We start from the raw sequence: 57,671 nt of genomic DNA, 5'->3' as shown, positions 1-57,671 counted from the left end.
GCGGATCGATCTTCTTGAGTATATGGAGCTAATGCAGAAGGGCGATATTGAGTCCTTGCTGCCGATGATCGAGCTTTATGCCGGCGATCTTCTGGCGCAGAACGAGCCGCAAGCTTCTGATTTTGATGAATGGCTGGACGTCAAGCGCGTAAAGATTCGCGATGATCTGACCGCGATGCTGCTTTTGATGATTGATCAGCCCATAGGCGTAAGTATCGATGAAAAGCGGCAATGCGCCCGTAAGCTGATCGAAATTGACCCCTATCAGGAGGTTGGTTATCGCGCATTGATGCAAACGGCGTCGCAGCTTGGGCTGATTGCCAAGGTGGAGCGGACATTCCGGGAATGCACGAAAAAGCTCCGCGATGATCTTGATGTCGAGCCGGAAGAGCAAACGATTGAGCTCTATCAGCAATTGCTGCCGAAACTTTCCCCGGCAACGACAAGAGGGCTCATTATCACGCAGCCAGCACAACCTGTTGCAATCCGGACCGAAATACAGACACCGACCGCGATCCGCGCCGTATCCCAGCTGCAACAGGCCAAACAAGCGGGCCTGCCGCGGGTTATGGTTCTCTATTTGCCGCATAATGCATCCGACCCAATGGAGCAACTTGCCGCGTCGCTGGTAGATGATATCACGATCGGCCTATGCCGTTTGCGCACGCTTTCAGTTGTGGCGCCCTATACGTCCAAGCGCGTGGTAACAGAATCCCCGATTGACAGTTTTGACGGTCTCAAAGCGCAATTCGGAGTCAGTTACGCGGTTGACAGCAAGATTGTGCGCCGCGACGGGTTTTGCTTCCTTTCAGTGAAACTCATTGACACCGAAACGCAGGAGATCGTCTGGGCAGAGAAAACAAAGTTTGATTATGTCCTGCCCGAACAGCAATACCGGCAGCTTTCCATCCGCATCATTCTTTCTGTTGTATCGACAATCGAGAAGTCGGAACTTGACCGCTACAACAAGCTCTACCAAGACCCCAATGCCTATTATTGGTACCTCATGGGCAAGCGCGATATCGACAAGTTCGATTTGTCGAAATTGCGTCAGGCTCGCCAATCCTTCAAGAATGCCCTGACAGCGTCGCCTGACTTTGTTCCTGCGCTTAGTGGTATCGCGCGCACAATGCAAAAGGAATGGCTGATGCTGGCGCGCAGTGAAAAAGATATTTTGCTTGAAGGGGAAAAAATCGCCAAGCGCGCTACCCCCAATGACCCAGACGATGAGCGGCCTCTGCGGGAACTTGGCACAATCAGTATGTATCTGGGCAAATTCGACGACAGTCTCGAATATTTCGACCAAGGCGAGGCGATCAACCCGCAGCATGCGGATTTGCTGGCCGATTATGCGGATGCTTTAACGCATTATGGTTGGCTCGATCAGGCTGTGGAAAAGATACAGCAAGCCATAGAACATAACCCGCTGGCCCCGGATTATTATTATTGGGTAGGAGCCGGTGCTTTGCATGCATTGGACAGACATAAGGAGGCGGTCGCCTACACAGATCAGATGCAAAATCCACGCGTAGCGTCAAGATTGATCTCAGCATGTTGGGCGATGCTCGGTGAAAAGGAAAAAGCCGCAGAATTTCGAACGCAGGCGCTGGCGGATAATCCTAATTTCCGTATCGATGAATGGACAAAGAGCATGGCGCTAAGGTTGCCGGAACAGCGCCAGAAATATGTGACGTCTCTCAAGGAAGCTGGCTTCCAATAGTTGAAAACAAGGGGTTCAGGAATGGCGAAGTACTTTATTATTGGCGAGGCTGGGGAAACTGAATTATGGCTTGTAGATATTGATAATCGCACAGTGACGCCAGTCGCTGAGACAGATTTGGAAAATGCTACCACCGCAGACATTTTACAGCTTATCGGCACTGCGCGTAAGTCCGGGATTATTGCAACCAAAGGAATTAGCATAGCCATCGCATCAGACACTCGCGCGGGAATGAAATCTCAGTCGTATAGCGAGAGTAAAGAGAAATGATCGAGGCTGGCTATAAAATCAATGTATTAAGTATTGATAGGACTTTCGGATCGATTGACGTATGAAAGAATCAGCATAACCTCTCCCAGGTGAGCTCTCTACTTGGAAAGGTTATTGTCATGTCGAAATATTACATCGTTAATGAGGAAGACAAGCTTTGGCTCGTCAATTCAGATACGAACACTGCCGAATGTTTGGACAAGGATGTCATTGGCTCAATAAGCGCTGCTGGTTTGGAATTTCTGGCTAAGGTGAATATGAGCGAGACTGGAATCGATATGGAAGCGCGGACTGATCCATCAGATCGCGCTTATTCATTCGATGGCAGAAGTGATGCGTCAGATCGCGCCTACTCGTTTGATGGCAGAAGTGATGCGTCAGATCGCGCCTATTCATTCGACGTACGGAATGGCCCCTCAGACCGTTCGTTGTCAGCCAACGCGGCGGTTTCGTAAACTGAGCGAATGTTGCCAAACGGTCTGCTGGAGTACTTATGAAGTCACGGGCCGGGATTTCGGTTTATGAAAGGCTTGCGGCGGATGAAGCCAAGCTTCGCTCCGCCGCAAGCAATAATGATCCGTCTTCCACCAGATTGCATGATGCGGATGTGACCGTGAGCCGGCTGCGTCCACATTTCTCGCAGCTGGGCATTGTTCGAATGGCGGAAGTGACCGGCCTCGACCGCATCGGTATTCCGGTGTGGATGGCGGTACGCCCAAATAGCCGTACATTGGCGGTCAGCCAAGGCAAAGGTATCACGGCACCACATGCGCGTGCTTCCGCTGTTATGGAAGCCGCAGAAATCGCTATTGCCGAAGACATTCCCGCCACGTCAATCACAGCAACGAAAGCTGCCCTGCAAGACAGCGGACACATTGTTTTTGACGGGCGCATGCTTCTCATGCGCGGTGCTGATGAGCCCGGAAATGACGAGCCGATCGAATGGTTGGAAGGCTTTGATCTCCTCAAGCAACTCCCGGTCTACGTGCCGCGCGAGGTCGTCTCGCTTGACTTCACGTCGCAGCGGCAGAACTGGCACTATAGCCAATCCACCGATGGGCTGGCGTCCGGAAACTGCCTGCTGGAAGCGGTTATCCATGGACTTTGCGAACGGGTGGAGCGTGATGCAACGGAGCTATGGCGGTTTCAGCGTGACGCTGGTGTCCAGGCGCGATGCGTCGATCCGCGCGTGTTCTCCGACAGCAATATTGATTGGCTAGCCGAACGCATTGCCAGTGCAGGTTTTGTGCTGAGGCTCTTCGATACGAGCTCGGATATTGCGCTGCCGGTTTTCATGGCGACCATCAGTCCGGCAACACAGCACGGCAGCTATCTGCATTTCGATCTCGCAGCGGGATATGGCTGCCATCTTTCTCCGCGCGTAGCCGCCATGCGCGCGATCACCGAGGCGGCGCAGACCCGTATCACCAATATTTCGGGTGCCCGGGACGATTTCGATCCATCGGAATATGCGCAGCGGCTTGCGCCGGACCTTGCCGTCTATATCCACGCACAACCTGGAAGTGATTTCCATTTCGAAGACCCATCGCCGGTCGCGCGGGCAAGTCTGGAAACCTATCTCAACCCACTTCGCCAGCGCGGCATTAGAAGCGTGGTTGCTGTTCCGCTTGGCGGAGAAGAATATGGATTTTCCGTCTGCCGGGTGCTGGTCAATGAGTTGGAAAGCCCCGCAGGTATTCGCAAACATCGCTTCGGCGGGAGGGCTCTCAATGCAATGCTCCGCCAGTAAAGCAACGCCATGAAGATTCTTTTTGCAGGCCCGAGTCTTTCGGGAACCAAGTTCGTGCCGTTGCGCAGCGGAGAGGATGTGCTGCTGCCGGATCATGAATTGACTTGCCGTGGGCCGGCCAAATGCGGTGACATTACCCATGCCGTGGATCAGGGATTTCGCACTATCGGGCTTGTCGATGGACGCTTTGAGGATGTTGCAGCCGTCTGGCACAAGGAAATTCTCTATGCCTTGTCAAAAGGCGCAGTGATTTACGGCGCTGCAAGCATGGGCGCTTTGCGTGCCGCCGAATGCTATCCATTCGGCATGATCGGCATTGGGGAAGTGTTCGAGCGTTATGCTTTTGGCGGGCTGGAAGACGATGCGGCTGTTGCGCAGGTTCATGCGCCAGCCGAGTTTGGCTATATCGCATTCAGCGAGGCAATGGTCACTATTGATGCCACTTTGGAAAGGGGCCAAAGCCGCCGGAGCCATCAATCCGGATGAAATGTATTATATTCGCTCAGCAGCGAATGCGATATTCTTCAAGGAGCGCAGCTGGCGACGGGTTTTTGACAAGATTTCAACCGAAATTGCCGATGGTGAAGCCCGCATAAGACCGCATATCTGCAACATCAAGCGGCTTGACGCCACATTGTTGCTGGAAGCCATGCTGGAGCAACGCCAGCCGAAGGAAATGGGGGCGCCTGACGATCATTTTCAAGATTGGACCTTCAATGAAACCAGCCAATGGCTCAAACTGAAGGTCTAGTTTCCTCTACTCCTTAAGTTTCGAGCCTAACCGAATTCAGTACAATCTTATTGGTTAGCGCAGATTTTGTAAAAATTTCCGGAAAAAGCCCTTTGAGTCACGCTTGCGTAACGGGCAGAGATTTAGCTTCATATGTGTGGTCGCAAGTTTTAAACGCATGAAAAACAAGATCAAAAAAATCAAGCGTGTGTGGGAGCAAGCGGGCAGTCAGTGGGGGACCTACGCCGGAATTCTAAAGTGAATTGAATGTAGAATTTCGGCGTAGCACTGTTCTTATCCGTCCTGAAGAATCCAACCCAATAATCAAGATCCGGGCATGACGCGCGCGCTCTCGTGCGCGTACGCCATGTCATGGACGAGGGGCAGTATTGTGAAAGTAGCTATCGTTCATTATTGGCTTTTATCGATGCGCGGTGGCGAAAAAGTCCTCGAAGCACTGAGTGAGCTTTACCCCGAGGCAGATATTTTCACGCTGGTCTATGATCCCGACGCGATCAAGGGCCGGTTGAAAAACCACAAAATCACAACGTCCTTCCTGCAAAAAATACCGGGTTCAAAGAAACATTATCAGATGTTGCTGCCTCTAATGCCGCTGGCATTGGAAAGCATGGATCTGACCAGCTATGATTTGATCATCTCAAGCGAATCCGGGCCGGCAAAGGGGATTATCCCCAAGCCCGATGCGCTGCATATTTGCTATTGCCACTCGCCGATGCGCTACATCTGGGATCATTATTTTTTCTACCATGCCAGCGCGGGCTTCGTGAAACGATTGTTCATGCCGGTAATAGCATCCTGGTTGCGGCAGTGGGATGTTTCGACCAGCGCACGCGTTGATTGCTTTGTCGCAAATTCACGCCACATAGCCAATCGCGTGCAGAGATATTACCGGCGGGACGCGGTTGTTATACATCCGCCTGTCTCAGTGAGTGAATTTGCAATATCCGATACGGTCGAGGACTTCTACCTTTGTGCCGGGCAATTGGTAGGCTACAAGCGCGTTGATCTTGCGGTTGAAGCATTCACCAGAATGAACAAGAAGCTTGTCGTGATTGGGACAGGCGAAGAGATGGCCAGCCTCAAGAGCAAGGCGGGGCCAACGGTGACATTCCTGAATCACCAGCCATTCGCATCATTGAAGAGCCATATGGCACGGTGCAAGGCTCTGATTTTTCCTGGCGAAGAAGATTTTGGTATCGTGCCGGTTGAAGTAATGGCAAGCGGCCGCCCGGTTCTCGCCTATGGCAAAGGCGGGGCGGTTGACACCGTGGTCAATGGCCTGTCAGGCATGCTGTTTTCAGAACAATCCGTGGAAGCATTGATTGATTGTGTCGAGCAGTTCGAGCTGGTGGAAAAGAGCTTCGTGCCTGCCCGAATTCGCGCGCATTCGCTGCGTTTCAGCAAGGAAACATTCAAGGATAAAATGAGCCAGCTCATTCGCAAGGAATTTGAGCACCGGAATGCGCAACAAACCATGGACATGATTTCGCAGACACAAGGAACATCCGACGCGAGAGGGCGCTCGGGCGCTCTTGTCCTTGCCCTGAAGGCTCCGGCACAGACCAGCACAAATTCGCTGCGGCCAAGCTGAAGGATATCGCAGCTATGTTGGAACGCGTCGTGATCATCAATGATGAAGCTGTGGCCAGCGGCGGCGCGGCGGCTTTGGCTCTGCTGTCAGCACGCCTGCTGCATGAGGCCGGAATACCCGTTACTTTCCTGACAGGCGATACTGGCGCCGGCTTTCCATTGCAGGGCTATCATAATGTGGAAATTGACGGGTTGGGAAGCCAGCCGCTGCTGAAATTGCCGGTTCACAGGCGGATCATGGATGGCGCCTATAACAAGGCCGCTTATGAGGCGATCACGCGTTACATTGCGCAAAAGGACACGCCTGGCACGGTCTATCATGTCCATGCATGGGCCCAGATACTCTCACCCTCGATATTTTCAGCGCTTAAACCGGTCTATAGCCGCCTGATAATATCGGCGCACGATTTTACTTTGGTGTGTCCCAACGGGAGCTATGCTAATTTCAAGACAAATAGCGTGTGTTCCCTAACACCGCTAAGCGGACGATGTCTGGCTTCAAACTGCGACAAGCGACGCTATGCCGACAAGCTGTGGCGTTTTGCGCGGTCGTGGTTGCGCACACGGCTTCTGGACATGTCCAAATCCAACTGCACGATTGCGTCCATTCATCCAATGATGAATCCATGGCTCGAAAGAGGGGGAATTCCCTCATCGCGCATCAGAACGGTGCTTAATCCGGTCAAGCCATTTGCAAAAAAACGCATCCCTGCCGAAGAGAATAGTGACATATTCTTTATAGGACGGCTCGAGTTTGAAAAGGGCGTCGATATTGCTGCTGAAGCCGCGCGGACGGTAGGACGGCGGCTGCGCGTCATTGGAGATGGAGCATTTCGTGAGGAGTTGCTCCAGCGCTATCCGGAGGTTATCTGCGAGGGCTGGAAAACTCATGATGAGATCAGTGCCCTTTTACAGGAAGCGCGGTTTGTGGTTATGCCGAGCAGACTTCCCGAACCCTTTGGCCTGGTTGCTCATGAAAGTCTCCAAAGCGGAATTCCAATCGTAGCCTTCAAGTCTGCATTCATCGCCAATGAAGCGCAGGAGCTCGGATGCGGCATAGTTGCCGAAGCGTCTGACGCTGAAAGCCTGGCAGCAGCCTTTGCAGAACTCGACAGCGATGACCGGGTTCAGCACATGAGCAAGACCGCATTTGCTCTTTCTCCAGGCTTGGCCAATACGCCGCAAAGTTGGTGTAATGAACTGATCGCCCTTTATGGCGAATGTCTGGCCGGTGAAAAATTGCCGGATACTGCACCGGCGCTTGATTCCTCCGCCGGAATGCACCCTTCTTACCAAGCGATCTGATCATCAAGCCTTTAAGGACGCCTACTTCGATTGTTCGGGGTTAGGCGCGCTATCCATTTATTCATACTTTTTGGTTAAAGTTGTAATTGATTTAGGAGAGGTCTAAATCTGCCGGGCTATCTTTGGTCCAAATTCAAGGTTAGAATTGACCTCAGTGTAAAAATGCATCGTTAAGAGATAGATGAAAAATACTTCTGAAAATCTTGAGACCACAACCCAACGACCCTCGAAGTCATTCTTTGACCTCGTTGAGGAGAAGTATCTTATTCGTTGGGCTGCATTCTTTCTTTGCGTGGTTTTCTGGCTCGTCATTTGGCGGATGACTTAAAGCGATTTATCGCTCGTTTAACTCATCATCACCTGCCGCGAGCCACTCCCGCAAAATAGCTACAGACATTGGTCCGAGATTGGGAATGAGATTCAATTCCAGCGTGGATGCCCATTGTCTGTCCGGCTCCCAATCAGGAGGCATGTCCCATGGTGCTCCGCCATACTCGACCCACAATGCGTTAGCGATCCGCGTATGGACCGTTTTGGAAGGACAAAACGTTTGAAGAAGATGGGGCATGAGTAACCCAGATAAGAGTTGCATCCGTATCACACCGATCACTATGTTCGTCAGAGCCGTTTGAAGTGCATTGCCCTAACTCTCTGTTGCTACGCAATTCCCGATGGAAAGCCCGTTCAGCTTTTCCTGGAGCAAGTTTCAATATTCAGCAGCTGCCTTTCGCAAATAGCACCACCGACGCCGTGCGGACCATGATTTTCAGGTCTACCCAGATAGAGCGCGACTTGAAGTAGTCTGTGTCCAGCTTTACCCGCGTATCATACCCGGTATCACTGCGGCCGCTGACCTGCCATAGACCCGTTATGCCCGGCTTCATCGCGATGTAATACCGATAGGAATCGCCGTAGCGGCCGATCTCATCCATGACGATGGGACGTGGCCCGACAATACTCATTTCCCCACGCAGTACATTTATGAGTTGGGGAAGTTCGTCCAAGCTTGAAATCCGCAAAATGCGACCGACCCGATGGATTCTCGGATCAGTTTTGAGCTTTTGTGTTTCCGTCCATTCACGCAAGGATTCCGGACAGTGCGCCAGAAGCGTAACCAGACGCGCATCGGCATCTTTCGCCATGGAGCGGAACTTGAAACAAGTGAACTCTTTGCCGTTCAGGCCGATTCTGCGTTGCCTATATACGATAGGAAAGCCGTCAGTTGCTGCCAAAGTACCTATGATGCAGACTAAGACCGGAAAGAGAAATATTAGCGCGGCGGTGGCCAGTATAACGTCAAGAGTTCTCTTGATTACAATGTAGGACATCCGGTTCTTTGCCGGCATTTTTTCGGTCCGCTGTTCTATCAGCGGTTCTGTTATGTAGGACATAATCCTGACCCCAACCATTCCCATAGTTTCGGCTGCCCAGACGCGTAGCGCTGGAAATCCTCTTGAATCGCGGCAAAATCATTGCGTCCTAAAAAACCGCCCAAGCAAAGCAGTATTTTTAGTTACGAAATTTGTATTCTATACGCTGTGAGCACAGTATTGCATGTCTGGTTGCATGGTTTTATTTGTTTTATGATTCCCTGCATACAATTAAACTATAGTATAAATGTTTTGCGTCAATAATTAATAGTACTTAAAGAAATATGTTATGCCCTTAGTAATAATCATTAAAATTAGAGCTAAACGTCGTTATGGCCTAACCGGGCAGCGAGAAATATGTTGCAATGTCAAGAGGATGGTAGCACCAGACCTTGAAGCAAAGGTTATTTTGTTTTGCACAGATCTATAACAAACCGGGTTCCGAGCGTATCCAGATGGTGGCAGCCAACAATACCAGTCATGAAATCGGGTCTAACGGATTTTATGGTTTCTTCGACATAGTCTTCGGAATCGAGTCTGGTAATTTCCTGGATATTCAGACCGTAACCGTAAATCCCATGAGAGTTACACTGCGACGGGCGTAGAACCCGATCACCTATGATATGAACGCGGCCCCCATTCCTTGCGATATCACTCCCAATAATGACGGGGTTGCGTTTGTGGGGGACAACTCTTTTCAAGTCAGGTCCATCAACGGCGAATGCATAAAGTTCGCTGGAGTGATCCATGAAAGTGTGATGATCCGAAAGGGAGGTCAGCAACCACCATTGCCCTTTGACCTTGAACATAGTGGTGTCAGCAGGGCTTTTGCCTTCGAGCGCTGTTGAATGAAGCTCCCATCTCAGGGGAAATTGTGTGCAGCGCCATATCTCCACCCGGTCTGTCTGGTGGGTCTCCGGAATCATGTAAATGTCCGGGCCGTCATTGAAGACGAATGGATAGGAAAGATGGTAACTCGTACGCAGGCAAGTTCCGAGAAATTCGACTTCTGATCCGGACAGCCGTGCGACAGATATCCAGGCGTTCATACTGTTATCCGGGAAACATTCGAAAAAGACATAGTCCTGGTTTTGCCATCGAAACAGGAAGGGATCGGCGGCCCACATTCTGTCGGCGAGCTTTAGAGGGGTAGCCTTATCGGGGGTAAAGTTTTCGATACTCCCATCCCCCATATAAACGCCCCAGCTCCTTGAATTGAGCCCAAGAATTGATCTTGCTCGCACTGCAAGTTTTCCAATGATGTTACGGCCAAGCTGTCCCAGATAAAGGATAGAATCGCTAAGTTGAGGTGCGGCTCGCATATCTACGGAGAGCGTGGCGGGGCTTGTGGAAAACTTCCTCGTCTCTGCCAATCTGCGTAACTCGCGCAGCAGCAGCAGGACAGACTTCTCCTTGATAAAGGCTCCATTGAGCGCCGCGCTATATTTGGTGTTGTAACCGGCACTGGAAATGACGAGCGGCTCAGGCTCCGAGCCAAGGCGAGCTGACAATTGAACCACAGTCAGTGCCTTGCGCTCTTTCACTTCCCAAAACCCGGTCCAGTCATGGCCGCTGGCTCCTTTATCGACGAAATCGAGAGACCATTCGCCAAACTCGATCTGGTCGAGACATTGCTGCGGAAGCGGTTTTGCCGTCAATCGCACTGCCACATCAATATTTACGCCCAGCAGACCGTCGCGGCCTACACGTATGGATTCGGGTAATTTGTATTGCTGATTTCCGAAAGGTTGAGCGGGATAGCGCAGTTGTTTAACAAACACCTGCCTCTCTACCCGATCAATCAATTTTCCAACAAACGACGTGTCATGCGCCGGCACTGGACCAGTTTCGATAACAGCCTTCAAATTGAACTCAGGACAATCAAGAACACCCTTTAAAAACTTGATCTCCCAATTCTGTAATCGATCCATGGAATCAGTGATGATTCCAATACGAAGTCTCGTAGACATTCTGCCCCCTAAACCTGGTCTCATCGATCCTCGGATTGCGTTCAAATGCGCGAATTTCTCAGGATGAGCACGGCTTAGCATTGAATGTTCCACTTTCATGAGCATCCGTCCAGAATGCCTAATCCAATTGATTAGAGGGGTAATTCCTGAAACAAAACGGGCCATCTGGTATGGATGAAGCGATCGTTTTGAGCAGTCAGGTTGGTGTTCAAAGCATGTGCCGGAGGCATCACGCTGAAACAGGGTTCTCAGATAATAGCCGAGAGGCTCACGCCCAGGAAAGCTGCCGTCATGGCGTTTATGGCGATGGCTTCGCGTATCTGCGCCCAACTTGCGCAAGTGCTGGTATTCATTCTGGCAGCGCGAATGCTGTCGGCAGCTGAATTTGGTGTTTATACCCTGATCCTTGCCATAGCCATACTGCTGACCCGTGTCGCCGAAGCGGGCTCGCGGGAGTTTATAATGAGCTGCCGCGAGGATATCTCGCTGTTCAATCAGATTGCTACAATGGCTCTCGCCAGCGGTGCGGCGGCGATGGCTATCGGCCTTGCCGTTTCCGGCGTACTGGACCGTTTTTTCGAAATGAGGCTGGCGGCTGAAATTCTCGTCATCTTTTCAGTCTGGGTGGTATTTGCAACCTTTAGCGCAGTTTATGCCGGCATATTGGTTCGTCAAAGCAGATCCGAAATGCACTCGATTCTGCTCATGGTCGGCGAAGGCGTTGGCCTGGCGATCACTTTGGCTGGATTGCTTGCAGGATGGGGAATATTTGCCTTGGCCGTGGGCAAGCTCTTCATGCAAATCACCTATCTTTGCAGCGCGATGCTCATAACGCGGTGGGTTCCGCGTCTGCGGCTTCACTGGGCCATCGTAAAAGAACTCGCAGCATTCTCCCGCTATATATTGGCGACCCGCATGGTCGCCTATTTCCATACTTATGCGGTGACTTTCGCAATCGGAATATTCTTTGGCACGGCGAGCGTGGGTTACTACCGGGTGGCAGATCGTCTGGGATCGTCCTTCGCCGATATGATGGATGAACCAAGCCGGTTGATAGCCTGGGTTAGCCTGAGGCGTTCTATCCGGGAAAATCAGACCCTTCAGGAACTCAAGCGAGGTGTGGGGCGGGAAGCGACCGTGCTTTTGCCCTTCCTGCTGGCTCTGGCTGCCCCTATTTTCATTGGCCTTGCGCTTGTGTCGGAGACGCTGGTTGTTCTTCTGCTTGGCGATCAGTGGCATCCGGCGGCTCCACTGACAGCTCTCCTTGCCCTGATGTATATGCTGTATAGTCCAGGCGTATTAACCGAGCCGCTTTTGTCGCTAACGGGGCAGGTGCGACGGTTACCGCTCGTCTCGCTATGCAACATGGTCGTCGCCGTTATCTTCCTGCTTGGAGCCGTGCCCTTCGGTATAATGGGTGTCGCTATCGGCCAGGTAATGGCAGCCGCGATCACGGCAGGCGTAACGATATGGCTGCAAAGCCATTACGGCGGCGTTAGCTGGAAGCGTGTCGGGGCCAGCAGCATTATCATCGTGCCGAGCCTGATCGCGATGGTCGCGTGCATAATCTGGGTATCGCAACTCTCTCTATCGCCCGCACTAGACCTCGGACTAAAAATTCTGACGGGGGCTTTGGTCTATGTTTGCGTACTCGTCGTGCTCTACATTTCCTTTTTCAAAGTGAGCAACACTTTTACCTGGAAGAAGGTGAAAGTGCCACCAAACCCAACGTCTGAAGTCGAGGAGAGTTACTGATGCAGCCGATGACGAAAGACACGGATAATATGCCGGCCACTCGCCCGGAAATGAGCCGTCATAGCTTTCTTGGCATAGAACTCGAAATTGCTGGCGGCGTTCTGATCCCCCGGGAAGAGACCGAACTCCTGGGCCGCACGGCAATCGGCATTGTGGCAAACAGCACCTCGCCGCTGGTTATCGATATGTGCTGTGGCTCGGGCAATCTTGGGCTTGCTATCGCCAGTGCAGTTCCATCAGCAAAAGTCATGAGTGCGGACCTAACCGACGAGACCGTCAATGCTGCCCGGCACAATACACAACGGTTGGGCCTATCGGATCGTGTTGAAGTCTATCAGGGCGACTTGTTTGCAGCATTTGGCGATAAATCTCCAGCCGGAAAAGTGGATCTGGTTGTGTGTAATCCTCCCTACATTTCTGCAAAGCGACTACACGAAACACTTGCGCATCTCTTGGAGGAGGAGCCACGCGAGGCCTTTGACGGTGGACCTTTCGGCATCTCTATCCTTCAAAGGCTGGTACGCGACTCTGCCGATATGTTGAGACCCGGGGGCTCTTTGGCTTTCGAGTTCGGAGAAGGGCAACATCATCAGGTCGCTCATTTGTTATCGCGCTCGGGCGCTTATGAAGAGATATCGTTTGTCGACAATGAATTAGGGATCGCCCGGGTGGCGATTGCCAGAAAAAAATAGCAGTCGGTAGGAGCCTTCTATGGACGGCGCAGCATTCAGCGAGGTTCGGAACTTGGCGCCCCAGGATATCCCTGCGGTAGCGGCGATGTTTTGGCGAATGTTCAAGCCAGCCAACACAAAAATTCCAGCATCATTAGCGGACTATCTATCGGAGCTTTATCTCGCTCCCGGAAACAGCACGGGGATCATCTCACAAGTCCATATCCGGGGCGATGGCGTGCTGACGGGGTTCATTGGCGCGCTTCCATTGAAAATGGCTTTTGGAAACGCTCCCCTGCAGGCGGCAATTTGCGGCCCCTTGATGGTCGAGGATCATATTGAGGATCCGCTTGCCGGAGCACGGTTGCTTCGCGCTTTTCTCACCGGACCCCAAGACCTTTCATTAAGCGAAACAGCCAACGAAACATCGCGAATTATGTGGAGCAAGCTGCGTGGCAGGGTTTTGCCCGGATATAGCCTGGAATGGCTGCGCATTCTTCGTCCCACTGCCTTTGCTGCTGAAGCGGCGTCGCGTCGTTTCAAGTTCTTGCGGCACGGCAAGCTGCTATCGGGGCCATTCGATCTCTTCGCTCATGCAATTATGAAAACCTCCATACCGGAGAAACCCCAAGGCGTGAATGATTGCAGCATTGAGCTGGATATGTTGCCCCCGCTCATTGCGTCCTGGCTGAAAGACTACGAATTACGCCCGGATTGGGATCTGTCGACCTTGAGCGATGTTCTGGCGACGGCCAGCACGAAATCAACCTACGGCACCATGCACAGCAGAGTGGTGAAGAGCCGGACAGGCAAGCCTTTGGGTGCTTATCTGTTTCACGGCGGTCGCGGGGAGACTGTCCGTGTCCTTCAAATCATTGCCGCGAAAGGGCAGGAAAGCACCGTATTGGATAGCCTCCTTTACTATGCCAATTCCATAGGTGCCGTTGCTGTACGGGCTCGTTCACAACCGCAATTGCTGGAAGCGATGATGATACGCCGCGGCCTGTTCTTTCAGCGTTCATCCACCGTGGTGCATACTGGCGACCCGCTCGTCCTGGAAGCTTTTTCAAAGGGGAATGCATTTTTCAACGGCCTTGCGGGCGAAGGCTGGAATCGCCTGAATGGCGACGAGTTTGTTTGAGAATCGAGCGGAGCGAATTTCCACCGAAGTGATGTCAAATATTTATATTATTGACCTTCATGAAACCCCATATGGATTTGTTGACGTCGATTATTGAATCAATTGTTGCCTGTATTCGCAACATCTCTTCGTCATCGAGTGCTTCAACTTTTCCATATTTCAGGTTCTCGTCCATATCGACAATCCGCATCAGCTGAGTTGATGCGGTTCGGCCTGATTCATCGAACGAATATATGCAGTGGTTGTACTTGTTGCGCAGGCGTTGCTCACGCGTCATTCGGGCTGTGATCTTAAGGACTGCTGCCTTGGTTTCCGGCGTTGTAGAATGTATTTTTGCAAGGCGCTCGATGAGATCAATGCGCGCTCGTGTCGTATTCAGCGTCAAGAAAATGACAGTTGCCGCTTCCTTGTTCGTATCCAGCAGGTGGGCAATCAGGTAAATGAACAAACTCTCCGTGTTTGTCCAAGTATAGTTCAATTTGCCCACCAGCATGAGAATGTCGTCGAGCCGCGACATTGATACTACATAACCCGAGCCATTTCTGGCGAAGCTGCATAGTGGCTCATCGGCGCCTTGTACCCCCTAAAAGGGGGCTGAAAGGCCTCTTGATCCCTCGTATTGCGATATACGGCAGCGGCCTGCGTACGGTTATGCACACGCAATTTGCGGATGAGATTATGCACATGGACCTTAACAGTATGTTCTGACAGCGTCAGGCGGTCGGCAATGATCTTGTTTTGCAGACCTTCCGACAACAGCTCCAAAATTTGCTGTTCACGGATGGTCAATGTCTTGATCGGCCGGATTACGCCGTCGGATTGCTGATGAGAAGTGCCCATTGAGCGTCCGCTATTGTCATCCCGTGCTCTATCCGAAGAGCGACTGATGTGAGGCGGATAATATTCACCACCATTCAGCAGCAGCCAGATGACCGCAAGCCATATATCCAGCTTTAAATTGAAAGGTAACAAGCCTTGGATAACCTTGCCGTCGAACAGGCTGTCGAGTTCATCCAGTCCCGATACATTATCGTCAACCATCATGGTAATGGAGGCGTTGGGAAAGCGCTTCCTGCACCGCAATGCCGATTCACTGAAGCTGGAAACAAAGCCGGCGTGGATGAGGACGAGCTGAATATCGTCATCATAAGCTTCGGCCTCGGTAAATGAGCTGCACAGATGAATGTCTATATCGGTGAAATTGCGTTCCAACGACTGCACCAGTCCCTGAAAGACGACACCCGCTTCAGCATAGATAAATATCGAACTTTTAAATCGCCCATTCCCTGGATCAGTCTTGATGTGATCCGAAAGTTTGCGTGGTATTGTTCCACTCATGATAGTCCCCTGCGCCCTTTAGTCGGAAAAGTATTTCTTCCGAGGTTTCTTTTCGATTGTTGGATTTTATCTGAATAGTTTTGTTTAAGATCGTTAATCAGGATGCCTGTAGCCCCCGCTACTTGCTCTGATTAACCAAGGATTAATAAACGTCGCGTGACGCGGTCGTGACGTGAATTGAAAAGGTGTTTCGTCTGCACGTCACTTGATTCGCGCAGGTATAAAGCAGCACCTGGGCCCCGTTTGAGGCATATGAATTCGATAATATTGTTTAGAACTTATCTGTTGGTTCAACTGATCTATTGTACTGCCAATCCATCAACCGCCTAAAACGGCGGGATTCATAAGGTTACGCCGCCCGTTTCGCGGTTCACCAATGAGCTAAATATAAGTGCTATCTTCCGGTCTGCCCGTTTGCGTCATACGGTTGTGAGGTCTTGAGTTTCCAGCGTAGCGTAAGTGAAACCAAGAAAATAAAACCAGTGTGCCAGTATTCTGAGTTGAATAGCCTGCGATATTCTATCGCGAGCTTGGGGATACTTTTGCTGTAACAACTTAACATCTGCCAGCGTGGACATCGTAGCCTCGTTAAAGAGCATAGAGGTTTTGTCTTCTCCGCAGATATTCCGGAGGAAATAATATGAATAATCGCAACAACAATCATCACCAGAATCCCGGTATAGACCCGTCAGCGTCGGCAAGTGCTGATGCTTCAGCATTCGCTGCTGCCTTGGCTCTTCAGATGCAAGGGCAGGGACAAGGTCAGGGCCAGGGGCAAGATCAGGGCCAAGGCCAGGATCAGGGCCAAGGTCAAGGGCAGGGACAGGGACAGGGGCAGGATCAAGGACAAGGTCAGGAGCAGTCATCTGTTTCGGAAAATCTCAATCTGAACGGCAATTTCAACGAGAGCTCCAGCGATAATTCCAATGCCAACAGCAACTCCAACAGTAATTCGTCGCACACGGATGTAAAAGTAAATGTTGGTGTCGATTTAGACGGCTATCTGCCGACTGATGACGACTTTGCCGATCTCGATTTGCATCACAATAGTTTTGACAACATCTTCCTCACCGAATCCGGCAACATCAACTTTGATCCCGGCAACGATGTGAACTTCTCTAACGTTCTCAATGGCGCATTTAGCGGCGGCGGCAGCGATACGGGATTTGCGCTCAGTCAAGTTGTTGATCTTGTCGATAATGACACCCTCTCCGGTGTAACCCAGACCAACAGTGGCATTGTCACCTTGACCGCGACCGGCGGTACTGCAAGCGCAGGTGATGGCATTGGTACCGATGATGGTGGCTGGGGCGGCATGGACCACAGCTTCTTCGGCGGTGGCCATGGCGGTTCGGGTGGTTCCGGCGATATTGGTGCAAGCGACGACGTATCGGGTTCAAGTGCGGCGAGCGCAGCAGCCAATCTTACATCCACGGCGTTCACCCAGGAAATTGTACTTGGTGCAAACCTGCAGCAGAATGCCTTCGAAGCGACCGTTATCAACGGCTCGTACACGCATACATCGAACGGCGACACCGACGCGGTTTGATTCAGTTAGCTGGCAATTTGCCGCTCGGAAAATGGTCTGCGCACAATGTGCGCAGGCCAATTACCGGATGAAAATACGGACAGCATAATTGGCGGGAGCCATCAAAAATGCTCGGATTTGGCGATCATATTTCAGAATCCATTGCACACTTCATGGGATACTTCAGCACGTCGGTTGAAGCGGTAAAAATGCGCCTCGAATATCGTGAATTCAAAGACGCGCCGGATGTTCCGCAATCGCACGGTGAAATATTGGCGATACAGACAGATCCCCAGATGCAATTGGCACCTGGTACATTTGTTCCCGATGGAAACTATCTGCCGATGCCTTGGACAGCGAGCAGCAATGATGTTTTGCCTGGGGTGAATATCGAGCCGATTGATGTGCAATTATATGGGCACAATCTCTATCATACGGCGGTTCCAATACATTCTTCCGGCAATGGCAATGGTCAATCACTCGAACAAGGGCCATTCATCGGGCCAGAGGTTCCTGAAACATCAATGGTGCTTCAGCAGACCAGCCACATGGAAGACAATGACATTGTCATTACGGGCAATCACTCTCCAGCAAACTTGCACTGGGGCGACAATGCCGATTTGGCAACATTGTCGGTTAGCGCCTTGCTTGTTTCAAACGCATTCTCCCACGATTTGCCGGATACCGCGTCGGGCATGGCGCAGTTTTTCAGCGACCAGAGCGACAGCATGGATGTTGCGGAAGGGCTGCTAACCGGCATATCGGGTATTACCGTGGTCGCATCTCCAACCGCTGGAATTTACGTCAACGGGACCACGGTCTCGAAGGCCCCGGTTCTGGATGATTATAAGCCCGCGCAATTGGCTACTCCCAATACGCCAGAGTCTGCCACAGGCCATCAGGCACTGGTTATCAATGGGAAAGACATAGCGGGCACGGTTTCGCTAGAGGCGGGCTCCAACATTCTGGTCAACGAAATCGTCCTCACCAATACCGGAACATCGGGCGCTCATTTTGCCGTTGCCGGCAATTACTACAACATCAATGCCATCGTTCAAACAAATGCCTACAGTGACATAGACAGCTTCGGCAATGGATTTGTTGGCCAACAGCAGTCGTGCGGGCCATCCACCAACGCGATGAACATCGCAGATTTTATCTCTTCCACCGGGCATGTGCAGGTTCCAGCCGCAACAGGCGAGGCTCCTGTTTTTCCGCAGAACTGGCAGGTCACCGTTATGAATGGCGACCTTATGCAGATGAACTGGATATCACAATATAACTTCCTCTCAGACAATGACGCGCATGTACTCTCGTCGACAGGTTCTTACACGACGATTACGACCGGCTCCAATGGGATGCTGAACACTGCATCATTCGCCAATCTGTGTAATTCATATGATCTGGTCATCATTGGCGGGCATCTTTACAGCGGCAATCTGATCTTTCAGACGAATGTTCTTTTTGACGATGACACAATGACAACCGGAAACGGGACCGGTGCCTATAGTGGAACATTATCAACCAGTGACAATCTTTTGTGGAACTCGGCAAGCATTCAAAGCGCAGGTACAACGAACTGGGCCACTGGACTTCCAGATCATTACAAGGAAGCGATGAGTGGCCTGGCTGACGGCAACTATAAAATGCCGGATGGTTTTCGTTCCGATGCTGCACTCCAAGGCATGGCCGGTCTCAAGATGTTGTACATCTCAGGCAATGTTTACGACCTCAACTATATCAGTCAGACCAATATTCTCGGCGATTCCGATTTTGTGGCTCGTTACGAAGACGCATTGCGCGCCACTTCCCATGATACGGTTTGGGACTTAAGCACAGGCTCAAATGCATTGATCAATGTCGCGACGATTGTCGATGGCGGACATGGCAATGGAACCTCTTATGCGGGTGGTGGCGTGTACTCGGACTCGATCCTGATTCAAGCAGAGATCATTGCCCAGCAACCTGGGCATGGAAGCGGTCAAGGCCAGCCACTTGCCAACGAAATTATCGCTTTTCTGGATGACGATGCATCGCCGTCACCGGATGCCGATCATACACCAATTCATCTGCTGGATACGACTCATTCGGTGGATGTGATGCAAACAGCTCTCGCCTAAAAACAAAAAGAATGCGTGGGGGGACGCGGGATAATGAAATATGATGAACAGACTGACTTGCGGGTTATCTCGCAACAGTCACGGCAAGCGATGACTGCACGCGAGCAGGATCGAATCGAGTTTGATGCATTGCTTGCGGAAATGGAGAAGTCCATTTCACAAGTTGCTGTAGCGAGGATCTTTACTGATAGGGGGGTGCGGGAGACCCAACCGCCGGCAAGTATCGGCCTTGGCGAAAAAACGACGCCTAAACCCGATCTGGGAAAGCCAACTGAACCATCCAGCCGCAATGACACCAGCCCCAAGCCCGTGATACTCGATCCTGGCCTCGGTAAGGTCATAGAGGGGGATCGCGGCGTCCCGGCGCGGAAAGAAGTCGGCCCCGGCGGTAATGCCCCCAGCAATAATAATGCAGCTGGCAATGGCGGAACTTTTCACAAGCGCGTAGTGGCGGCGAGTTTTGCCGATAGTTTCAAGAACGGTGTAAATGCCGTTCGCCGAAACCTGATCATCGCCATGGGATTCACGGTCTTCCTGAATGTGCTTGTCCTGGCTATTCCAATCTATCTGTTCCAGATATCAGACCGGGTTCTTACCAGCCGCTCAACCGACACGCTTGTCATGCTTACGGTGGTGATCATCGGTGCCGTACTTGTGCAGGTCGTCCTTGATGCTATCCGGCGGTTCATTCTTATGCGCACAGCGGTTGAAGTTGCCGTGCAGCTTGGAGCGCCCATCTTGAGCGCCGCCGCGCGCGCATCCCTGCATGGTAACGGCAAGGATTATCAAGTGCTTGGTGATCTCCAGCAGTTGCGGTCATTTCTGACGTCTGGCACTTTGCTGTCATTCTTCGATGCGCCCATTTCCCCTATATTCCTGCTTGCTGTATTCCTGATACATCCGCATCTCGGCTATATCGTTATTGTCTCCTCCCTGCTGCTGATCGTCATTGCCTTCATCAATCAGCGCGCTACTGCAGCCTCGTTCGCTGAGGCGACAAGCTTCCAAAGCCGGGCAATGCTTCATCTCGACTCCATGTCGCGCAACTCGCAAATCATCAATGCCCTCGCAATGATCCCGGAGGCCGTCCGCATCTGGGGCCGCGATATGGCGGGTTCCTTGAAATCGCAGGTTCGCGCGCAGGACCGGAACATCATTTTCGCAACGATTTCCAAATGTTCCCGATTGCTGACACAGGTCGCCATGTTGGGATGGGGAGCGCATTTGGCCATTGACGGACAATTGACTGGCGGCATGGCGATTGCCGCCTCGATCATTGCCGGACGCGCTCTGGCACCCATCGAAGGAGCGATCGAAGGCTGGAACAGTTTCATCCAATTCCGCTCAGCCTTTGGCCGCATCCGAAACCTTCTCCAGAACTCGCCGCTGAATCTGGAACGTTTGCGATTGCCGGACCCGCAAGGCCGGCTTGATGTGGAGCGAATTCTCTATGTTCCGCCACCCAACAAGAAAGTCATCCTGAACGGGATTTCTTTCACATTGTTGCCCGGCGAATCCATGGCTGTCATTGGCAATTCGGGCGCTGGAAAAACAACACTCGGCAAGATGCTCGTTGGGTCGATCCTGCCGACTTCGGGGAGCGTTCGTCTGGACCTTATGGATCTGCGCAATTGGGATCAGCGTCAGTTCGGCGAGAATATCGGTTATTTGCCGCAAGATGTGCAGCTTTTCCCGGGCACCATCAAGGCAAATATCGCTCGAATGCGCGAAGATGTCAGTGACCAGGCCATTTTCGACGCGGCCGTGCTGGCGGATGTGCATGAACTCATCGCGACCTTTCCACAAGGCTATGAAACCGTTGTTGCGGCGGATGGCGCACCTCTTTCGGGAGGCCAAAAACAGCGCATTGCTCTGGCACGCGCATTCTTCGGCAATCCCAAGCTTGTGGTACTCGATGAACCAAATTCCAATTTGGATCAGCAGGGTGACGTCGCACTGACCAAGGCTTTGTTTCACGCAAAAAAACATAAAATAACCGTGGTCACCATTACGCAGCGTCCCGCGCTCTTGAGCTGTGTCGACAAGATCATGGTTCTGAATAATGGCACTGTTACAATGTTCGGCACGCGGGAAACCGTGATGGAAGCACTCTCCAAAAAGAGCAAACCCAAAGGACCTGTTCAGACAATTCAGGCCGGGGAAATAAAAGTGGGAGCAATGACATGACGACCGCCAATATTATGAACAGTCTCGAATGGTATGACGGTGTTCCGCGATCGATCAAACCATATAGCAAGTTTGGAATTGCCCTGGTTTTCGTTTGCTTTGGTGGCTTTGGAACATGGGCTGCAACAGCACCCTTGGCCGCCGCCGTCATCGCGCCCGGCAGTTTCGTTGCGACGGGAAAAAACAAGATCGTACAGCATTTGGAAGGCGGCATAATCAAGGAACTTTTGGTGCGTGAAGGAGATCACGTCCACGAAAACGATGACCTTGTCCGCCTTGACGAGACCTCTGCCAAGACCAACTCCCAGCAGCTGTTTTTACGCCAGGCCCGCCTGGAAGCTATCCTGGCGCGGCTGCATGCCGTCGTCAAAGGCGCCGAAAGGTATCAACCGCCCAAGATCATTCTGGATAATATGGGCAACCCGGAAATACGGGCCGTAAACGAAAGCCAAAGCGATAATTTCGATGCGGCCCATGCCAAATATGCCAATGAATTACAGATGATGGAGCGCAATATTTCCGCTCTTGAGTTCAGGCGTATCGGCCGGACGGCTCAAATCGAAGCGACACAGACTCAGGTAAGCCTGCTGAAAACCGAGTATGTATCAAAATACTCCCTTTTCAAGAAAGGTTTGATGGCGCGGTCCGAGGTCAGTGTGCTTGAGCGGGCTGTTGCCGATGGCGAAGGCAATATTGCTCGTCTGAACGCGGAAATCATGGAAGTGAACGCCCAGATCGAGAAATTCCAGAAAGAAATCATCCAGACCAAAGACACTGAGAAACAGGCAGCTCTGGATGAAATTCAAAGCGCGGAGGCCGAGCTTGACACAGTTCGCGAACAGACCCGCCAGGCCGAAAGCGTTCTTAACCGGACCCTGATCAAGGCACCGGTTTCAGGAACAATTATCCGGCTATATTACCATACGGCTGGCGGCGTTATTGAAAGCGGCAAGCCCATCGTCGAAATACTGCCAACGGGTGTCCCGCTCATCATCGAGGCGCAGATACCGCGCATGCAGATCGATGAAGTGAAAGAGGGACAGGAGGCTCATATTCGCCTCAGTGGCCTCAATCAGCGCACGACACCTATTATCAATGGGCGAGTGGATTATGTATCTGCGGATTCTATGGCCGACACCACGCCCGGCCAGAAGCAGGACATCTATATAGCCCGGGTCAGCATACCTGCTGATGAATTAAAGCGTATCCATGGATTTACCCCGACGCCGGGCATGCCGGCAGATATTCTCATTCAAACTCATGAGCGCACATTCTTTGAATATCTGGCCAAGCCGGTTATCGATAGTATGTCGCGGGCTTTCAGGGAATCCTGATCAGGAGCTGGGGATCATTTGCTTGGCACGTTGCGACTCCGATCGCGTGACTTCCTTATCGACATTTGTTTGCACCCGCCCTTTTGCCACCGGAAAGACGGCAACGGCTGCCGCGCCTGAAAGCACATAAAAGAGCATTCCCAGATCATAGACGGTGCTTACCAGAAAAGCGGCGATCAAGCTTGCCCCGAGACCCGAGCGTATGGCCCGCACGACGTGGCGTTCGACGGTGCCATTGCGGAAGACCGACCGGCGAAATAACGTCGAAAGAGTGAACACTGCGAAACACAAAAACCCAGGCAAACCGACATTGGAAAGCAGTACAAACAGATAGCTGGAAGCTCGCGCTCCACCGACCCCGACGCCCAAACCATAACTGTCGATGAAGTTTGACCAGGCCACCTCATTCCAGTGGCCACGCTCTCTGCCTGAAGCGCTATCCAGTTTGCCAAGAAGACTCTCATCCAGAAATGAGCCTATGGCTTCAACGAGGGTGGGGGACAATACCGCCACAAGCAGGATTACGGCGAGGGCGCTCAAACCGCCCGCATATAATAGCAGAGGCTTGCGCATCTTCCCGCCCCATAATGTGGGGAGAACCGATTGGACCGTGAGCATGAAAAGAACAAAGATCAGTCCGACATAAGCAGTGCCCGATGTTGAAAGAGCGAGCAAAATCAGAAATGCCACGGCAAATAAGCCGGATGCAAGCGGCCGGACATGATCGAGATAAAGACTTGCAGATATGGCAAACAGAATGAGCGTGAAGCTAGCAAAGCTGGATGATTCCGGAAAGCTGGCCGAGATGCGCTTTAATCCACCCATCTCGACATTGGTCATCAATGAGTAATTGGCCGTATGGATGAAATTGAGGAAATCGATTGGTCCAGTGGCAAATGTGATGAGATCCGCCATGGCAAACAACACATTCAAGCCGCAGAGTATAAAGAATGCCGTGAGAAAATGCTGGTAAGCATCGCGCGTACGGAAATAGGCAAATGAAGCTGCAAAACATGCAATGCCGCCCAGCGCATAGACAGTTTGCGTGATGTGGGTACTGGAAAAGCTGAGCGGGTTGAGCGCAATCCGGCTAAGGCCAGCGGGCAATCTTTGCACCACCATCGTTTCGGTAATTCCCGCCATCAGTCTTGGAAAAAACAGCGTGGCGATAAGGCCATAGATGATCAGCAGTAGAAGCCAGAAGCCGGTGCTGGGATAAAGCAGGCTGCTGATTGCCGGATTTAACCCGGTGACGCGCGTGATCCGCAAAGCGAAGAATACCATGAAGGCATTGGCGACTAGAATGGAAGCTCCGCCTAATGCAGGCAGCGTCACGGCAGCGGCCGCACCAAACAATGTAAGAATAACCATGCCGTACAAGGCATAGCGATGGTGCATGAACTGTACCAGAACGCCAAACAGAATGACGCAAACACCGAAAAAATTGGTTGCCATGCTTATCCTTCGCCCGCCACGGTCACTGGCTCTGGGTTCCTGTTAGTCGGTCCTGCCCGATAATATCTTGAACGACTTTAAAGGCGGCTTTCGGCTCTCCGGCGCGCCAGCCAATCTTTTCGTCGCCGTCCAGACGAACAAGGCCCATATAGGCTTCAAAATCCGGCGCCCAGTATGTTTCGTCCATCAATTCATAAACATGAGCCGCTTCAATCGGGTAGAGCTTGCGGAGGCGCTGGAGCATTTCCATCATCGTCTTCAAACCAGCGGCCTGGGCAGCCTCGCTTTCAATGCTGCCTTTGGGATGATTGAACTCTGTTACCCAGATAGGCTTCCCATATTCGGCCAATGCCTTGAATGCCCATTCCGGATCTTGACCATAAAGATGCCAGACCGAGATATCCCAGTTGATTCCGCTCTGCTTCATACGTTGAAAGGCGCCGATATGGCCCCAACCGGCGGTGCCCATGGCGGTACGATATTTTCCGCCAGCCTGCTTCATGCCAGCGTCAAGGCCATGCATGACGGCGGCGACTTTTTCCCAGCGTGGCCCGTAATAATCGAGCGGGTAGAGTCCTCCCGCAGGTCCCCAGTTGCAAGGATATTGCGTGCCGTCATCTCGCATTTCGCAAGGCTGGATGATTGCGAAATTTTCAAGTTCATTGCCCAGTTCCCATACTTTGATCTTTGCCCCCAGCATGGTCGCCGTTTCATAAGCAAGTGTTTTGGAGGTTGAATGGATTTCTTCAATTGTTGCTGCATTCAAATCTATCTTGGGAGTGAAGACGGGAAGGATCTCCACATTGTTCGCTTCAGCGAGATCAACCAAGGCTTTCAACTTTGGAAGCTGATCGATGCTTTGGACATCGACGCGATAGGAGCGCGCGCCCAAGGTCACAAGTGATGCCACCTGTTCCTCCAATGTAACGCCATGATAAGACGCAAGCGGATGACCGTTCACACCCCAGATGAAGGCTTGCTCATCTGCTCTTGTGACCAATGCCGTCCAGGCAAAAAATGCCGACACAACAACCACCATTGCGAGAAAAACTTTCTGCATCATGATGGTCCTTTCCGGGCTAGCCGCCTTGGAGTTCTGCTATGGGCATCACGAGTTGCGGTCCGAGGTGCAGATAGCGTGTCGCTTTGCGTTTTGCGCGAATATCACGCCAGACGCGAAGTACTTGATCCTCGCTCAGATGGGCGGATGCGGCGATTACCGCAGCGGGCAGTGATTCATTCAAACCGTAAAGGCACTGGTCCATCTGGTGATAAGGTAATGCAAAATAGAATTCTTCCTGGGTCTGCGCCAATTGGTAGGTATCCGTCGTTGGCGGCCGCGACGTGATCTCCTCCGGAACGCCGAGATAGGCTGCCAGCTGGTAAACCTGTGACTTGTAGAGATGGGCGATCGGCTTTAGATCAGCAGCACCATCGCCATTTTTAACAAAGAAACCTTGATCATATTCCAACAGGTTTGGCGTGCCGATGACGGCATAGTTCATGCGATCCGCATGGTAATATTCGATCTGTTTGCGGGTCCGCTGTTTCATATTGGTTGCCGCGACAATCCCAAGATAGACGGAGCTTGGCATGCGCAGCTTTTCGGTTGCGCCGTCCGGGCGCTGCAACACAAGTGAGGAAATATTATAGCCTTCATTCGCCAATGCATTGGCAATGACGATCTTCGACGCCCATCCGGGGCCAAATTCCGGCTCGATTTGCTTGATGAAAGCGTCGCGCCGTTCGTAGCAACCCATTGCTTCAAGCGATGGGCCGATATCCTCAACGATGCTAGCCAGACCAAATGTTTCCGCCACCAATCGGCCCAGCGTCAGACTTTCAGGATCGGAGTCATTTTCAGGCATGAAAATGCATAGGACATTTTGTGCGCCAACGGCTCTTGCGGCAAGCGCAGCGCATACACTGGAATCCACACCTCCTGACAGACCTAAAACAAATCCGCGGCGGCGCAACGTGTGGCGGAGCTGCTCGCGCATGGCGGCAACGATCCGCTCTGTCTCAGCCGCAGGATCAATGGTCAGCGATATGGGTGAAACAGCACTGATTTCAGGGTTTATATTGTTCATGTCAGCTCTCCTGAGGCTCGGCGGCCAATCTGCGGCTCACCTTGCCAGTGTCCGTTTTGGGAAGACTCGGACGAAACTCAACGGATTTCGGAACCATGAAATCTTCAAGGTTTTTTGCGCAAAAACGGATGATTTCGCGATCGGTCAGAGCCGGGTCGCTCAGGACGACGATTGCCCGTATGGCCTGTCCCAACACAGGGTCATCCACGCCAATAACAACGGCCTCGGCAATGCCGGGGCAAGAGTGCAGCACGGCTTCGACTTCCTTGGGAGCAACTTTTTCGCCCCGCGTCTTGATGATGTCGTCCTTACGGCCGACAAAGTAGAGATAGCCGTCGCGATCCTTCGAAAAGAGATCGCCAGTATAAAGCACTTTTTCCCACGGATTGGGGCCGGGCCGCAGCATGCGGGCGGTTGCTTCCGCATTTTCCCAGTAGCCTTGCATGACGTGAGGACCGCGAATGACAAGCTCGCCCACAACGCCCGGTTCAACGATAGTGCCGCTGTCGTCGACGATAAATGCTTCAGTGTTAGGAATTGCAATACCCACGGAGCCGGGTCGTTGGTCCAGCTGTTCCGGCGGAAGATAGGTACAGCGCTTGCATTCCGTGAGGCCATACATGGAGTACAGTCGTACGCCCGGGAAGAGTTCGCGCAAACGCGCAATATGCGCGGGCGGCAGGGCAGCGGCGGTGTTGGTGATATAGCGCAGATCCGGCAGAAATCCGGGCTCTATGTCCCGCATCTGCAGGATCAGCGCTGCCATGGTTGGCACCAATGGAAAGCCAGTTACATGTTCACGCCGCATGACATCAAAAATTGCCTGCGGAAAGCCAAAGGACGCTTCCAGCACGAGCGTGGCTCCACTGCGTATTGTCATGAACAGCTGATAAAGCCCGTAGTCGAAAGCGAGGGGCAATACATTGAGAATTATGTCATCTTCGCTGTTTTGCACATAGGTCGTGATCGAGGTGGCCGCCGCTTCGATATTGCGATGATTCATCATCACGCCCTTGGGACGTCCCGTCGATCCGGACGTATAGATCAGCATCGCCAGGTCGACATCAATGCCGCCATGAAGAATCGGATGCCGGGCCACCTGCAACATCTGCGTGAAGGAATGTGTTCCCGGTTGAGCGGCTTCTTCGCCGCGGCTGGCCACGATCAGCTCGCAGCCCGTATTTGATCCGATCGCTTCAACAGCAATGGGTGCCAGTTTTTCCTGTGCGATGACCATTCTGGCGCGGCAGTTTTCGATAATGTAAGCCAGCTTGTCCGCTTTTGTGGAGGCGTTAATCGGACTGAAAACAGCGCCAGCCTTCAGGATCGCGTAGATGGCAATCGTTGCTTCCCAGCAATTGCCCATAAATACCAGAACACGATCACCACGCATCACGCCCTGCGACCAGAGCGAAGCGGCGAGGCGATCCGACAGGTCGTCAAGCTCAGCATAACTCAGTCGCTTGTCGCCTGCGATGAGAACAGTCTTGTTGTCCAATCTTTTCGCCGTTTGACGAAGAATGTCCTCGATCCGCATGATTGGCTGTTCCTCGTTCGCTTAAGCAACCGACCGTTGAAGAATAGTCTTGCTTGCTACGTAGCTGGCTATGCTGGCGATTGAATCGAGGTTTGCCGGGACAATTTCCGAGTCATGCACACTGATCTGAAACGTGTCTTCCAGATATGTCACCAGTTCGAGGACACCGGTTGAATCGATAATATCGGTTTCAATGAGCGATGTTTTGTCATCAAGTGGATGGCTTGTGTCGCCGAAGAGATAATTTTCGACAATGAAGGCTCTGATCTGTGTTGCGAATCCCGATGTCATTTTTCTTCCCTTTTATTCCGCGGCGACAGCGTGCCGCTGTATTTGTGTTGTGAATATCTGGTGCCATAGCTGTGTTGAAAGGATTCCAACGAAGGCCGAGTTGTCGCGATATCCCACGGGATTATCGCGCGCGCATTTCCCAACCAGTTTTTCGACAGCTACCGGGTTAAACAGGCCCGTATCGGATATGGCTGCCGCACTCATGGAATCCCGAACGTAATCCGGCATTCCACCCGCCGTAAACGAACGGCTGTCAGGTGCGCGATAGGGCTGTTTCAGTCTTGCAGTGATCGTTTGCGGCACGAGGTCGCGAACGGCTCGTTTCAGAATGTGTTTTTCAGCAAGGCCCTTTAGCTTCATCCCAACTGGGATGCGTGAGGCAAACTCGACGAGGCGATGATCCAGAAATGGGAAGCGCCCCTCAAGGCCATGCGCCATGGCCATGCGATCACTCTGACAGTTCAGAATATATCCAGGCAATAGCAGCGATGTTTCCAGATACTGCGCTTGATGCAAGGGGTGCCAGCGCGTGAAATCTTTTGGAAGCCCGGAAACGAGATCGGCGGTTGCGTCATAGCCGTTCAGCGCGGTTTGCAGGTCCTGGGAGAAAAACATCTTCGTTGCCGCAGTACCCCTAAAACGTGGGCGATGCGAATATAAGGGATCACGGATATCGTCGGCACCGGCACCGAAAAATGCCGACAGATATTCTGGAGACTGCTGCTTCAGTCCACTGAGATAGGGGTATAGTTTTCGAAACAGTTGTGGGCGGATCCGCGACGTCGGCTGTGCGGCACAGAAGCGGCGCACTTTCGCTTCGCGAAACAGATCATATCCAGCAAAGACCTCATCAGCCCCTTCGCCGGTCAAGACGACTTTGTACCCTTCACTGCTGGCAAGACGCGATAGAAGATAGAGTGGCGCTGGAGCTGTACGAAGAACAGGCCGCTCCGTATGCGCAATCACCGAGGGGAAGATGTTTGCGATGTCGTTTGTACTACAGGTTAATGCGGAGTGATCGGTGCCAAGTGCTTCGACCATCTGCATCTGGAATGCAGTCTCGTCATGTTCCGCAGATTCAAAACCGATTGAGAATGTTCGCAGGCGGTCCGGCACAATTTTGGCTGCAATTGCTGACACGGCGGAGGAATCCAATCCGCCTGAAAGATAGGATCCCACAGGCACATCAGCCCTTAGACGAATGCGCGTGGCATCGGTCAGGAGATGCAGTAATTCTTCGGCAACGTGATCTTCAGACCGTGGGGAGGCCGCACTATTGCGATCGGGGTATTGCAGTTGCCAATATGGCGCTGTCTTGAATGTCTCACCCTCAAGCAGCAGGAAATGCGCCGGCTGCAATTCAAAGATGTTCCTGAAGATCGTACGAGGCGCAATGGGTGCCCACAGCGTGAATATCTGGTCCAAAGCATATATATCGACTTCAGCTTCGATACCGGGAACGGTTAAAAGTGATTTGGCTTCCGACGCAAAGAACATAGTGCCCTTGTGCCAAGTATAGAATAATGGCCGCACACCCATGCGATCCCGCGCAAGCATCATGCGGCGGCGCCTTTGGTCCCATATCGCAAAGGCAAAATCACCATTGAGTTTCTTGACGCAATCCGGGCCCAGCTCATCGTAAAGATGCAGGATGACTTCGGTGTCGCTTGATGTCTGGAAAACATGCCCCTGCGCAATCAAATCATCGCGCAACTCAACATAATTGAACACTTCGCCATTATAGCTGATGACGACATCACCACGGGCATTCTTCATAGGCTGCTGGCCGTCTTTCAGCCCGACGATGGAGAGCCTCATGTGCCCCAAGCCAGCATTCTGATCGACGTAGATGCCGTTTTCGTCAGGTCCGCGATGTGCAATTGCACCAATCATCGAGCTCAACACAGACTGACCGTCCTGAAGTGAGCCTTTTGAGGCGAAGTAGCCTGCAATTCCACACATAGTTGCCCCCAAACCACTGCAACTGCGGAGTATATTCCCCGCTTGGATACAGCTATTGAAGCCTATAATATGGCCCTCAGGGGTCAATAAATAATTGGATTTAAAGGGCAGGGCAATACTAGTTACGTGTGTATCTAGGAGGGTATATTATGTTTTCCTGTGACGGGAATATTGGTAATCATGTATAATTTACAGATATGCTTATCTATCCCGCAAGCATGACTTTAAATTGTGGAAAAGTACCGTGGATACACCGAATTTATTACAATAAATCCATGATTGATTAATTGCCACCTACCCGCAGCTCCACGATAATAGTGCAAAATAATAAATTGTGGGATAGCAAATGGGCGTGAAATTTCCGTGGGCAATCAAGAGGTTTGTGCGCACAATAGCAGCAACGGCCATGGCGTTTTCATGTCTCGCTTTGCCCTTTTCCGCTTACGCCAATGGCGATTACAAGCTCGCTCCCTACACCCGGTTAAGATTGACTGTTCTTGAGTGGATTGCCTCGCGCGGAGAATATAGAGAGTGGACCGCGCTGAACGGCGAGTATGTTGTGTCAGATAGTGGAACTGTGCTTCTTCCACTCATTGGCACAATGGAGATAGCAGCCCTTGATGCCTCATCGGCGGCGACCGAAATTTCAAAGCGCATCCAGAAGGCGACCGGCTTGGTTACCATGCCGAATGTCGCCGTGCAGGTCGTGGAGTATCCTGCAATTTTCCTCGTTGGAAATGTTGAGCGGCCTGGTGAATACAGGTTCAGGCCCGGCCTTACAGTCTTGCAGGCCGTTGCCTTGGCTGGCGGCAGATATCGCCCGCGAGAAGAAGCAAGGACAGTTGAACAGATTCAATATCTTGGAGAGCTGCAATCTGTCCACGGCGAAATGGTGCGGACGCTTGCTCGTGTGGCGCGCCTGAAGGCAGAGGTTGCCGGGACAACGGAGATTCAATTTCCGAGCGATCTTTCTGAGTTGGCCGACGGCACGAGCATTCAATCCATCACTGCTGAAGAGCGGGCAATCTTCGATACGCAGTCGAATGGTTTAAAGCGCCAGCTTGCAAACCTTGATGAACTGCGTGCGCTTTTCGCTTCCGAAATCGAGGTTTTGCAGGAAAAAGTGGCTGGCCAGGAAAAACAGATCAAGCTGATGGATGCGGAGCTTGAGACGGTCAAGCCGCTGGTGGAGCGCGGCATCGCCACAACATCCCGCCAATCAGATTTACAGCGGATTATCACAACCTTGCAGGCTGATCGGCTTGATCAGGTTACCGCCATCATGCGTGCCCGGCAAAATATCAGCCAGGCGAGCCGCGATGCCCAAAATTTGGTTAATCTCCGTCAAACCACCGCTACGACAGAGCTTCAAACAGCGCAGGCTGCGCTGGATCAGCTCAAGATAAGGCAGGACACAGCTGAAAGGCTGCTCGTTGCTGCGGGATCAATTTTGTCGGGCAAGGCAAAGCCCGGAGAAAAACAGGAGCCTGATCTCGTATTCACCATCACCAGGGCAACGACCGCGGAGCCAATCGAGATTGCAGCAAACGAGGATACCGTCCTGGTGCCTGGCGATGTTGTGCGGGCGGCACTCAACGTGCGGTTTTCCAAGAAGACAGCCGGTAACAACCCAGAAATGCCTCCTGAACCGGGCACGCCTGCGTCGCTACCCGTTCCGCTCAACGCCGCTGCCGCGCAAGTCAAAACGACCCAATAAGAACATTGTGGATAATAAAGATGGTCAGACATAAACATCACTCGACACGGACTGATGAACTTCATGCCGATGCCCATTTGATCGGTATGGCCGATATTGTCGGTTTCTTGCGGCGCAACTGGCGCTTTGTTGGCGCTTCCATTCTTGGATCAGTACTAATTGCCGTGGCCTATCTCCTGGTAGCGGAGCCGATTTTCACGGCCACGGCCCGAATAGTCATTGATCCCGAACAGGCCAGAATTGCCTCGCAGGATGCGGTTTCGGGGACGATCGTGATCGAAACCGGTGAGGTTGAAAGCCAGGTTGAAATCATCCGCTCTGAAGCCATCGCCAAAAGCGTCATCGAGCAGCTTTCGCTCACGGAGGATCCCGAGCTTCAAGGCGGCGATAGCCTCTTGTCCAGCCTTGCTTTCTGGCGTTCGGACAAAGGCAAGGTGGCTGAACCTGAATTGATCATGCGCAAGACAGTTGCCGGCTTTCTGGAGCGATTGCGCGTCTGGCGTGTCGGGCAATCCTATGTGCTCGACGTTGCATATAATTCCACGGACCCGGCCAAGGCTGCAACGGTGGCAAATGCCACGGCGTTGGCCTACATCAAAGCGGGTCTTGATGCAAAATCATCGGCGGCAAAAAGCGGCGCCGGTTGGCTGGAAAGCAGACTTGCGGAGATTAGCGGGCAAGCGAATGCATCCGCTCGTGCCGTGGAGGATTTCCGTAACCAGAACCAGATATCGCAAGCTGGTGCAACTTCGCTGGATGAACAGCAACTCACCGAGGCGAATATCCAGCTTTCCAGAGCAAAAGCTGATACTTCGGCGGAGAAGGCAAAGCTTGCGATGATCAACAAGTTTCTCCAATCGGAGACTTATGTCGACGGATATGTTGACGAAGCACTTCGCAATCCGCAGATAACAGCGCTTCGTGAACGGCTGAATACGGCTTCCACCCAGCTTGATGAGTTGAAGGGGCGCTATGGCGAAAATGGAGCGGCGGTGCAAGCTGCCCAGCAGGAGATCGCACGCCTGAAGGGTGAAGTACGCCAGGAAATCGTTCGTATCGGGCAGGTTTATAAATCGAATGTCGAAGCGGCCGAGCGTCGCGAGCAATATGTCAATGACCAGCTGCAAGCGACGATTCAATCCGGTCTCAGCAAGGGCATGGCCCGCGTTCAGCTGGGCGAGCTTGAAAGCCGCGCAAATACCTATCGGCAAATGTATCAAAGTTTGATGCAGCAATTAATCAGTGCCTTGCAGCAGGAATCTTTCCCTGTAGGAGATTCCCGTCTGGTCTCCGCTGCTGCGATCCCGCTCGGCAAGACCTGGCCCAAGGGGTCGCTGGTACTCGCGCTTGCGAGCGTGCTTGGCGGACTGGCGGGGCTTGCCTATTCTGCCGTTCGAGAGGTTAGTGATCGTCGCATCAAAACAGAGAGCCGTTTGCGACGCGAACTTGGGTTGAACAGCCTTGGCACATTGCCATTTGTTTCGGCCAGAGCGATTTCAAAGGGCAATCCGCAAGAGCAGTATCAATTGCTGAATTTCGTACTGGATCATCCCAATCACCTCTTTTCAGACGCTGTTCGCAATACCAAGGCCTCGCTGGATCTGATAATGCGTCGGCAAGGTGCAAAAGTCGTGGGTATTACATCGGCGCTGCCGGGCGAGGGCAAGACAACAGTCGCCAGCAATTTGGCACAGCTTTATGCAGCGACGGGTTCAAGAACGATGCTGATCGATACCTGTGCCGCCAACCCGACGCTTACCCGGCTGTTCACGACAATGACCAAGCCCCATCAGGCTATCTCAACCGATGTTGTAGAAAACCACAGGAAAATTGAAGCAACCGAGGGCTCAAGCCGCCGCGACGCACGAACTATTCGGAAGGTCGATGAAATTCGGGCGGAGGAACCCTATGCTTCCGTATCCGTAATAACGCCGCCAGCTCTCATGAGCGTAGACGAGATAACCCATAGTTCGAGCCAGGCATATCGCTATCTCAATCTTCAGGCTCTGGAGAGCCACCTCGACAGATTGCGCGATCAGCACGATATCATCATCCTCGATCTGCCGGATTTGACGACAAGTGCAGATGCTCGAATAGTCAGTGTGATTGTCGACTGCGTTATTCTCACCGTGGGTGACCGGCAGAATGTAACGCTCGATGTCCTTGGCGCGGCGATTGCAAATTGCAGTGGCATCAACTCGGATGCGGTCGGCGTTGTTTTCAATACACCTCTACATCCCCGCACAGCCGCGCCGCTCGCTTTCCCGCCATCAAGCCTTCGGGCAGGAAGTTACGGCCGCTCACTTCAAAGGCGTTTCTCCAAATTTGCAGGTTCATTGGCAAGTTTCCGGTGGAGCAGGTTATGACGCGCGAACCAAAACAACGGCTCAAGATTGCAGTCGGCATACCGTCAACCGGCAGACCGAGAATATTGGCCGCCACGGTTCCCTTGATTGAGCAACAGAACCGGCTACCCGATCAGATTGTTATCTGCACACTCAAGCCAAGCGATACTCCGGAAAATCTGGAGGCAGGGATGAGCGTTCCGCTGCTATCGCTGCAATCGACTTCCGGGCTGGCCAAGCAACGCAACGATATCATTCGAGCATTGCCGGATTTCGATATATTATTGTTTCTCGACGACGATTTTCTGATGGCTCCGAACTATATAGCCGAGGTCGAAAAGCTGTTCCTCGAACATGATGATATCGTCATATCAACGGGTAATGTTCTTGTAGATGGCATAGGAACAGCCGGAATACAGGTGAAAGAAGGTGCAAGTCTGTTGCAGGCCCTTCTGGATGATCCGTCTTCGCGCCCCGATCTGTTGAAGGATGTCTATAACGGGTATGGCTGCAATATGACTTTGCGACTTGACGTGATGAGACGCAACGATATCTGGTTTGATGAAAACCTTCCACTTTACTGCTGGCTTGAGGATGTTGATCTGAGCCGGTCGCTTGCCAAACATGGCCGTATCGTCAAATCAAACAAGCAGCGCGGTATTCATCTTGGCGTGAAGAGTGGTCGGACCTCCGGGATAAAGCTCGGCTATTCCCAGATTGCCAATCCATATTATCTGGCCAGGAAAGGCACCATGGCTTTCTCCAAGGCTATCGCCATGGCATCCAAGAATTTGATTGCCAATATTTTTGGAAGCATTTCGCCGGAAGCGTGGATAGACCGGAAAGGACGATTAAAGGGAAATGGATTGGCTCTCTTCGATCTTCTCCGCGGAAGGATTTCGCCGTCGGGCGTATTGGATGTTGAAAAGGCTGATTGATTACCCGGCGTCGCATCATGCCCTTGCCTGGGTGCTATTGCTATTAATCATGGTGATGACAGTGGGGCCGATTACATTGCGTCCTGCAACCTGGATCGGGCCAAATGTCGAGCGGTTTTCCGCATTTCTGCTGCTTGGCATCACATTCAGCCTGACCTATCCGAAACGGCTGATTTTTGTGGCGATTATTATAATAGTGTCATGCGGACTCTTTGAATATGCGCAGCATTTCATGCAGAACAGACATGCGGATTTTGCGAATTTTTTGGTAAAAATTGCTGGCGCCGCAATGGGTATGGCTGGCGTAAAACTGCTTCGTTAAAGTCAGTGTCTGCCGGATTGAAACATGGGCCCGCCGCGCCATGCGGGATAGCCATAGCCATTGATGAGCACCAGATCGATGTCGGAAGCGCGCATGGCTATGCCTTCATTCATCAGCTTGTCACCCTCGGCAACAAGCCCGGCAATGATGTTCGTCATGATTTCATCCTGCCCGAACGAGCGACGGGTAATTCCCTTTTCATCCGAGATGGTTGCGATCAGGTCTGCAACGGCAGGGTCCACCGATTTTTTGCCGCCATCATACGCATAGTAGCCTTTGCCCGCCTTTTGGCCGAAGCGCCCTGCTTCACACAAACGATCAGCAATGGTGACATACCGTGCTGCAGGGTCGCGCTTGCCCGCATCACGCTTGCGGCGAGCCCAGGAAATGTCCAGCCCCGCCAGATCGGTAACCGCGTAAGGACCCATCGGAAAACCATATGCCTCGACGGCCGCATCAATTTCATGGGGCAATGCGCCATCTTCAAGCATGATGTCGCATTGATGCCGATAGGCCGTAAACAAACGATTGCCGATAAATCCTTCACAGACGCCGCTGACAATACCAAGCTTGCCCAGACGCTTTGTGACGGCCAATCCCGCAGCCAGAACATCTGGCGCGATGTCTTTTGTTCGTACGACCTCAACAAGCCGCATGATGTTCGCTGGTGAGAAGAAATGCAGCCCAATGAAACGGCTGGGGTTCATGATCACAGAAGCAATGGCATCCGGATTCAGATAGCTCGTATTGGTTGCCAGAATGGCATCTGCCCGCACAATGGAAGAGAGCGATGCAAAGAGTTCCTGTTTCACATCCAGATCATCAAAGACTGCTTCAAGAACAAGATCGCATTGGGAAAAAGCAGCGCGATCAATATGAAAGCCAATACGGGAAAGCCGTTGTTCCTTGAGAGCAATATCAATCCGACCGGACTTCACCATGCGATCGTAAATGGCTTCGATCCGCTTGCGGCCCAAATCCATAGACGGCTCATCACGTTCTACGATTGTGATATCATACCCAGCATCAGCAAAGGCGACGGCGATGCCAGCGCCCATGAGTCCGGCACCGGCAATGCCTACATTCTGTACAAAGCGAGGACTTATTCCCTCAAGATCAGCGACTTTAGCCGCGAGACGTTCTGCAGCAAAAACATAACGAAGCGCAATTGCCTGTTCGGAATTGACCAGTTCGAGGAACTTTCCCCGCTCACGTTTCAAGCCTTGCTCGATTGGCAAACTGGCCGCAGAAAATGCGCTCCGCGCAGCTGCGCCCGGCGATATTTGCCCGCGTGCCTTGCCTTCTATCGCGGTGATCTGCACGTCTACTGCCAGTCCATCGAATTCTCGCACAGGTAATGTCCCGGTTCGACGCGGCTCACGACCAGCAAGTATTTGTGCAAATGCAATTGCATCCTGGATCAGATCATTATCGGAGATGCGGTCAATCATTCCAAGATCAAGGGCCTGCGCTGCTGAAACCCGCTTACCGCTTGCAACCATATCGATTGCCTCTGGCATGCCAATCAACCGGGGTAGCCTCTGCGTTCCACCGGCGCCCGGGATAATTCCGAGCTTTACTTCCGGCAAACCAAGTTGGGTCTGTAGAGCCGCAATACGGCCGTGCGCTGCAAGCGCGATCTCCAAACCACCGCCCAAGACTGTTCCATGGAGCGCGGCAATAACAGGCTTTGCGGAATCTTCTATCAACTGCACCAGATCATTGAGGAAGGGCGCGCGCGGAGGCGTGCCGAACTCTTTCACGTCTGCACCCGCAACAAAGGTTTTGCCTTTGCATGCTATAATGATGGCTTGGATCGCCACATCCGCATTTGCTTCGGCCAGAGCAATAGCCAAACCCTCACGCACCGCATGGGACGTTGCATTCACCGGCGGATTATCGATCCAGATCAGACCGATATTGTCTTGGCGATTCCAGCTGACAGCCATGTTCAGTCCGGCACAACAGCGGTTGCCTGAATTTCGACAAGCGCTTCATCTTCGATCAGGCCCGACACTTGAACGACCGCCATTGCCGGGAAGTGCCGGCCCATGGTGGCTTTGTAGGCCGCGCCGATTTCCTTCAATGCTGCCGAATATTGCTTCCGGTCCAAAACATACCAGGTCATGGTGGTGACATGCTCGGGGCCAGCGCCGCCCTCACGCAATATGGCGAGGATATTCTCGAGAGTCTGCCGCACCTGACCTGGCAGGTCCTTTGCTTCAAATTTACATTGAGCGTTCCAGCCGATCTGTCCGCCGACAAAGACTGTTCGCCCGCGTGCTTCCATTCCATTGGAGTAGCCGATTGGTCGCGCCCAACCCTCTGGCTGCAAAACACGATTTGGGGTGCTCACGCTGATCTGTTCAACAGTTTTGGTCATGCTGCTTCCGGTCAATTGGAGAATGCCGCAATGCCGGTAATGGCGCGGCCAAGAATAAGGGCGTGGATATCATGCGTGCCTTCATAGGTATTGACGACCTCAAGATTGACGAGGTGGCGCGCTACCGGGAACTCATCGGAAATGCCATTGCCTCCCAGCATGTCGCGGGCATTGCGGGCAATTTCCAAGGCCTTCCCGCAGGAATTGCGTTTCAGGATTGATGTAAGCTCAACAGGGGGCGAGCCCTCATCCTTCATGCGACCAAGACGCAGGCATCCTTGCAATCCAAGCGCAATTTCAGTTGCCATATCAGCGAGTTTCTTTTGGATCAGCTGATTTGCTGCGAGTGGGCGACCAAACTGTTTGCGGTCAATTACGTAACTGCGCGCAGTCTCGTAGCAGGACTCCGCAGCACCCAGTGCACCCCATGCAATTCCAAACCGCGCTGAGTTCAGGCAGGTGAACGGTCCTTTAAGTCCTGTCACATGCGGGAGCATGTTTTCCTCCGGCACAAACACATCGTCCATCACGATCTGGCCGGTGATGGAAGCACGCAGGCCAACCTTGCCGTGAATGGCAGGCGCGGAAAGCCCTTTCCAACCCTTTTCAAGAATGAAGCCGCGGATCAACCCATCTTCCGTTTTTGCCCAGACCACAAACACATCGGCAATTGGTGAATTGGAAATCCAGGTTTTGGAACCATTCAACAGATAGCCGCCATCCACCTTACGAGCACGACTTGCCATGGAGCCGGGATCAGAACCGTGGTCCGGTTCGGTTAGTCCGAAGCAGCCGATTTTTGTGCCTGCAATCAGACCCGGAAGATATTTCTGCTTCTGATCCTCGCTGCCGAAAGTATGAATCGGAACGATGACCAGTGAAGATTGCACGCTCATCATGGAGCGATAGCCGCTATCGATCCGTTCAATTTCCCGTGCGATCAAGCCATAGGAAACATAGTTTAGCCCCGCCCCGCCATACTCCTCCGGCACTGTCGGTCCAAGCAGTCCAAGCGCGCCCATTTCAGCGAATATGGACGGATCAGTCTTTTCATGGCGGAAGGCTTCCTGCACGCGGGGCAGCAATTTGTCTTCACCGTAGGCCCGTGCGGTATCACGCACCATCCGCTCTTCCTCGCTCAATTGTGCGTCGAGATTAAACGGGTCCTGCCAGTCGTAATATGCTTTTGATCCATGCATGGGAATTATCCTGCCTTCTTGCCAGCGCTCTTCATCAGCTCGCGGCCGATGATGAGTTTTTGAACTTCGGTTGCGCCCTCATAGATACGTAGGGCACGAATCTCGCGGTAAAGACGCTCGGTAATTTCGCCAACCCTTACCCCGCGCCCGCCAAAGAGTTGCAGCGCCTGATCGATGACCCATTGGGCATTTTCAGTGGCCGTCAGCTTTGCCATTGCGGCTTCGCTTGTTGTTGGGAGTTTCTGTACGTCCCGCCGCCATGCGGTACGGAATGTCAGCAGCGCGGCAGCGTCGATCGCCGTTGCCATTTCACCCAGTGTGCTTTGTGCTGTAGGCAGATCAGACAGGGTTGCACCAAACATCTTGCGGCTTCTGGCATGTGCTACGGCCTCATCAAGTGCCCGCCGGGCAAAGCCTATGGCGGCGGCAGCCACAGATGGGCGGAAAATATCAAGTGTTCGCATTGCGATCTTGAAGCCTTCGCCTGCCATTCCTAAAAGCTGGGAAGCCGGTATGCGGCAATTGTCGAAGCGAATGCGGGCCAGCGGATGGGGTGCAATGGTTTCAATGCGTTCGACAATGGAAAAACCGGGGGTATCAGCATAGACAATAAAGGCCGAAATACCGCGTGTCCCCGGCGCTTCACCGGTACGGGCGAAAACCGTATAGATATCGGCAATCCCGCCATTGGAAATCCAGATTTTTTCGCCATCCAGAATGAAATCTTCGCCATCGCGGCGGGCGGAACAACTGAGCGCTGCAACATCTGAACCGGCATCCGGCTCTGATAATGCAAATGCTGATATCAATTCGCCTCGCGCAATCTTGGGCAGGATCTGCTGCTTCAGCTCCTGAGAACCGGCAAGGCTTATCGCGCCAGTGCCAAGCCCTTGCATGGCAAAGGCGAAATCCGCTAGGCCATCCTGATAGGCTAGTGTTTCCCGAATGATGCAGAGCGAGCGACTATCGATCTCTTGCGAAACGCCGCCAAAATCCTTTGGCACGCAATGGCGCAATATCCCGGCTGCGCCTAGCTGACCGACCAGTTTTTTGCATGCGGAGTCGGCATCTGCATGATCGATTTCGCCCAACCCGCCGCCGGAGATGAAGCTATCGAGTTCGCTTGCCAGTGTGCGTGCATCCTCGCCGAAAAACGGCCATTGCAAATGTTCGCGGGTCAGCATTCCTGCGGGTTTGGCAACCATCCGCTAGTTCCCTTCGAACTGAGGTTTGGTCTTGGCCGCAAAGGCTTCGAAAGCCCTGCGGAAATCACCGGTTGCCATGCAAATGGCTTGGGCTTGCGCCTCCGATTCAATGAGCTGATCAATGCCCATGGCCCATTCCTGATCCAGCATCTTTTTGGTCATGGCATGGGCAAACCAGGGTCCATCCGCAACTGTGCGGGCAAAGCGCTGCGCTTCCCCAAGCAAGTTGGGCCGCTCATGCAGGGCATTATAAAAGCCCCAGGCATGGCCTTCATTTGCCGTCATCGCACGGCCTGTAAAGAGCAGTTCGCTAGCGCGGCCTTGCCCGATAATGCGCGGAAGAATGCCGCAAGCCCCCATATCGGCACCAGCAAGTCCAACACGGGTAAACAGGAAAGCGGTTCGCGTTTCAGGCGTGGCAATCCGGAAGTCAGCAGCCATTGCGAGAATGGCTCCCGCTCCAGCGCAAATTCCATCCACCGCAGCGATGATTGGTTGCGGGCAAGCTCTGATCTGCCGCACCAGATCCCCTGTCATGCGTGTAAAATCCAGAAGGTCTGGCATTGCCATGCGCGTCAGCGGTTCGATAATGTCGAAGACATCGCCGCCGGAAGAAAAGTTATTGTCTGCCCCGGTTAGCACCACCGCGCGCACATCGCTTGCGCGGGCAAGGGAGCGGAACAGCTCGGTCAATTCCTCGTAGCTTTCAAAGGTGAGAGGATTTTTCTTTTCCGGGCGATTGAGCGTAATCGTGGCAACGCGGCCGTCATCATCCGTCTCAAACAGAAAATGCTTGGCCTTGTGATCCTTAAAGGGACGCTTTTTATCCTGCATTGGATTGCTCATTCTGGTTTAGCCTCCCATCACTTCGCCGCCGGCAACAGGGATTGCCTGGCCAGTTATTGCGCTTGCTTTTTCAGATGCCAGCCAAAGCACCGTATCGGCGACTTCCTGCGGTGTGACGAGCCTGCCTTGCGGGTTGGAACGGGCAAGGCTGGCGCGGGCATCATCAATTGAACGACCGGTTTTGCCACTGATCATTTCCACCGCATTGTCGAGCAGGGGCGTATCGGTAAAGCCGGGGCAGACGGCATTGACCGTGATGTCGGTTCGCGCCAGTTCCAGCGCAAGCGATCGTGTCAGGCCAATCACGCCATGTTTGGCTGCACAATAGGCCGAAACATAAGGATAGCCGGTTAGCCCTGCCGTGCTGGCAATATTGATGATCCGGCCATTGCCGGAAAGGCGCAGTGAGGAAAGTGCCGCCTGTGTTACGATAAATGTGCCTGTCAGATTTACGCCGAGAACCCTGTTCCAAAGATCAAGGTCTGTCTTGTCAAAAGGTGCTGAGGGCGCTTCACCGGCGCAGTTAACAAGCACGCCGATTTCACCCGCAAAAGAAATGGATTTTGCGATATTCTGCTCGACTGAGGCAGCGTCCGTCACATCGAAACCGTCAAGAACCAAGGCTTCACCGCCCTTATCGACGATCAGGTTTTTGACCTCTGTAAGCGGCGTATGCCGCCGCCCGGCGAGCGTTACACGCATACCTTCCGCAGCTAAGGTCAGAGCTATGGACCGGCCGATGCCAGTGCCAGCGCCTGTGATGAATGCGTGCTTCTTTGCTTGGCTCATGGCTTGGCTGCCCGGGCCAGATTATTCACATATTGCGCCTTGGCCGAATAATATTGCTTGGGCCAAGGCTGATCGGCATAGCCGATCTTTGCAGCCTCATGCATGACGAAGGATGGATCAGCCAGATGCGGACGAGCCACAGCGCATAGGTCCGCACGTCCTGCGGCGATAATCGAATTGGCGTGATCGGCTTCGGAAATTGCGCCAACCGCAATTGTAGGAATTTGAATCTCATTGCGGATTTTGTCTGAGAACGGTGTCTGGAAAAGGCGGCCATAGACCGGCTGTTCTTCCTTGACCACCTGACCGGATGAGCAGTCAATCATATCTGCTCCGGCCTTCTTGAACATCTGCGCAAAGATTGCGGCATCTTCAGGCGTATTACCGCCTTCGAACCAGTCATTGGTCGAAAGACGCACTGATATTGGCTTGTCTTCAGGCCAAACCTGCCGGATGGCGTGAAATATTTCTAACGGGAAACGTGCGCGACCTGCGTGGTCGCCGCCATACTCATCTTCACGATGATTGGTGAGGGGTGAAAGAAAGCTCGATAGAAGGTAGCCATGGGCTGCATGCAGTTCGAGCATATCGAAACCAAGATTACGTGCTCGTTGCGTTGCTTGCACAAAATCTGCCTTAACGCGATCCATATCATCCCTTGTCATGGCGCGAGGCGTATCGGAATTTTGCAGATAGGGCAGGGCTGACGCAGAGATAAGAGGCCAGCCGCCCTCGGCGACAGGCTGGTCAATGCCTTCCCATGCAACTTTGGTGGAACCCTTGCGGCCCGCATGGCCAAGCTGAATGCCGATCTTTGCTGACGTCTGTTGGTGCACGAAGTCAACAACCCGCTTCCATGCGGTTTCCTGTTCGTCGTTCCAAAGGCCAAGGCATCCCGGAGTGATACGCGCATCGGCGGAAACGCAAGTCATTTCCGGGAAAATCAGCGCTGCTCCACCCATGGCACGCGCGCCAAGATGCACCAGATGGAAATCATTGGGCAGGCCATCAGTGGCCGAATACATCGCCATGGGCGATACCATGATGCGATTATGCAGGGTCAGGCCGCGAATTTTGAACGGCGTAAACATAGGCGGGGGTACTGAACCGTTCGACGAGGGGTTGACCCCCGCGCGTTCTGCAAACCAGCGCTCGAAACCTTCCAGCCAGTCCTTGTCCCGCAGCCGCAGGTTTTCGTGGCTGATGCGCTGCGAGCGGGTCAGCATGGAATACATGAATTGTTCTGGTTCAAGAGTATCCGCATAGCGTGTGCCGACCACCTCGAACCATTCCATCGCATTGCGCGCGGCATTCTGGATGCGCGCGACATCAACACGGCGCACATCCTCATAGGCGGCTAGAACCGCAGGAATATTGGCCTTGTCATGGCCAGCAATATCAAATTGCCGGGTAAGCTCGATAGCATCGTCAATGGCAAGTTTAGTGCCAGAGCCAATGGCGAAATGGGCCGTATGGGCGCTGTCGCCCATGAGAACGACATGGCTTTTGCCGTTAAAATGGCTCCATTTCTCGCAGATCAGGCGGCCAAAATTAAGCCAGGCGGAACCGCGCAGATGGCGCGCATTGGTCATTAATTTGTGACCATCAAGCGTCTCGGCAAACAGCTTTTCGCAAAAGGCAATGGATGCGTCCTGATCCATCTTGTCGAGGCCATGGGCCTTGAATACTTCATCGGTGGTTTCAACGATGAAGGTGGATGTGTTCTCGTCGAACCGATAGATATGAGCCTGAAACCACCCATGTTCGGTTTTCTGGAAATCGAAGGTGAAGGCGTCAAAACGCTTATCCGTTCCCCAGCCAGACAAAGCGATTGGGCCGAACCACCATATCGGGGCGGAAGATGTCGGTATATTTTGTGCGAATGCGCGAATTCACCCCATCAGAGGCGATAATCAGATCGGCGTCCGGAAATTCCTCATCGCCATTCACGTCTTTTTCGAAGAGGAGTTCCACACCAAGTTCAAGGCAGCGATCCTGCAGGATGTTCAGCATTTTCTTGCGGCCGATACCGACAAAACCGTGACCGCTGGTGCGAATCTTCCGGCCCTTGAACACCAGTTCAATATCGTCCCAATGATTGAATGCTACTTCAATTGTCTCGGCTGTCTGCGGGTCCCATTGGTGCATTGATTGCATGGTTGCATCGGAGAAAACGACCCCCCAGCCGAATGTAGCAAACGCACGGTTACGCTCCACGACAGTGATGTGGTGTTCGGGATGCTGGCGCTTCATGAGAAGAGCAAAATAGAGGCCGGCAGGGCCGCCACCAATACAGACAATCCGCATGCTTGTTCCTCCAAAAGACTGGCGATGCTTTCCCGCTTATGCGTTTGCGCTTCTCGTCATCCGTTAAAACCCAAAATGAACCGGTTACAAATAAATTTCAAGCTTAAAATATATTTGTATGAGATGACATTCGTGGTCGCGATTTCACGCGCCAGTCAAACGCCCAAATATCGATCTTGAAGCGCGGGAGTGAGTTGCTCGGGCGTGCCGGCAAAGACGGTTGTGCCTTTTTCCAAGACAAAGCAACGATCGGCCACGGGCAGCAACTCCGCCAGCGTTTTATCGACAACAAGGATCGACTGTCCCGCAGCCTTCAGCTTTCTAATGGCTGCCCATATGTCCTGCCGGATGACCGGAGCCAGACCCTCTGTGGCCTCGTCGAGCACAAGCAAGCTGGGGTTTGTCATAAGCGCCCGGCCGATGGCGAGCATCTGTTGCTCACCGCCGGACAATGTATTGGCGAACTGGTCGCGGCGCTCATTCAGGCGCGGAAATAATTCGCCAACTTTCTGTACAGTCCACTCATTGCCCCTTGCGGCAGCCAAAAGGTTTTCAAGCACTGTCAGATTGGAAAAGCAGCGCCTGCCTTCCGGCACCAGTCCCAGCCCGAGCCGGGCTATCTTGTGCGGTCGCAGACTGGTTACCTGTTTGCTAGCAAAGCTGATAGCGCCGGAGCGCGCACGGACAAGACCGAAGATCGAATTGATGGTTGTCGTTTTACCCATGCCATTGCGGCCCATCAGCGCGACGACTTCGCCTTCTTCCACATCCAGATCAACACCGAACAATGCCTGCGAAGCGCCATAGAAAGTCTCAAGACCTTTGATGCTGAGAAGTGTCATGCGGCTTCTCCGAGATAGGCCCGGCGCACTTCGGGATCGTTGCGAATGTCATCAACTGTTCCCGACGCGATAATGCGCCCGTAAACCAGAACAGATATGCGGTCGGCAAGGGCAAATACGGCGTCCATATCATGTTCGACGAGCAGGATCGGTGCCTCATGGCGCAGGCCATCGAGAAATCCGGTCAAGGCCTTGGAGCCTTCCGGACCCATGCCCGCCATCGGCTCGTCGAAAAGGAATGCCTTTGATCCGAGTGCCAGCGCAATGGCAATTTCAAGCTGGCGGCGTTCACCGTGGGATAGTTCAGCCGCAGGCAGGTTTGCACGCTTGGCCAAGCCAACGCGCTCCAGCATTGCCATGGCGGGCTCCGTCAAACTCTTGTCAGCCATCACGGGGCGGAAGAAACGAAGGCTTGAGCCCTGTCGCGCCTGCACGGCCAGCATGACATTGCGTAAAGCGGAAAATTCTGGAGCAAGAGACGATATCTGGAAACTGCGACCAAGGCCGCGACGGGCGCGCTCGGGCATGCCGAGCCCTGCCATATCCTCGCCGAGAAAGCGGATCGTGCCGCTATCCTGCCGGATGGAGCCGGATATCTGGTGGATGAGTGTGCTCTTGCCAGCGCCATTGGGTCCAATCAGGGCATGGATTTCGCCGGGGCGCAGATCAAGGCTCACGCCATCGGTCGCTTTCAAGGCACCGAAGCTCTTGCGCAGCTCTCTAATTTCGAGGATGGGCTCAACCATGACGCGCCTTTCCTGCAAGAAGCCCAAGCAATCCGCCGCGCGCGAAAAGCACTACGCCAAGTAGAATGAGGCCGAGAAAGAATTGCCATCTCTCTGTAATGCCGCCGAGCGTATACTCGAACAGAACATAAAGCATGGCACCGGCAAGAGGGCCAAAGAGCCTGCCTTTACCGCCCAAGATAATAAGCACAATCAACTCGCCGGACATGTGCCATGACAGCATTGAAGGGCTGGCAAACCGGTTCAGATCGGCAAAGAGTGCGCCTGCCAGACCGGTTACCATGGCCGAGATGATAAAGGCTATGAGCCTGATATTGAAAGGTGCAATGCCAACCGCAGCAAGCCGCGTATCATTCTGCCTTGCTGTTTGCAGCGCTGCACCGAAACGCGAGCCGCGGATGAGCGCAAATAGGCCCATCGCCAGAAGCAGCAATGCGTAACAGATGAGAAAAAAGGGCAGGGGCTTTGCCGTATTGATCAGCGGAAATGAGTTGCGAACGGATAGGGACAAGCCATCCTCGCCGCCATAGGCGGGCCATGAGATAGCGAAGTAATAGATCATTTGCGCGAAAGCGAGAGTGATCATGATGAAATAAACGCCTGAAGTACGCAGACTGATCGCGCCGATAGGCAGTGCCACCAGTCCACAGACAGTGAGCGCGATCAGCCATATCCATGGCATTGAAGTGGTGCCCTCAAAGCCAAAGAGCATGGGTTCCGCGTTGAAGGCGTGGGTGGCCAGAATACCGGCCGCATAGCCGCCTATCCCAAAGAAGGCTGCATGTCCGAAGGATACCAGCCCGCCAAGTCCAAGCGCTATATTCAATCCGACAGCGGCAAGGGCCAGAATGGCAACACGGGTCGATAGTGTGACGTAGAATGGTTCGCCGACAGCAATGGCGATCAGCGGGACAGCCAGCAATATCACTGCCAGAACTAAATTAATGATGGTTTCGCGTGCGATCATGAGCTTGTGATCCTTACGCGGCAAACAGGCCGCGCGGCCGGAATGCGAGGATCAGGGCCATGACAATATAGATCAGCATGGAAGCGAGTGCGCCACCGACCATTCCGGCCTGTGCGGCGGGAAGGATCAGTGCGAGAGTCTTGGGCAAGAGAAAGCGCCCCATTGTATCAATGAGGCCGACAAGAACAGCGCCAATCAGTGCGCCCTTTATGGAGCCGATACCACCGATGACGATGACCACGAAAGCGAGGATGAGAACGGGCTCCCCCATGCCGACCTGAACTGACTGCAAAGCACCGACCAATGCGCCTGCCAGTCCGGCCAATGCCGCTCCAAGCGCAAAGACGATGGTATAGAGCGTCTGGATATCAATTCCGAGCGCTGCGATCATCTCGCGGTCAGACTCGCCCGCTCTTATGCGCATACCAAGCCTGGTGCGCGAAATGAGGAGATAAAGTCCAAGCGCGACAGCAATGCCCACCGCGATGATGGCAAGGCGGTAAAGCTGATATTGCCCGCCTCCGGGCAGAGAAACAGCTCCCTGCAGAAGGGGCGGAATATCCAGATAAAGCGGAAAGGATCCAAAAATCCAACGCGATCCTTCCGAGAAGATCAGGATCAGCGCAAAAGTCGCCAGGACCTGATCGAGATGGTCACGGTCGTATAGTCGCCTGATGACCACCACTTCCATAATAGCGCCCGCCGCTGCTGCCGCGGCAAGACTGGCAATGAGCCCCAGCCAAAACGAACCTGTGGCCGAGGCTACAACCGCGCAAGCGAAAGCTCCGATCATATAAAGCGAGCCATGGGCGAGATTTATCAGCCCCATCACGCCGAAAATCAGCGTCAGGCCAGCCGCCATGAGGAACAGCATCACTCCGAGCTGTAGCCCGTTGAGAAGTTGCTCGATGAGAAGTGCAGTGGACAAGGCAGCGTTCCCGGATTCAGCGCAGGGTTAAACAGGACACCCGCCGCAGCGCGGCGGGCTCAATGTGGCAGATGCGGATTACATCTTGCACTTGTCTGCGTAAGCATCCTTGTGGTCTTCAAAGGCAGTCGCCACGATCTTGTTGGTCAAAACGCCGTCTTCCTTCACCACTTCGCGCACATAGACGTTCTGGATCGGATGGTTATTATTATTGAACACAAACTTGCCGCGCACCGACTTGAAGTCCGCCGCTTTGAGCGCTGCCTTGAACGCATCCTTATCCTTTACGCTGGCTTTCGACAGGGCTGCAAGAATGAGGTTTGCCGTATCCCAGCTTTGTGCCGCATAGATCGAAGGCAAGCGCTTATATTCAGTCTTGAAGGCTTCGACGAACTTCTTATTGGCGTCATTGTCGAGATCTTTCGACCATGTCGCCGAATTCTTCACACCTAGCGCCGCATCGCCAATAGCCCCCAGCACATCCTGGTCGAACGAGAAGCCCGGTCCCATAACAGGCGTCTTGACGCCGGATTGCGCATATTGCTTCATGAAGGAAATTCCCATGCCGCCGGGCAAGAAAAAGAATACGGAGTCGGCACCTGAATCACGGATCTGTGCGATTTCAGCCGCATAATCAGTCTGACCAACCTGGGTATAAACCTCGCCGGCAAGTTCACCCTTATAGAAGCGTTTGAAACCAGTTAGTGCATCCTTGCCTGCAGGATAGTTGGGCGCAAGAATGAAGGTCTTTTTGTAGTCCTTGTTGGCGTACTGGCCCATGGCTTCATGAAAATTGTCATTCTGATAGGCCACGTTGAAATAGTTCGCGTTGCAGTTCGCGCCCGCCAGTGCCGAGGGCCCGGCATTTGGCGAAAGATAGATAATATCCTGCGCAACAGTATTTGGCACAACGGCCATGGCAAGGTTGGACCAGATAATACCTGTCAGCAGGTCAACCTTGTCGCTTTGGATCATTTTTTCTGCCAGTTGCACTGCAATTTCAGGCTTCTGTGCATCGTCCTCGATAACAAGTTCGATATCCTTGTTTCCGGATTGCTTCATGGCCAGAGTGAAGGCATCGCGCATGTCGATACCAAGACCGGCTCCACCACCGGAGAGCGTGGTTATAACGCCGATCTTCACCGGTTCCGCATAGGCAGCACTGGCCAATGCAAGGCTTAACATACTGGTTGCCAGAATTTTCTTCATATCATTCCCCTTTATAGGTGTTCCCGTTATTTGTTGTTGTTTGGTCGTGGAGCGGTGAGCGAACTTTCCAGAATTCCAGACAGAGTTCAACCTCTGATAAGAGCCCTTACGGTGCCTCTCCTGTTCTCAGCCTGAATCGTTGTACTTTGCCGGTCTGGGTCTTTGGTAGACTGTCAATAAACTTCACGGAACGCGGATATTTATAGGGCGCAATCAGCGTCTTCACGTAATCCTGCAAACGCTTGATAGTGGCATCATCCCGCGTCGTTCCCTCGATCAGAACGACGAATGCCTCGACGATCTGCCCACGCTCATTGTCCGGTTGGCCAACGACCGCGCATTCGAGAACTTCAGGGTGCGATAGCAGGGCCGCTTCCACCTCGGGACCGGCTACATTATAGCCGGCTGTCAGGATGATATCGTCCGAGCGCGCCGCGAAGTGGAAGAATCCGTCCTCATCCTGATAAAAGGCGTCGCCGGTCAGGTTCCAGCCGTCGCGGACATATTCGGTCTGACGGTCGTCGGCCATATAGCGGCATCCTGTCGGTCCGCGCACTGCAAGTTTGCCGATTGTGCCCCGAGGTACCTCGCGCATGTCCTTGTCCACGATCCGGGCGGTATAGCCGCTCACCGGCTTTCCGGTCGAAGAGGGCATCAGGTCGGCAAATCGATTGGAAATGAAAATGTGCAACATTTCCGTAGCGCCAATGCCATCGAGAATCGGCCTGCCAGTCTTTTTCGTCCATTCTTCAAAGACAGGGCCGGGAAGAGTTTCGCCCGCCGAAACAGCCACTCGCAGGGAGGAAAGATCCGCTCCCTCATCCATAGCTTTCAGCATGGCTCGATAAGCCGTTGGAGCGGTGAAGCTTATTGTTGCCTTATAAGTTTCAATGATTTCGATCATATTGGGTGGAGTGGCATTCTCCAGCAAAGTTGCAGCTGCTCCGAACCGCAGCGGGAAGATTGCAAGACCGCCGAGACCGAAGGTGAAGGCCAAAGGTGGCGAACCGACGAATACATCGTCCGGTGTGACACCCAGCACTTCCTTTGCATAGGCATCGGCGATGATAAGAAGATCGCGATGGAAATGCATGGTGGCCTTTGGCACACCGGTGGTGCCCGAAGTAAACCCGAGCAATGCAACGTCGTCCCGGCCGGTCTGCACGGCAGAAAATTCGTGAGGTTTGCCCAAGGCGGCGCGATCAAGCTCTGCGTCATGGCTGGCGGTGCCGTCAAAGCCGATCACTTGCTTGAGAAATACGCTGTCCTTGGCGCAGGCAATCAACTCATCCATCAGGCGCGTGTCGCAAAGCGCCAGCGATATTTCTGCCTTATCGATGATTTTAGTCAGTTCTCCGGAACGGAGCATGGGCATCGTATTGACGACAACGGCACCGGCTTTGGTGGCTGCAAGCCAGCAAGCCACCATCGCAGGATTGTTGGCAGAGCGGATTAACACCCGGTTGCCCGGCTTTATACCATAATTGGCAACGAGCGCATGAGCCAACTGGCTGGTCCACTCGGAAAGCTCCCGATAGCTACGCCTGCGGCCATTGCCGATCAGGGCAGTGCGGTCACCAAAGCCTTTTTCCACCATGCGGTCGGTCAGCTCGACCGCGGCATTGAGATAGTCGGGATAGTCAAATCCATCGAGACAGAATTCCGGCCACAGTTCTGGTGGCGGAAGATTATCCCGCGTAAATGTATCGGTATGAGCTGTCGGTCCTAGCATTCTGCGGCTTCCCCTGCCTGCTTTCGGTCATGTCCCGGCTTCTTTGTCCGGTCATGTTGCCTGGTTCATGTTTCCCAATTGCTGCGAAATGATTTGAGCATGACAGCAAGATGGCGCGCGTCTTCATCGCCAATGCCGCCAAGCAGTTCACCCACCCATTTTTCGTGTTCCGTTGCGATCTGCCGAAAGAGGGTCAAACCTGAATCGGTCAATCTGACAATCGATGTGCGGCGATCACCCTCGCGGCTGGATCGAACCACAAGTCCGTCCGTTACCAACCTGTCGACGATCACCGTGACGTTGCCGTTCGAGACCAGCAGAAAGCGCGAAAGGTCGCTCATCAGCAGGCCTTCAGGCTCGCGATTAAGCGCGGCCATCACGTCAAAGCGGGGCAGCGTCATGTCAAATGCAGATTTCAGCCGCAGGCGTAATTCGTTTTCAATTGTTCTAGATGCGCGCAGCAAACGGATCCACAAACGGAGCCGATCCTTGTTGCCGAGGCCCGTATGTTGTGCGGTTTTCGAAGCGCCAGTATCGTTCATCGGTCACCACTGTTGGAGGCGAAGTTAATTCCAGACGTGCCATGCTTTGCTTTGACCACTGTGACTTCTCCAATCTGACTTTATGCAGCATGACACAGCTCAAAATTATTTCAAGTATGAAGTTTTAAGGTTGAAATAATTTCAGCGATTGAGACGGAAAATATAACGAATGTAGCAAGCCCGTTTGGAGCAATTCGTATATAATATGACTTGAACGCTCATATTATATACGCTAGTCAACCCGCTCATAAACGATTGTTTCCCTCTGAGGTCGGGCAGGATTTATAATGCAGAATACCCGTTTGACAGCAACCGCGCGGGTCAATCTCCCCACGCCGCTACACTATCTCAATCAATTGGCAGATCACTTTGCTGAGCATGGCGATGTTGTGCGGACGGAACGCACGGGCCAGATAGAGTTAAGCTACGGCACAGCAACAATCGAAGCCGACGAAGAATCCTTGTTGCTTCGCGCGGAAAGCGTCGATGAAACCGGCCTTGCATATATGAAGTATGCCATCGCCGACCATGTTATCGAATTTGCGCGTAAGGAAGACCCCAAAATCATATGGGCTGGTCATGGTGCAGCAGGAAGTCAGTTGCCATATTTTCGCGAGATGCGTGTTCTATCGGCAAAGAGCATTTCCCCGAATATGAGGCGGGTGCGCTTGTGCGGCAAGGATATGCAGAGGTTTGCCTATGGCGGCATGCATGTCCGCATTCTTATTCCACCGGCGGACATAGAGGTTCCGCAATGGCCTGTAACCGGTGAGGATGGCCGCCCGGTCTGGCCGGAAGGCGATCACAAGTTGATTTCCCGCGTTTATACCATTCGCGATATCAACCCCGAAAGCGGTGAGGTTGATATTGATGTGGTGATACATGACGGCACGCCGGGGTCCGAATGGGCGCTGGGTGCGGCTGAAGGCGATGTCGTCGGTATGACGGGCCCAGGTGGCGGCGATGCTGATGACGCGGATTGGTATTTGCTGGCAGGCGATGAAACGGCTTTGCCTGCCATTGGCCGGATCATTGAGCGGTTGCCCCGGAACGTGAAAGTTGTTGCGCGCATCGAGGTGGATAGTTCTGCGGACGAGCAAATTTTCAATTCTCGATGCAGCCTTGATCTGCAATGGCTGCATCGCAACGGTGCTGCAGCCGGAACGATGACATTGCTTCAGGATGCCGTAAAAGCCGTCGCGCTACCTTCAAATGGCGAGCGGATATTTGTATGGTCAGGTTGTGAATTTAATGGCTTCAAAGCTATTCGCAATTATGTGCGCAAAGATCTGAAGCTTGCAAGAACGCAACATTTGGTCGTTTCCTACTGGCGACGCGGCGTTGCCGACGAATAGTTCGCTGTTTGATACAGCGACCTAAATCTTTGTAACTACGCAATTCCAGATGCAAAACCGCTTCACACTTTTGCTGGAATTGCTCTAGGGGCCGAAATGACATTCCATCCACGCATGACAAGCCGGGTAGAGGGTATTTCGCTGGTTGAGGAACTCAAGTGGCGTTCCTGGACTGGCGTGATCGCCGATGTCTGGTCTGTCAGGTGTGATCCCGACGCCAATGGTGAATATGTCTCCGAAGACCCACGCCTGTTTGTCATCCTCGACAAGTCCGGTCCCGGCAATTTCAACCTGTCTCTTGACCCGGCAATCCGGTGGGTCAGCCAAGCATGTACACCGCATTCCATGAGTTACATTCCAGCAGGATTGCCCATTTGGGGGCACCTTGAGAATGTACAATATTTGCGACACCTGGATCTGCATCTTGACGTAGGTACTTTGCGGCGGCGTTTTGCCGATGAATTCATCGGCGACAGGCTCTCCATCCCCCGCATCATGTTCTCCAATGATAAAATAGCATCTCTTTCCCGGCTGATAGCTGACGAATGTGTCAGCGAGCGACCGCTCCACGCTCTCTATGGCGATGGTTTGACGATGGCTCTTTTTGTCGAACTTTTTCAAATAGGCGAGATAAAGAAACGTCAACGCAGTCAATTATCGCCGCGGCAACTGCGCGCCGTCACAACTTATATCGAGGAACATTGCCTGCGAAATATCCGCTTGCAGGAACTTGCTGATCTGGCCGGTCTTTCCCAATCCTATTTCAGCCACGCGTTCAAAGCGTCCACGGGCGTTGCACCGCATCAATGGCAAATGAGTGCGCGCATCAGGAAAGTACAATTGCTGTTGAGCAAATCAAATGCCTCTTTGACGAATGTTGCCTCAGCTACCGGTTTTTCTGATCAGGCGCATCTGACGCGCGTGTTCAAGCGCTTGGTCGGCGTGACACCAGCCGTATGGCAGCGAGAGCGTAGCTGATACCACCACGCTGAATAACGGACCAAAAACATTCAAATTACAGCAGAAAGCATCAATCCTGCGGCAATAAGTTGATATATGAACTCAACTTATATTATACGCGATAAATGACTGGTTCATCCACCGGCAGGTCGCGTTGGCGGGCATTTGCAGCGGCTTATCATGCGCAGTACATACAAATCATCACTTATATTATTGTTGGGCAGTTCGGCTGCTTTGTTATCCTTGTCGGCGGCGAATGCTCAAACAGCCGACTCTACTATCCGTTTGAATGAGATCGTTATCGAAAGCGGTGGGGATGGCTCCGCTACCGGCCCCCTAACAGGGTTCGTGCCAAAGCGTACCGCTACCGGCTCAAAAACCAGCACGTCGATTGAAGATATACCCCAGTCAGTTTCGATTGTTGGACGAGACCAGATTGACGCGCAGGGCGCCCAGAAAATCGATGAGGCATTGCGCTACAGCGCAGGTGTATTTGCGCAACCATTCGGTGTCGATAATGATACGAACTGGATTTACATTCGCGGTTTCGATGCGACCGCGAAGGGCACTTATCTCGATGGTCTGCAGAACTTCAGCTACGGCTTTGGAGGCTTCCTCATCGACTCCTTTGGGATCGAGCGCATCGAGGTTTTGAAGGGCCCTGCGTCTGTTCTTTATGGCGGGAGCAATCCCGGTGGTATCGTCAATTATATCAGCAAGCGACCGAATGGTGAGCGTATCCGCTATGTCGAAACCGGCATTAACAGCTATGGAAACGGATATATTGGCTTTGACATTGGCGATAAGGCTTCAGACGCGGTTGACTACCGCATTAACGGTAAGATTGGCGGCGGCGACAATTACACCGATTTTTCCGAAGAATTTCGTGGCGTCATCAATCCAAGCATTACCTGGAAGCCGGATGATGCAACCAAGCTGACACTGAGCGCCAACTATACCCACCTTGATGCTACCCATGATGGTGGCGGTTTCCTGCCCTATTACGGCACCGTGGTACCCACCAAATTTGGAAAGATCGACCCGAAATCAAATTTCACGGAACCGTCAATTGATCGATACGATCGAGAACAAGCCTCGATCGGCTACGAGTTTGAGCATGAATTCGACAATGACTGGACGTTTCGTCAAAATACCCGCTACGGCCATAGCAGTGTCAAAGAACACTCGCTCTACGCATTTGGCTATGCAAGTGGTCCATTTGGTTTTGCAGAACAACCAGACCTCACCGATAATCTGTCGCGGATAGATTTCGAACACGATACGACTGTAAACAATGTTCTGATCGACAATCAGCTGGAAGGGGTTGTTAATACGGGTGCGATTGAACACACCCTGCTGTTCGGCGCTGAGTATAAATACTTTAATATCGATCAGGTGCAGATAAGCGGTAGCGGTACGCCGATCAGCGCAGGCGATCCGGTCCACGGTGCTCCACAAGCTTCTCTTGGAGAGCCCTATATCGATGAGGTGATAAAGCAGCATCAGGTCGGGATTTATGCTCAGGATCAGTTGCGGTTCGGCGACGGCTGGCTGGTTACGTTGAACGGGCGTTATGATTATGTAGACACAGAAGCTACCGGGCTTCCAACCTATAAGGGCAATGAAGGTCGGGCGAGTGGACGGGCTGGGATTTCCTATGATTTCGCCAATGGCCTTACGCCCTATGCCAGTATTGCAACTTTTTTCAGTCCTGAGATTGGCGTTACCGGCAATCTCGAATTTTTCAAGCCGGAAACGGGACAGCAATATGAAATTGGCGTGAAGTATCGTCCTGAGTGGTTTGACGGGCTAATTACCGCGTCGCTATTCGATCTTACGAAGAAGAATGTTGTAACGGGCGGCTTCCGGCAGGAAACGCAGATAGGCGAGGTAAATTCTCGCGGCTTTGAGATCGAAGCCCAGGCAAATATCAATGATGCGTGGAAAGTAACAGCAGCTTTCACCGCTTATGATCTGGAAGTGAAGGACGATGCCGATGAAAGCATTATCGGCAAGCGTCCATATCTTCTGCCAGAGACTCAAGCCTCTGTTTTTGCTCAATATACGGTTCCAACCGGGAAACTTGCAGGGCTGGCGCTCGGCGCTGGTGTCCGTTATGTAGGCTCCAGCTACGCAGACAAAGCCAATACGCTTAAAGTTCCGGACGTAACTCTGCTTGACCTGAAGATCGGCTACAAGAAAGACAATTGGGGCGTTGATCTGAATGTCACCAATGTTTTCGATAAAGAGTTTGTTTCAGGCTGTCAGGGTGTAAATGTCTGTGCCTATGGTGAGGGACGCAAAGCACTTCTCAAAGCTCACATGACCTGGTGAGCGTCGTTTATAATTGCTTGCGGGATCACCAGATGGCCTGGTGATCCGATTTCAGACAAAGTACTTTGATGATTGTCATAAACCGACGTGCCGTACTTGCTCTATCGATGGCAGCGATTTTGCCTGACCGGTCGGCATGGGGGCAGGAAAAGCGCATCGCCATCGTCGATTGGGCGATGCTGGAGACGGCTCTTGCCATCGGCATCGTCCCTGTTGCTGCCACTGAGCTTCTCCAGTTTCGATCCATTGCGGTCGAGCCGCATGTACCCGAAAGCGTCGCTGATCTTGGATTGCGTGGCACGCCCAACTTCGAAATGCTGCGCATGGCTGCGCCGGACATTATTCTGAGTTCCAATTTTTATGAATACCGGCGAGCCAGCCTGGAGAAGGTTGCGCCTGTATTTTCAATGACAGTTTATGAGCCGGGAACGCCGCCCTACGGGCTTGCCGAAAAAGTTGCATTGGGGCTTGGTGACAAACTTGGCCGCAGGGAACAAGCTGCCGCTTATGTTGCAGAGACATCGGCGCTGATCTTGGACCTGCGGATGCGCTTGAAGTATCATGCTACCCGCCCGCTTTTCATTATCAATATTGGCGACGCCCGGCATTTTCGGGCGTTTGGGGCTGATAGCATGTTCGGCGACGTCGCCGGGCGGCTGGGTTTTACCAATGCATGGGGACAGGAAAGCAGCTATTCCGCCGCCGCACCCGTTGGAATGGAGGCACTCGCTGGCGTGCCGGAAGCTTCGATCCTTATTGTGGGGCCTGTCCCGCCGGAAGCGGAAAACCTACTGCCGCAAAGCGGTTTATGGAATGCTCTTCCCGCTGTGAAGGCGGGCAGGGTGGCAACGCTTGACCCGATCAACCATTTTGGCGGCTTGCCCGCTGCCCGGCGTTTCGCGAGACTGTTTGCGGGCTCGTCGCTTTTTTCAGGCAGTGCCAGCAATGATTGAGCCTAAAGCGCTTAATAGAGGGCTGCTGCTCTGGGGTGCATTGCTGATTGTTGCCGCATCGCTTTTTGCCGGGCAGATCGCCGCGCAGTTTAGCCTCGCCACACGTGTCGCGCCGGAATTTGCAGGATTGCAAAAGCTCATTTTGATGGATTCCATTTTGCCTCGTAGCGCAATGGCAATTCTTTGTGGTGCGGCGCTCGGCTTTTCGGGAGCCTTGCTCCAGAGGGTATTGCGCAATCCCTTGGCAGAACCCTCGACCCTCGGGATTTCGGCGGGCGCGCAACTGGCGATGGCGATAGCCATGCTTTACTTCCCGGCGCTTATGGAAGGTGGACGAGAAGCCGTTGCCCTGGCAGGCGGACTTATCGCCGTTGCGCTCATTCTGTCGCTGACATGGCAGCGCGGTCTCGAACCCGTTTCCGTGGTTCTGGCCGGGATGATGGTTTCGCTGACCGCGACAGCGGCAAGTGCGGCACTTATCCTTGCCAATGGCGAATACATGTTTTCACTATTCATTTGGGGCGGGGGATCGCTGGCTCAGCAAAGTTGGGTACCCGTATCGGGAATTATCTGGAAAATTCTGCTTGCGTGTGCAGCATCCATTGTTCTGCTGCGCCCGTTATCCATTCTCGGTCTGGATGATGCCAGCGCCAAAAACCTTGGTGTAGCTCTTCATGGTACGCGTTTTCTCGTTATTGGACTTGCCGTCTGGCTTGCAACAAGCGTTACTGCCGAAGTTGGTATTATCGGCTTTGTCGGACTCGCCGCGCCAGCTCTGGCACGACTGACAGGCGCGCGCTCACCAGGGCAAATGTTGGCGGCCGCCCCGCTGGTTGGCGCGATCCTGCTTTGGTTGGCGGATGGGTTTGTGCAACTCGCGGCAGGCTCCGGCGGCGAGCGTATTCCAACAGGTGCTG

Annotated in this window: 48 protein-coding genes and 1 pseudogene (2 of these 49 running past the window's edge); 24 read left to right on the top strand and 25 right to left on the bottom strand. The window is 53.0% G+C overall.

Going from position 1 to position 57,671, the window contains the following annotated elements; translation table 11 throughout:
* From QFZ34_RS01010 to QFZ34_RS00975, 8 genes are all read left to right on the top strand, one after another.
* On the top strand, positions 1-1,720 hold the 3' portion of the coding sequence (locus tag QFZ34_RS01010) for a BTAD domain-containing putative transcriptional regulator (protein ID WP_115053330.1). 302 nt of this gene lie to the left of the window's left edge; 1,720 of the gene's 2,022 nt are visible here — the last part of the coding sequence; its start codon lies beyond the left edge, outside the window; its stop codon occupies positions 1,718-1,720.
* Between the two features lie 21 nt (positions 1,721-1,741).
* Entirely contained in the window at positions 1,742-1,990 is a 249-nt protein-coding gene (locus tag QFZ34_RS01005; RefSeq protein WP_115053331.1) for a hypothetical protein, read from the top strand.
* Between the two features lie 119 nt (positions 1,991-2,109).
* Positions 2,110-2,445, top strand: coding sequence for a hypothetical protein (locus QFZ34_RS01000; protein WP_307275670.1), 336 nt, complete (start codon positions 2,110-2,112; stop codon positions 2,443-2,445).
* Between the two features lie 38 nt (positions 2,446-2,483).
* The gene (locus QFZ34_RS00995) at positions 2,484-3,740 is read left to right on the top strand and encodes a YcaO-like family protein (protein WP_115053333.1); all 1,257 of its coding nucleotides are present in this window, start codon (positions 2,484-2,486) and stop codon (positions 3,738-3,740) included.
* 9 nt (positions 3,741-3,749) lie between these two features.
* On the top strand, positions 3,750-4,226 hold the full coding sequence (locus QFZ34_RS00990; RefSeq protein ID WP_307275665.1) for a TfuA-like protein: 477 nt from the start codon (positions 3,750-3,752) through the stop codon (positions 4,224-4,226).
* Positions 4,177-4,491: a hypothetical protein gene (locus QFZ34_RS00985; protein WP_307275660.1), complete on the top strand. Its 315-nt coding sequence runs from the start codon at positions 4,177-4,179 to the stop codon at positions 4,489-4,491. The genes QFZ34_RS00990 and QFZ34_RS00985 overlap by 50 nt, the downstream gene beginning before the upstream one ends.
* A gap of 370 nt (positions 4,492-4,861) precedes the next feature.
* On the top strand, positions 4,862-6,082 hold the full coding sequence (locus QFZ34_RS00980; protein WP_307275657.1) for a glycosyltransferase: 1,221 nt from the start codon (positions 4,862-4,864) through the stop codon (positions 6,080-6,082).
* A gap of 14 nt (positions 6,083-6,096) precedes the next feature.
* Positions 6,097-7,386: a glycosyltransferase family 4 protein gene (locus QFZ34_RS00975; RefSeq protein ID WP_307275654.1), complete on the top strand. Its 1,290-nt coding sequence runs from the start codon at positions 6,097-6,099 to the stop codon at positions 7,384-7,386.
* Positions 7,387-7,720: 334 nt separating this feature from the next.
* Here QFZ34_RS00975 and QFZ34_RS00970 read toward each other — a convergent pair whose 3' ends face one another.
* The 3 genes from QFZ34_RS00970 to QFZ34_RS00960 form a co-directional block, all read right to left on the bottom strand.
* Positions 7,721-7,954: a hypothetical protein gene (locus QFZ34_RS00970; protein WP_162802518.1), complete on the bottom strand. Its 234-nt coding sequence runs from the start codon at positions 7,952-7,954 to the stop codon at positions 7,721-7,723.
* A gap of 145 nt (positions 7,955-8,099) precedes the next feature.
* The gene (locus QFZ34_RS00965; RefSeq protein ID WP_307275650.1) at positions 8,100-8,777 is read right to left on the bottom strand and encodes a sugar transferase; all 678 of its coding nucleotides are present in this window, start codon (positions 8,775-8,777) and stop codon (positions 8,100-8,102) included.
* A 383-nt stretch (positions 8,778-9,160) separates the two neighbouring features.
* Positions 9,161-10,891: a glucosamine inositolphosphorylceramide transferase family protein gene (locus tag QFZ34_RS00960; RefSeq protein ID WP_307275647.1), complete on the bottom strand. Its 1,731-nt coding sequence runs from the start codon at positions 10,889-10,891 to the stop codon at positions 9,161-9,163.
* A gap of 126 nt (positions 10,892-11,017) precedes the next feature.
* On the opposite strand from QFZ34_RS00960, the gene QFZ34_RS00955 reads away from it, so the two are divergent.
* From QFZ34_RS00955 to QFZ34_RS00945, 3 genes are read left to right on the top strand one after another with little or no spacing between them, the layout of a single operon-like run.
* On the top strand, positions 11,018-12,481 hold the full coding sequence (locus QFZ34_RS00955; protein WP_115053339.1) for an oligosaccharide flippase family protein: 1,464 nt from the start codon (positions 11,018-11,020) through the stop codon (positions 12,479-12,481).
* Positions 12,481-13,173: a N5-glutamine methyltransferase family protein gene (locus tag QFZ34_RS00950; RefSeq protein ID WP_307275644.1), complete on the top strand. Its 693-nt coding sequence runs from the start codon at positions 12,481-12,483 to the stop codon at positions 13,171-13,173. Before QFZ34_RS00955 ends, QFZ34_RS00950 begins: the two co-directional genes overlap by 1 nt.
* A gap of 19 nt (positions 13,174-13,192) precedes the next feature.
* Positions 13,193-14,293: a hypothetical protein gene (locus QFZ34_RS00945; RefSeq protein ID WP_307275642.1), complete on the top strand. Its 1,101-nt coding sequence runs from the start codon at positions 13,193-13,195 to the stop codon at positions 14,291-14,293.
* Positions 14,294-14,327: 34 nt separating this feature from the next.
* On the opposite strand, the gene QFZ34_RS00940 is transcribed toward QFZ34_RS00945, so the two are convergent.
* Together QFZ34_RS00940 and QFZ34_RS00935 are read right to left on the bottom strand one after the other, a co-directional pair.
* Positions 14,328-14,810, bottom strand: a complete 483-nt coding sequence (locus tag QFZ34_RS00940) for a hypothetical protein (protein WP_115053341.1) — start codon at positions 14,808-14,810, stop codon at positions 14,328-14,330.
* A gap of 5 nt (positions 14,811-14,815) precedes the next feature.
* Positions 14,816-15,631 carry a response regulator transcription factor gene (locus QFZ34_RS00935; protein ID WP_115053342.1) on the bottom strand — a complete coding sequence of 272 codons (816 nt, stop codon included), beginning with the start codon at positions 15,629-15,631 and terminating at the stop codon, positions 14,816-14,818.
* 640 nt (positions 15,632-16,271) lie between these two features.
* Here QFZ34_RS00935 and QFZ34_RS00930 point away from each other — a divergent pair.
* The 4 genes from QFZ34_RS00930 to QFZ34_RS00915 all read left to right on the top strand — a co-directional run bounded on the left by QFZ34_RS00930 (position 16,272) and on the right by QFZ34_RS00915 (position 22,800).
* On the top strand, positions 16,272-17,180 hold the full coding sequence (locus tag QFZ34_RS00930; RefSeq protein WP_307275637.1) for a hypothetical protein: 909 nt from the start codon (positions 16,272-16,274) through the stop codon (positions 17,178-17,180).
* A gap of 107 nt (positions 17,181-17,287) precedes the next feature.
* Positions 17,288-19,279: a hypothetical protein gene (locus QFZ34_RS00925; RefSeq protein ID WP_307275635.1), complete on the top strand. Its 1,992-nt coding sequence runs from the start codon at positions 17,288-17,290 to the stop codon at positions 19,277-19,279.
* 33 nt (positions 19,280-19,312) lie between these two features.
* Positions 19,313-21,466: a type I secretion system permease/ATPase gene (locus tag QFZ34_RS00920; RefSeq protein ID WP_307275633.1), complete on the top strand. Its 2,154-nt coding sequence runs from the start codon at positions 19,313-19,315 to the stop codon at positions 21,464-21,466.
* Positions 21,463-22,800 (top strand): HlyD family type I secretion periplasmic adaptor subunit, encoded by a 1,338-nt coding sequence (locus QFZ34_RS00915; protein WP_115053347.1) that lies wholly within the window; start codon positions 21,463-21,465, stop codon positions 22,798-22,800. The genes QFZ34_RS00920 and QFZ34_RS00915 overlap by 4 nt, the downstream gene beginning before the upstream one ends.
* On the opposite strand, the gene QFZ34_RS00910 is transcribed toward QFZ34_RS00915, so the two are convergent.
* From QFZ34_RS00910 to asnB, 6 genes are read right to left on the bottom strand one after another with little or no spacing between them, the layout of a single operon-like run.
* Positions 22,801-24,255, bottom strand: coding sequence for an O-antigen ligase family protein (locus QFZ34_RS00910; protein ID WP_307275627.1), 1,455 nt, complete (start codon positions 24,253-24,255; stop codon positions 22,801-22,803).
* A 22-nt stretch (positions 24,256-24,277) separates the two neighbouring features.
* The gene (locus QFZ34_RS00905) at positions 24,278-25,318 is read right to left on the bottom strand and encodes a glycosyl hydrolase (RefSeq protein ID WP_307275622.1); all 1,041 of its coding nucleotides are present in this window, start codon (positions 25,316-25,318) and stop codon (positions 24,278-24,280) included.
* 16 nt (positions 25,319-25,334) lie between these two features.
* On the bottom strand, positions 25,335-26,345 hold the full coding sequence (gene nadE / locus QFZ34_RS00900; protein ID WP_307275619.1) for an NAD(+) synthase: 1,011 nt from the start codon (positions 26,343-26,345) through the stop codon (positions 25,335-25,337).
* Position 26,346: 1 nt separating this feature from the next.
* Positions 26,347-27,882: a class I adenylate-forming enzyme family protein gene (locus QFZ34_RS00895; RefSeq protein WP_307275616.1), complete on the bottom strand. Its 1,536-nt coding sequence runs from the start codon at positions 27,880-27,882 to the stop codon at positions 26,347-26,349.
* A gap of 21 nt (positions 27,883-27,903) precedes the next feature.
* Positions 27,904-28,173 (bottom strand): acyl carrier protein, encoded by a 270-nt coding sequence (locus QFZ34_RS00890; RefSeq protein WP_307275613.1) that lies wholly within the window; start codon positions 28,171-28,173, stop codon positions 27,904-27,906.
* Between the two features lie 12 nt (positions 28,174-28,185).
* Positions 28,186-30,135, bottom strand: coding sequence for an asparagine synthase (glutamine-hydrolyzing) (gene asnB, locus QFZ34_RS00885; protein ID WP_307275611.1), 1,950 nt, complete (start codon positions 30,133-30,135; stop codon positions 28,186-28,188).
* A gap of 346 nt (positions 30,136-30,481) precedes the next feature.
* Between asnB and QFZ34_RS00880 the strand changes: the two genes are divergently transcribed.
* The 4 genes from QFZ34_RS00880 to QFZ34_RS00865 are packed head-to-tail and all read left to right on the top strand — an operon-like array spanning position 30,482 to position 35,457.
* Positions 30,482-31,852, top strand: coding sequence for a polysaccharide biosynthesis/export family protein (locus QFZ34_RS00880; RefSeq protein ID WP_307275608.1), 1,371 nt, complete (start codon positions 30,482-30,484; stop codon positions 31,850-31,852).
* A gap of 20 nt (positions 31,853-31,872) precedes the next feature.
* Positions 31,873-34,218, top strand: coding sequence for a GumC family protein (locus QFZ34_RS00875; RefSeq protein ID WP_307275606.1), 2,346 nt, complete (start codon positions 31,873-31,875; stop codon positions 34,216-34,218).
* Positions 34,215-35,135, top strand: a complete 921-nt coding sequence (locus QFZ34_RS00870) for a glycosyltransferase family 2 protein (RefSeq protein ID WP_115053356.1) — start codon at positions 34,215-34,217, stop codon at positions 35,133-35,135. Before QFZ34_RS00875 ends, QFZ34_RS00870 begins: the two co-directional genes overlap by 4 nt.
* Positions 35,116-35,457, top strand: coding sequence for a VanZ family protein (locus tag QFZ34_RS00865; protein ID WP_307275602.1), 342 nt, complete (start codon positions 35,116-35,118; stop codon positions 35,455-35,457). The genes QFZ34_RS00870 and QFZ34_RS00865 overlap by 20 nt, the downstream gene beginning before the upstream one ends.
* 2 nt (positions 35,458-35,459) lie before the next feature.
* Here QFZ34_RS00865 and QFZ34_RS00860 read toward each other — a convergent pair whose 3' ends face one another.
* From QFZ34_RS00860 to QFZ34_RS00795, 14 genes and pseudogenes are all read right to left on the bottom strand, one after another.
* Positions 35,460-37,406 (bottom strand): 3-hydroxyacyl-CoA dehydrogenase NAD-binding domain-containing protein, encoded by a 1,947-nt coding sequence (locus QFZ34_RS00860; RefSeq protein ID WP_307275599.1) that lies wholly within the window; start codon positions 37,404-37,406, stop codon positions 35,460-35,462.
* A 2-nt stretch (positions 37,407-37,408) separates the two neighbouring features.
* On the bottom strand, positions 37,409-37,840 hold the full coding sequence (locus QFZ34_RS00855; protein ID WP_115053359.1) for a RidA family protein: 432 nt from the start codon (positions 37,838-37,840) through the stop codon (positions 37,409-37,411).
* An 11-nt stretch (positions 37,841-37,851) separates the two neighbouring features.
* Positions 37,852-39,039, bottom strand: coding sequence for an acyl-CoA dehydrogenase (locus tag QFZ34_RS00850; protein ID WP_307275593.1), 1,188 nt, complete (start codon positions 39,037-39,039; stop codon positions 37,852-37,854).
* Positions 39,040-39,044: 5 nt separating this feature from the next.
* On the bottom strand, positions 39,045-40,244 hold the full coding sequence (locus QFZ34_RS00845) for an acyl-CoA dehydrogenase family protein (RefSeq protein WP_307275591.1): 1,200 nt from the start codon (positions 40,242-40,244) through the stop codon (positions 39,045-39,047).
* Positions 40,245-40,247: 3 nt separating this feature from the next.
* Positions 40,248-41,090, bottom strand: a complete 843-nt coding sequence (locus QFZ34_RS00840; protein ID WP_307275586.1) for an enoyl-CoA hydratase family protein — start codon at positions 41,088-41,090, stop codon at positions 40,248-40,250.
* Between the two features lie 6 nt (positions 41,091-41,096).
* Positions 41,097-41,879 carry an SDR family NAD(P)-dependent oxidoreductase gene (locus QFZ34_RS00835; RefSeq protein ID WP_307275583.1) on the bottom strand — a complete coding sequence of 261 codons (783 nt, stop codon included), beginning with the start codon at positions 41,877-41,879 and terminating at the stop codon, positions 41,097-41,099.
* Positions 41,876-44,186: pseudogene (locus tag QFZ34_RS00830) on the bottom strand (bifunctional salicylyl-CoA 5-hydroxylase/oxidoreductase). Before QFZ34_RS00830 ends, QFZ34_RS00835 begins: the two are co-directional and overlap by 4 nt.
* 155 nt (positions 44,187-44,341) lie before the next feature.
* Positions 44,342-45,028: an ABC transporter ATP-binding protein gene (locus tag QFZ34_RS00825; RefSeq protein ID WP_307275580.1), complete on the bottom strand. Its 687-nt coding sequence runs from the start codon at positions 45,026-45,028 to the stop codon at positions 44,342-44,344.
* Positions 45,025-45,774: an ABC transporter ATP-binding protein gene (locus QFZ34_RS00820; protein ID WP_307275578.1), complete on the bottom strand. Its 750-nt coding sequence runs from the start codon at positions 45,772-45,774 to the stop codon at positions 45,025-45,027. Before QFZ34_RS00820 ends, QFZ34_RS00825 begins: the two co-directional genes overlap by 4 nt.
* Positions 45,767-46,741 carry a branched-chain amino acid ABC transporter permease gene (locus tag QFZ34_RS00815; RefSeq protein WP_307275574.1) on the bottom strand — a complete coding sequence of 325 codons (975 nt, stop codon included), beginning with the start codon at positions 46,739-46,741 and terminating at the stop codon, positions 45,767-45,769. The genes QFZ34_RS00820 and QFZ34_RS00815 overlap by 8 nt, the downstream gene beginning before the upstream one ends.
* 13 nt (positions 46,742-46,754) lie before the next feature.
* A complete protein-coding gene (locus tag QFZ34_RS00810; RefSeq protein ID WP_307275570.1) occupies positions 46,755-47,669 on the bottom strand; it encodes a branched-chain amino acid ABC transporter permease in 915 nt (304 codons plus the stop codon).
* Positions 47,670-47,747: 78 nt separating this feature from the next.
* Positions 47,748-48,878 carry an ABC transporter substrate-binding protein gene (locus tag QFZ34_RS00805; protein ID WP_307275568.1) on the bottom strand — a complete coding sequence of 377 codons (1,131 nt, stop codon included), beginning with the start codon at positions 48,876-48,878 and terminating at the stop codon, positions 47,748-47,750.
* A 106-nt stretch (positions 48,879-48,984) separates the two neighbouring features.
* Positions 48,985-50,610: an AMP-binding protein gene (locus tag QFZ34_RS00800; protein ID WP_307275565.1), complete on the bottom strand. Its 1,626-nt coding sequence runs from the start codon at positions 50,608-50,610 to the stop codon at positions 48,985-48,987.
* Positions 50,611-50,675: 65 nt separating this feature from the next.
* The gene (locus tag QFZ34_RS00795; protein ID WP_307275560.1) at positions 50,676-51,152 is read right to left on the bottom strand and encodes a MarR family winged helix-turn-helix transcriptional regulator; all 477 of its coding nucleotides are present in this window, start codon (positions 51,150-51,152) and stop codon (positions 50,676-50,678) included.
* Between the two features lie 287 nt (positions 51,153-51,439).
* Here QFZ34_RS00795 and QFZ34_RS00790 point away from each other — a divergent pair, with 287 nt between their 5' ends.
* The 5 genes from QFZ34_RS00790 to fhuB all read left to right on the top strand — a co-directional run.
* Positions 51,440-52,507 carry a siderophore-interacting protein gene (locus QFZ34_RS00790; RefSeq protein WP_307275556.1) on the top strand — a complete coding sequence of 356 codons (1,068 nt, stop codon included), beginning with the start codon at positions 51,440-51,442 and terminating at the stop codon, positions 52,505-52,507.
* A gap of 96 nt (positions 52,508-52,603) precedes the next feature.
* Positions 52,604-53,485, top strand: a complete 882-nt coding sequence (locus QFZ34_RS00785; RefSeq protein WP_115053373.1) for a helix-turn-helix domain-containing protein — start codon at positions 52,604-52,606, stop codon at positions 53,483-53,485.
* Between the two features lie 162 nt (positions 53,486-53,647).
* Positions 53,648-55,801 (top strand): TonB-dependent siderophore receptor, encoded by a 2,154-nt coding sequence (locus QFZ34_RS00780; RefSeq protein ID WP_307275552.1) that lies wholly within the window; start codon positions 53,648-53,650, stop codon positions 55,799-55,801.
* 68 nt (positions 55,802-55,869) lie between these two features.
* Positions 55,870-56,754, top strand: coding sequence for an iron-siderophore ABC transporter substrate-binding protein (locus tag QFZ34_RS00775; RefSeq protein ID WP_307275549.1), 885 nt, complete (start codon positions 55,870-55,872; stop codon positions 56,752-56,754).
* Positions 56,747-57,671 carry the 5' portion of a Fe(3+)-hydroxamate ABC transporter permease FhuB gene (fhuB, locus tag QFZ34_RS00770; protein WP_307275546.1) on the top strand. It continues 1,058 nt past the right edge of the window, so only the first 925 of its 1,983 coding nucleotides appear in the window; it begins with the start codon at positions 56,747-56,749; its stop codon lies beyond the right edge, outside the window. Before QFZ34_RS00775 ends, fhuB begins: the two co-directional genes overlap by 8 nt.

The organism is Phyllobacterium ifriqiyense (assembly GCF_030817885.1).
Lineage (GTDB): Bacteria > Pseudomonadota > Alphaproteobacteria > Rhizobiales > Rhizobiaceae > Phyllobacterium > Phyllobacterium ifriqiyense.
The sequence above is the reverse complement of the archived record's forward strand: the minus strand, read 5'-3'. Positions and strand labels throughout refer to the sequence as shown.

Coding starts and splice junctions, on each gene's coding strand:
- nadE (WP_307275619.1), bottom strand. CDS start 26,345: ATGAACAATATAAACCCTGAAATCAGTGCTGTTTCACCCATATCGCTG.
- QFZ34_RS00775 (WP_307275549.1), top strand. CDS start 55,870: ATGATTGTCATAAACCGACGTGCCGTACTTGCTCTATCGATGGCAGCG.
- QFZ34_RS00965 (WP_307275650.1), bottom strand. CDS start 8,777: ATGTCCTACATAACAGAACCGCTGATAGAACAGCGGACCGAAAAAATG.
- QFZ34_RS00845 (WP_307275591.1), bottom strand. CDS start 40,244: ATGGTTGCCAAACCCGCAGGAATGCTGACCCGCGAACATTTGCAATGG.
- QFZ34_RS00915 (WP_115053347.1), top strand. CDS start 21,463: ATGACGACCGCCAATATTATGAACAGTCTCGAATGGTATGACGGTGTT.
- QFZ34_RS00990 (WP_307275665.1), top strand. CDS start 3,750: ATGAAGATTCTTTTTGCAGGCCCGAGTCTTTCGGGAACCAAGTTCGTG.
- QFZ34_RS00890 (WP_307275613.1), bottom strand. CDS start 28,173: ATGACATCGGGATTCGCAACACAGATCAGAGCCTTCATTGTCGAAAAT.
- QFZ34_RS00940 (WP_115053341.1), bottom strand. CDS start 14,810: ATGTCGCGGCTCGACGACATTCTCATGCTGGTGGGCAAATTGAACTAT.
- QFZ34_RS00950 (WP_307275644.1), top strand. CDS start 12,481: ATGCAGCCGATGACGAAAGACACGGATAATATGCCGGCCACTCGCCCG.
- QFZ34_RS00920 (WP_307275633.1), top strand. CDS start 19,313: ATGAAATATGATGAACAGACTGACTTGCGGGTTATCTCGCAACAGTCA.
- QFZ34_RS01000 (WP_307275670.1), top strand. CDS start 2,110: ATGTCGAAATATTACATCGTTAATGAGGAAGACAAGCTTTGGCTCGTC.
- QFZ34_RS00880 (WP_307275608.1), top strand. CDS start 30,482: ATGGGCGTGAAATTTCCGTGGGCAATCAAGAGGTTTGTGCGCACAATA.
- QFZ34_RS00925 (WP_307275635.1), top strand. CDS start 17,288: ATGCTCGGATTTGGCGATCATATTTCAGAATCCATTGCACACTTCATG.
- QFZ34_RS00805 (WP_307275568.1), bottom strand. CDS start 48,878: ATGAAGAAAATTCTGGCAACCAGTATGTTAAGCCTTGCATTGGCCAGT.
- QFZ34_RS00930 (WP_307275637.1), top strand. CDS start 16,272: ATGAATAATCGCAACAACAATCATCACCAGAATCCCGGTATAGACCCG.
- QFZ34_RS00870 (WP_115053356.1), top strand. CDS start 34,215: ATGACGCGCGAACCAAAACAACGGCTCAAGATTGCAGTCGGCATACCG.
- QFZ34_RS00785 (WP_115053373.1), top strand. CDS start 52,604: ATGACATTCCATCCACGCATGACAAGCCGGGTAGAGGGTATTTCGCTG.
- QFZ34_RS00970 (WP_162802518.1), bottom strand. CDS start 7,954: ATGCCCCATCTTCTTCAAACGTTTTGTCCTTCCAAAACGGTCCATACG.
- QFZ34_RS00945 (WP_307275642.1), top strand. CDS start 13,193: ATGGACGGCGCAGCATTCAGCGAGGTTCGGAACTTGGCGCCCCAGGAT.
- QFZ34_RS00975 (WP_307275654.1), top strand. CDS start 6,097: ATGTTGGAACGCGTCGTGATCATCAATGATGAAGCTGTGGCCAGCGGC.
- QFZ34_RS00995 (WP_115053333.1), top strand. CDS start 2,484: ATGAAGTCACGGGCCGGGATTTCGGTTTATGAAAGGCTTGCGGCGGAT.
- QFZ34_RS00935 (WP_115053342.1), bottom strand. CDS start 15,631: ATGAGTGGAACAATACCACGCAAACTTTCGGATCACATCAAGACTGAT.
- QFZ34_RS00790 (WP_307275556.1), top strand. CDS start 51,440: ATGCAGAATACCCGTTTGACAGCAACCGCGCGGGTCAATCTCCCCACG.
- QFZ34_RS00960 (WP_307275647.1), bottom strand. CDS start 10,891: ATGGCCCGTTTTGTTTCAGGAATTACCCCTCTAATCAATTGGATTAGG.
- QFZ34_RS00780 (WP_307275552.1), top strand. CDS start 53,648: ATGCGCAGTACATACAAATCATCACTTATATTATTGTTGGGCAGTTCG.
- QFZ34_RS00875 (WP_307275606.1), top strand. CDS start 31,873: ATGGTCAGACATAAACATCACTCGACACGGACTGATGAACTTCATGCC.
- QFZ34_RS00865 (WP_307275602.1), top strand. CDS start 35,116: ATGTTGAAAAGGCTGATTGATTACCCGGCGTCGCATCATGCCCTTGCC.
- QFZ34_RS00860 (WP_307275599.1), bottom strand. CDS start 37,406: ATGGCTGTCAGCTGGAATCGCCAAGACAATATCGGTCTGATCTGGATC.
- QFZ34_RS00815 (WP_307275574.1), bottom strand. CDS start 46,741: ATGATCGCACGCGAAACCATCATTAATTTAGTTCTGGCAGTGATATTG.
- QFZ34_RS00985 (WP_307275660.1), top strand. CDS start 4,177: ATGCCACTTTGGAAAGGGGCCAAAGCCGCCGGAGCCATCAATCCGGAT.
- QFZ34_RS01005 (WP_115053331.1), top strand. CDS start 1,742: ATGGCGAAGTACTTTATTATTGGCGAGGCTGGGGAAACTGAATTATGG.
- QFZ34_RS00795 (WP_307275560.1), bottom strand. CDS start 51,152: ATGAACGATACTGGCGCTTCGAAAACCGCACAACATACGGGCCTCGGC.
- QFZ34_RS00840 (WP_307275586.1), bottom strand. CDS start 41,090: ATGAGCAATCCAATGCAGGATAAAAAGCGTCCCTTTAAGGATCACAAG.
- QFZ34_RS00955 (WP_115053339.1), top strand. CDS start 11,018: ATGGCGTTTATGGCGATGGCTTCGCGTATCTGCGCCCAACTTGCGCAA.
- QFZ34_RS00800 (WP_307275565.1), bottom strand. CDS start 50,610: ATGCTAGGACCGACAGCTCATACCGATACATTTACGCGGGATAATCTT.
- QFZ34_RS00850 (WP_307275593.1), bottom strand. CDS start 39,039: ATGCATGGATCAAAAGCATATTACGACTGGCAGGACCCGTTTAATCTC.
- QFZ34_RS00855 (WP_115053359.1), bottom strand. CDS start 37,840: ATGACCAAAACTGTTGAACAGATCAGCGTGAGCACCCCAAATCGTGTT.
- QFZ34_RS00825 (WP_307275580.1), bottom strand. CDS start 45,028: ATGACACTTCTCAGCATCAAAGGTCTTGAGACTTTCTATGGCGCTTCG.
- QFZ34_RS00910 (WP_307275627.1), bottom strand. CDS start 24,255: ATGGCAACCAATTTTTTCGGTGTTTGCGTCATTCTGTTTGGCGTTCTG.
- QFZ34_RS00835 (WP_307275583.1), bottom strand. CDS start 41,879: ATGAGCCAAGCAAAGAAGCACGCATTCATCACAGGCGCTGGCACTGGC.
- QFZ34_RS00905 (WP_307275622.1), bottom strand. CDS start 25,318: ATGATGCAGAAAGTTTTTCTCGCAATGGTGGTTGTTGTGTCGGCATTT.
- asnB (WP_307275611.1), bottom strand. CDS start 30,135: ATGTGTGGAATTGCAGGCTACTTCGCCTCAAAAGGCTCACTTCAGGAC.
- QFZ34_RS00820 (WP_307275578.1), bottom strand. CDS start 45,774: ATGGTTGAGCCCATCCTCGAAATTAGAGAGCTGCGCAAGAGCTTCGGT.
- QFZ34_RS00895 (WP_307275616.1), bottom strand. CDS start 27,882: ATGCGGATCGAGGACATTCTTCGTCAAACGGCGAAAAGATTGGACAAC.